Origin of the sequence: Roseibium limicola, assembly GCF_017313085.1 — a bacterium.
Taxonomy (GTDB): domain Bacteria; phylum Pseudomonadota; class Alphaproteobacteria; order Rhizobiales; family Stappiaceae; genus Roseibium; species Roseibium limicola.
The window spans coordinates 1-57671 of the sequence record NZ_JAFLNF010000001.1; the positions used below are offsets into that span (position 1 = coordinate 1).

Sequence of the window (57671 nt, forward strand, 5' to 3'; positions counted from 1 at the left end):
CAAGCCCAAGGGCTTCTTCTACCTGGACCACCGCACGGTGGACGCCAAGCTGGGGATCGTCACGGACACCTTCGCCACACCTGCCAATGTGCACGACAGCATTGTTTATCTTGCCCGGCTGGACCGCCAGCGGCAGCGCTTCGCCCTTGACGTGACGGCGGTTGGTCTGGATGCGGGCTATGCCACCACGGGCATCGCCAGGGGGCTGGAAGAGCGGGACATTCTGGGTGTGACCGGCTACCGGCGGCCTCTGCCTCCAAGACCGGGCATGATGCGCAAGTCGGCCTTTGCCTACGAGGAACAAGCCGATGGCTACCGCTGTCCGCAAGGCCAGCGGCTGACCTATGCCACAACAGACCGCAACGGCTACAAGCACTACCGCTCCGACCCCGCCGTCTGCCAAACCTGTCGGCTGCTGGCCTCCTGCACGTCCAATGCAAAGGCCGAGCGCACCCTGACCCGCCATGTCTGGCAGGACGCCCGCGAGCGTGCGGATGCCCATCGCCTGACAGCCTGGGGCAAGGCTATCTACAAGCGCCGCAAGGAAACGGTCGAACGTTCCTTCGCAGATGCCAAGCAGCTGCATGGCCATCGCTATGCCAGGTTCCGGGGCCTGGTCCGTGTCAAAACCCAGTGCCTGCTCGCTGCCGCCGCCCAAAACATCAAGAAGATCGCTATGGCCCTCACCAAAGCCCACGAACAAGCCCCCGCGTGACACAGGCAAGCCCGCAAAAAACAAACCCATAAACGCGGACAATCGCCACAAAGCAAAAGCTCAAAAAACAAACCCGCCGAAATCGACGGGTTTGTCAGCAGTCTGAGGGGCGCGTTGCGCCCCTTTTCCAAATCCATGAAAGAACTGTCGTCCGCGTTTTGCGGCCAGGCCTCAAACCTTTGAGAGCACCCATGTCGTCATTTCAGCCAGAACCTGGGTTGCAGCCTGATCAAGCGCAGCAACGGCTTGCTGCGGCCCCACTCCAGCGGAAGCCACTTCTGCCTTGAAGACCTGGCTCGCCACGGTGCGCCCATTCTTGTCATTGACCAGACGCCCGGCGATCTCTACCACACCACGGTCCGACCCTGCCGTATGAAGTGCAAAGGTTCGAATATCGCTTTGCAGCTGATAGTCGATAAGCAGCCCATCACCCGGCAGACCAACCCCGCGCAAAGCATTGGTGTTCTGCAGGGCTTCTGCAATTTTCGCCTGCACGACATTCGGCAAGGCATCGCTCCACGCAGCCTGCGGGAAATAGCTGATCAGCTGACCTTCCTGAACCACGGCAATGTGATCTGTATCCAGCGCCTTCAAAGCGCGCGGGCGCGCCACCAGAACCTGCACGCCACGGCGACGACGCACTTCCAGCTCGGGAACCGCCGTCAGCCCATAGAGAACTGCAGGTGTAGTGCTGGTGCAACCGGCCAACGCGACCGTCCCCAGACCAGCCAGGGTCAGAAACCCACGACGGGTGGTGCTTTTTGAACCGCCCCGATCTGTCATCCTGATACGTTCCCCAGTCCCATTGCGTCATCTATCCTAACTTGGTCTTCCTGCATTCGTTTGCCAATCCGCTTGCGGCTGCATTTAGCGCCGCTGTCTGCCGCCATTGAATGTGGGAACATCTTCACCACCGAAAATGATCCGATTGGGCGCCCGGTCAAAGTTTTCGACCGCCCGCTGGATCGAGATCAATGTGCGGTTGATCTGCGACATCGCATTGCCGAAGTCCTCCGGCCCCTTGCTCGCAAACCGGTTCAAGCCACCGGCAATACTGTCGGCCCGGCCTTCAAAGGCCTGCGCGATCTTGCGGATCGAGGCCGCAGCCTGCGTTGCCTCATCCACGAAGCCTTCGCCATCCCCCTCCACCATGGCGCTCACCTTGCCGACGATGTCATCGACCTTTTCAGAGGTGCCATTCAGAGTTGAAGCGATATCCTTGGCGTCGCTGATGATCTTGTCGACATCCGGCGAACGCTTGGACAGGGTCAAGCTCAGCTGCTCAACATTGGTTGCCGACCGCTGGGCAGACTGCAGGATCGCGTCTATCCCGTGCTGTTGATCGGCCAGACCAGTAGTGACTTTCTCGACAGATGCCACGATCTGAGAAATCTTCTGAGGGTCAAGCGAAGCAGAAACCCCCTTCCCGTCGGCGGCAATATCGTTGAGCTTCTCCATCAGCGCGGCCGCCTGCTTCAGCGTCTTGGAAAGGTCTTCCTGATGCTCGGCCACCGTTGCGGACATTGCCTTCAGGTTTGCCATCGTGTCCTTTGACGAAACAACCAGACTGTCCAGATCGTCTTGGCGGTTTTCCAGAACCTCACCCAGACTCGCAACGCCGCGCACCGCTTGATCGACTTGCTTGGGATCGACCGCCGCCACGATGGCGCGCACATCGGTAAGGCCTGCATTCAAGCCCTTGCTGAAGGTCTGAATTTCCTTTGCCGCGGACTGCGCTTCTACCACAACTTGGTCAACGCCCTTGCTGGCCTCGCCCAGGCTGTTGGAAAACTCCGACAGACCACCGACGATTTCACCAACCTTGTCAGAGGGAACCGACGCTAGGATCCGCTCCGCCTCGTCGACAACGCCTTTCAAGCGGCTGGCAAGGCTGGAAAACGCATCACTTGCAGAGCCAATCGACGACATGAAGGTCTCGACGCCTTCGGAATTGGACGCCAACGCCTCGGTAAACGTCTGAACGTTGTCCAGCGTCTTGGTGACGGTCACGGTGTTCGTCTTCATGAAGCCGTCAACGGTCTCCATGGTGCTGTCGACCTTAGCAATGGCATCGCGCGCGCCAGCCACGATGTCATCATAGGCCGACCGACCGGCACGAATAACCGGAATTTCGTCACTTCCATGATCAAACAGGATCGGAGAATCCAACGTTCCGCCATTCAACTCCACATAAGCGACACCGGAAAGCAGCTGGAAATTAAGGAACGCGGTGCTGTCCGCACGCACTGGGGTACCGGGCTTCAGACGAACCGTCGCGACAATAACCTTCGGATCGTCCCTGTCGAAATCAAGCGAGGTCACATCCCCCTGCTTGATACCGTTGAAATAGACATCGCCCCCGACGCTCAGCCCGGTCACTGGCGCCGGCAGAACGATTTTCAGAAAATCATTATCACGTGTTTCAGCCGTTACAGCCAACCAGTATACGACGACGAATGCCGCTACCAGCGTGGCCATCATGAAGGCACCGATCGTGATATAATTCGCGCGCGTTTCCATCGTCTTCCTTAAACCCGGCGCAAGGCCCGTTCGCCCCGAAAATAGGATTCAATCCAGGGGTGATCGTTCTTCATCATCTCGTCGAGGGTGCCGATTGCCAGCACCTTCTTGTCACCCAGCACTGCAATCCGGTTACACACGGACGCAAGACTGTCGAGGTCGTGGGTGACCATGTAAACTGTCAGCCCCAGCGTTTTGCTCAACTGACCGATCAGCCCGTCAAAGGCGGCAGCGCCAATCGGATCGAGACCAGACGTTGGCTCATCCAGAAACACCAGATCTGGATCGAGGGCAAGCGCCCGGGCCAGACTGGCTCGCTTGATCATCCCCCCGGAAAGTTCAGAGGGGAATTTATCGGCTGCATCCGGGTTCAACCCGACCAGATCGAGCTTGAGAATAGCCAACTCGTCCATCAAACGTTGAGACAAGTGCAGATGTTCGCGCATCGGCACCTGGATATTCTGTTTGACCGTCAGCGAGGAAAAGAGGGCTCCTTGCTGAAACAGCACGCCCCAACGGCGGCGCACCATGGTCATCTCACCTTCGGTTGCGGTGTCCATGTTCCGACCGAACACCTCGATGCTTCCACGGCGCTTCTTGTTCAAGCCGAGGATCGTGCGCATAAGGACGGATTTTCCAGTACCTGACCCCCCGACGAAGCCGAGAATTTCACCGCGCACCACATCCAGATCCAGCCCATCCAGGATTAGCTTGTTGCCAAACCCGACGGTCACATCACGCACCGACAGGATCGAATCCTTCTCGATCTGCGCAGACCCTTGCAGTTTCGGCGTGCCACTTGCAAGCTGAGCGGAGGGGCGGACGCTTTGGGAAGGCTCGGCGCTCATCACACTCCGATCGCTGCAAAAAACACTGCGAAAATACCATCGACCACAATCACGAGGAAAATAGCCTTCACCACCGCCATGGTGGTGCGCTTGCCAAGAGATTCCGCAGATCCGCCCACTTTGAGGCCTTCCACACTGGCAATCAACCCCACGATCAGGGCCATGAATGGCGCCTTGATCAAGCCGACCACAAAGGTCTGAACAGTCACCGTCTCCTGCAGCCGCGTCATGAAAGGCTGCGGATTGATATCCAGATAGGCCCAGGCGACCAGCCCGGCCCCGAAGAGCGAAGCGATATCCGACAGAAACGTCAGAACGGGAACCGCCAGCATCAGGGCAAGAACCCTTGGCAGGATCAGCACTTCCGTCACCTGCATTCCGATGACATGCAGCGCATCGACCTCTTCGCGCATCCGCATCGCGCCGATTTCCGCCGTAATCGCCGAGCCGGAGCGACCGGCCACCATGATCGCTGTCAGAATGACCCCGATCTCGCGTAATACCAGAACACCAGCCAAATCAACAACGTAGAGGTCCGCGCCGAACTGACGCAGATAGAACCCGCCCTGTTGCGAAATGATCACCCCGATGAGGAAGCTCATCAGCATGACAATCGGCACCGCGCCGATGCAAGTGCGCTCGAACTGAACTGCAGCAGACACGCTTCTCAATCGCTTCGGCTGAACCAGGATCGCTGCCAGAACAGCCCCCAGGGATCCGAGGATATGCAGCATGGCCAAGCCATCGCGCATCGCCTCGATGGCATTTCGCCCCCAGGCTTCCATCATATCGGCCAGGGAATACGAATGCTTTTCCGATTTCAGAACGGCAGGATGATGCTTTTCCAGTTCTTCAAACAGGATGGCACGCTTGTCATCAAGTCCGTCAAATTGCACCCGGCGTCCATTGAACTCCTGCGCGCCTCGGAACCGATGCAGCACCCAGGCTCCGCTGGTATCCAGACCCGACAGCCCGGACAGGTCGAGGCGCACGCGCCCTTCACCCGGCACCTTTGCATCAGCCAACACGGCTTCGCAATCGGTCAAGCGATTGATGACCCAATCCCCGGCAAGGCGCAGGCAAGGGACATCACCCTCAGCCGACATCTCAAGTGTCGGAGCCGTGCTGTTTTCCTTGAACGCCATGGGGAGACTTAATCCGATCGCATCGTTTCGAAAAGAACCTATAGCTTACCAAGTGGTTAATGGTCCAGCCGTGCAACCCGTTTCAAGCCTTATCAAGGGGCCCGAACACAGGTTTCATCCATATTTCTGCTGTTGGCGCACCAAAGCGCCCCGCATGGCAATCAGTCCGATGGAGCCAGCAGTCGCACACACGGCCATCAACCAGAACGGATAAGACGGATCCAGCCGATACAAAGGTCCACTGACAGCCATGCCGGCGGCCATCAGAACTCCGCTGGCGGAAGCGAGAAAGCTCTGCCCGGTGGCAGACCATTTCTCCGACACCAAACCGGCAACAAACCGCACTGCGCCGAAGTGAGCAACCGCGAATGTCAGGCCGTGCAAACACTGCAACGGCACCATTGCCCAAACGTTTTCAGCAAGCGGAAACAGCGTCCAACGGACCAGTGCAGCTCCTGCACCGATCTGGACCATGATCAGTGGAGACATATGCAGGCTTGCGCGCCCGATGACTGCGAACACTCCGATCTCGACAATCACTCCAATCGCCCAGAGCAATCCAACAAGGCTGTCACTGATGCCGATACGACCGAAAAACAGGCTGCTGTAGCCATAATAGGCCGCATGAGACCCCTCAATCAGCCCCAGACACAAGAGAGCTGCCAGAAACACCGGCGATGCAAATATACGTGGCTTCTCCTTATCCTCGGCCACAGCTGAACTATCCCTATGTTCCGACGCGGATGCAGGCTCTGAAGGGTTGGGCAAGGCAATCGCCATCAATCCGGTCGCAGCCTTTCCCACCAGCATGCCTACGACGATCAGCACCCCCTGCGACACCTGGACGATCCAGCCCCCGACAAGATTGCCGGCGACAAAGGCCACCGACCCCCACAAGCGCATGCGACCATAATCCAAACCGTGATGCTTCACGGCACTGAGCGCATAGGCCTCGCTCAACGGCACGATCGGTGCCTGAAAGATGGTCATCACCGCGACGGCCAGGGCCATCAGCGGCATTCCATCCGCTGCCAGAAAGACCAGAAGTGCAGCCCCGCCAAACAAGGAATAGAGAAAAATAGACCGCCGGCGCCGGCCACTTCTGTCAGAGAGGCTGCTCAGCACCGGGCTGGCAAGAATCCGCAAGATTGTCGCGCCTCCCAACACATATCCGATATGGGCAGGCTCGACGCCACGCGCCTGTAGAACCAGCGGAAAGAACGGCAAAAAGAACCCGAACCCGAGAAAATGACAGGCAAAGAGCCCGGAAATGCGAGCCCCCAGTCCGCGACTACCTGAACTCATCTGCCAGTCCTGCTTTCGCCTAAAGAGATGTTAAGAATTTTAGCGGTAACGTTCTGCATACTGTCGTCCGGGTTACGGCACAAACCGAAATTTAGGCAAGCTGAGAAAGCATCAATGCAGACTGCAGAAGCCATAGAAGATTCAGCTCCGCTCGACGACGCTGAGTACACGACACTGGAACAGACCCTTCTGGAATCCCAGAGGGGACGCCGGTTTCTGAACCAGTTTCTGAAGCGCAACAAAACGCCGGAAACGACAGAAATCCTGTCCGCGATCCAGCGTCTTGAACTGAATATGACCCGCAAGACGCGGGTGCCGGACCTTGACCGGATTCGTGTCGATATTGCCGAAATGCATGAGGCGATCGAACGGACGAAAAACGAGATCTCCAACATCAAGGCTGAAGAGCAGGAGAGCAATCGCTTCGTCGATGCCTCTCACGAACTTGATGCGATCATCACCCAGACGGAAAGCGCCACCCAGACCATTCTGGAAGCAGCCGAGCAGATACAGGAACAAGCCTGGATCCTGCGCGAGGCGGGCGCAGACTCCGGTGCCTGTGACGAGATCGATGCCAAGTCGACCGAAATCTTCATGGCCTGTTCCTTCCAGGATCTGACTGGCCAGCGCACCAACAAGGTCGTCCAGGTCTTGCGCTATCTGGAGAGCCGCATCAACACCATGATCAACATCTGGGGCATTGAGGAGACCGAAGCGGCCACCGACATGTCCCCCGTCGATCATCGTCCAGATGCACATCTGCTCAATGGCCCACAGCACGCCGGCCGTGGTACATCGCAGGCCAATATTGACGAGCTCCTGAGTGGCGACAGCGCGATGAGCGCCGAAGCCGAAGCGGATTTCGATGCAGTCGAGAGGGCAGCTAACCCGACCGCTTCAGAAACCGTTTCCTCGGACTTTGACTTCGACAGCATCGACATCGGTGACGACGACGCTTCCACCAGCGAGACCGAAGAAGCCTCCAAGGTTCTCGATGCTGACGATATCGACAAGCTGTTTGATGCTGCCGTTAGCGACGCTCCTTCAGAAGAAGATGCGGTTGAAGAGCTGGAAGATGCCAGCTCTGACGTTGCAGATGCCGTCGCCGAGGCAGAGGATGTTCCGGAGTTCTCAGCAGACGAAGACGAAGCAAGTCCTGACTCTGGAGTTCTCGATGAGACCGCCATCGACAAGTTGTTCGACCAGGAAGTTGAGGCCGCTGCCGACGACGATTGGGAAGCAGCTGAAGAGCAAGCTGCAATTGCACTGGACGAGGAAAACGATCCACTCAAGGAACTTTCCGAAGCCGAGCGACAAGCGCTTTTCAACTGATCCTCAGCTGAATGAAATCACAAGAGAAAAGGGCCGGATCCAAGATCCGGCCCTTTTCTCTTGTACTGCTGACAACCCCAGTCACGAGGGCTAGTCGATGCACATCACTTAGCGAGGACCTTCTGGAAGAAACTCTTGGTTTCTTCGGTCAGCTTTTCGGCATGAGCCTTCAGGTCTTCCGACATCAAAGAAATCTGGCCCGCAGATTGATCTGCCTCGGAGATCGAAGCCCGTACCGATGAAATCCCATCCGTAAACTCGGAAGAGCTTTGCGCAGCGAACTGAACGTTCTGGGAAATCTCGTTGGTAGCCGTTGTCTGTTCTTCAACAGCTGACGCAATGTTGGTCGCGATTTCTGAAACTTTTGCAATGGTCTCGGTGATCTGCTCGATGTCGGATACCGATTGTTTGGTTGCTTGCTGGATATTGGCGACCTGCTGAGTGATCTCTTCTGTCGCCTTGGTTGTTTGGCTGGCCAGTTCCTTCACTTCAGCAGCCACGACAGCAAAGCCCTTGCCCATCTCCCCGGCCCGCGCAGCTTCGATCGTTGCATTCAGTGCCAGCAGGTTTGTCTGCTCGGCAATCTCCGAAATCAGCCCGATTACCGATCCAACCTTGTCGGCTGCATCCGACAGAGTGCGCATGGACGAGTTCGTCCGCGTTGCACCTTCCACCGCTTCACGCGCAATATCGCTCGACAGGGTCGCCTGACGGCCAATCTCCACGATTGCCCCGGACATTTCCTCGGTCGCGGCAGCACTGGACGTCATGGTACGGGCTGTCTGCTGACTGCCTTCATCCATGTGGGTCACCTTGGTGTTCACCTGTTCGGTCACCCCACCCAGACTGGACGCGGTGCCGGCAAGCGCATTCGAGGCTTCGCCGAGCGTTCCCATCGCTTCGCCCATGATGCTGTCGAAATCACCGATGGCTGCACGGATGTCCTGCTCTCGCTTGTCGGCCAATCGCATCATCTCGTCATGATAGGTCGACAGGGCCACATCCATGTCGAGATAAATCAACTTGGAGACGACAGCGATCTGACGCGCCACCCGCGGACCACTGAAGCGGTTAGATGTGCCCAGAACTTCGGAAAGTCGCGTGATCACGAAGGAATATCCGCCAATGTACCACGTCGGGTGCAACCCGATGCGAACATGCGCGTGGCCAATCTTTGCAGAGTTTGCGAAGTAGGCCTCGCTCAGGCCGGAAGAGAAGAGCTCTCCCCAGTGCTTGATCTGAGCCGTGACCAGTCCCGCTTCCTTATCGCCGATCATCTCATCAAGATGCGGCACTTTTTTCACATGCCTGTAGAAATCTGCAAGCAACTGCGGCAACAGCTTGTCAATCTTGGGCCAAACCGTTTTGGCGATCTCCAGATCGGCTGATGTGATCTGATAGAAGGCAAGCTGCTCTTCACGCGTCATTTGCACCATGTGCTCCCGTTGGAGCCGGAATTCCGGCAATCTCTCAAGGCACAATATTTCCCGTTCTGGTCAATAAACCGCTAACAGCTGTAAAATCAGAGGCCTGCATGCAGTGAAACGCACCAGCATTTCACACCAAACCAGCAAGCAGGGTCCCATCCAGATTGCCACCCGTCAATACGACAGCAACCGTCCTGGACTTGAAGTCCGCCTTGCCGGATAGAAGTGCAGCAAGCGCCACTGCGCCACCAGGCTCGACAACCAGCTTCAGCTCCTGAAACGCAAAGCGAACCGCCTCCAGCGCCTCTGCATCTGAGACAACCAGCCCGTGGCCAAGCCGGTTAGCCTGCTTCAGGGAGGACAAAATGGCGAACCCGATCTCTCCGGGCATCTCCGTCAACAGAGCGTCACAGACCGAGCCAGACAATCGCTCATTCGCCAGGCGTTTGCCTGCGAGCAGGGAGCGGCCATAGTCATCAAAACCCTCAGGCTCGACTGGATAAAACCGTACAGCAGGGAGCTCATGCGACAGCGCAAGCGCAATTCCAGCCGACAAGCCGCCTCCCCCGGTACATGCCAGAACGGCATCCGGCGCCAGGCCGAGAGACGTCGCCTGTTGGGCAATCTCAAGACCAACAGTGCCCTGACCAGCAATCACCGAAGCATCGTTGAAGGGATGCACGAACCGGGCACCGGTTTCGGCGCATATTCGGTTGGCAATGGCTTCGCGGTCTTCGCTAGCGCGGTCATAGGTGACGACTTTGGCGCCAAGTTCCGCAGTCCGCCGAAGCTTGATGGCAGGTGCGTCCGCCGGCATCACGATGGTCGCTGGCACCCCGAAAATCCGGGCCGCCGCCGCAATCCCTTGCGCATGATTGCCGGAGGAACAGGCGACCACACCTTTGCTCCGCTCTGCCTCCGGAATGCGTCGCAGCGCAGTGTAGGCTCCTCGAAACTTGAAAGAGCCTGTGCGCTGCAGGCACTCAGGCTTAATCAAGACCGTCGCCCCGGTGATCTCGTCCAGAATCGGCGAACGCAACAAAGGCGTTTCAACTGCATGGCCTCGAAGTCCATCTCGGGCTTCAAGGATATCTTCATGCCGAACGAAAGAGCTCATCACCGTCACCTGATAACTTAGCGGGAAAGGGTGGAAGCATGCAGGGCCCGCCACCGGAAGGAAGGTCCTGATATTACTCCAGATAAACTCTATTGGTAAAGCTGTTCAGGGCCGAACAGTCACATCGCGCCAACAAGGTTTGCACGGGGCGGCACAAGATCATGCGCACGCCGGGCATTCTCCAAAAACTGCTGCGCACTCGCCGACCACGTGTAGTTCAGCGCAACCTGTCGACAATGATCCCGCGGAATATCCAGCGCGGCCACGCAGGCTTCGCGTAGATCCTCAGACAAGACACCTGCCCCGGTTTCCCCCACCACATCCAACGGTCCCATGACCGGGAATGCCGCAACGGGCACACCGCAGGCCATGGCTTCCAGCAAGACATTGCCAAAGGTATCTGTCAGTGACGGAAAGACAAAAACGTCGGCCGATGCGTAGTGGCGCGCCAGATCCTCGCCGGTCTTTGCCCCTGTAAAGTGAGCCTTCGGATAATCTCGCTTCAGCGCTTCCAGCTGCGGACCATCACCCACCACAACTTTCGTTCCCGGCAGGTCGAGTTTCAGAAAGGCTTCGATATTCTTCTCCACCGCGACACGGCCGATGTACATGAAAATCGGCCCTTCCAGGGCATCCGGCAGTACCGAGCCATCGAACGGCTTGAAGACGGTTTCGTCGACACCGCGCGACCAACGCACGAGATTGGTAAAGCCACGCTCACGCAAATCATTCTCAAGCGTCCGTGTGGCCACCATGCAGCCTTGCCCCGAATTGTGGAACCGTCGCAACCAGTTGTAGGACCAAGACAGTGGCACCGGCAACCGCGCTGAAAGGTACTCGGGAAACCGGGTGTGATAACTGGTTGTGAAAGCCTCACCGCGCCCCTTGGCGACAGAGGCAGCCAACAATCCAAGCGGGCCTTCTGTCGCAATGTGCAAGTGATCGCAGGCAAAGGCATCAATTCGCTTGCGCACCATGCCGCGATGGGCCAGCGACAAACGGATCTCCGGATAAGTCGGGCACGGCAATGTGGTGAAAACCTGCGGCGAGAGGAACTCCACCCGCACACCAACCTTCTCCAGCTCGAGAGCGGTACGCTCAAGCGACCGGACAACGCCGTTAATCTGCGGGTGCCAGGCATCCGTGACAATCAGAATCGAGCTCATGCTGCGACCGACCGGGCTTTCGTATCTTCCACGGCCTCGATCTGGGTAGGCTTGACCCATCGAATGACCTCGAAAGTTCCATCATGATGTTCGGCGACCGCAGTGCAGCTTTCCACCCAGTCTCCTGTGTTGATGTAGTGAATTCCGTTCATGTCCTGATCAGCGGCATGATGGATATGGCCGCAGATCACGCCGTGAACACCCTGACGGCGCGCTTCCTCCGAAAGGGTTTCCTCGAACCGGCCGATAAAACTGACGGCGTTCTTCACCTTGAGTTTCGCCCAGGCCGACAGGGACCAATAGGTCAGCCCCAACTTCCGGCGAACCCTGTTCATCCAGGTGTTGACCCAGAGCGCGGTCTCATAGGCTTTGTCACCGAAGAAGGCGAGCCACTTGGCATGACGAATGACCACGTCAAACTGATCCCCATGGATGACCAGATAGCGCCGTCCATCTGCGCTCTCATGCACAATGCTGTCCGCCACTTCCACACCGCCAAAATGCGTTCCGAGGAAATTACGGAGAAACTCGTCATGATTGCCCGGGATATAAACGACGCGCGCGCCCTTGCGGCTTTTGCGAAGGATCTTCTGCACAACGTCGTTATGTGCCTGTGGCCAATACCACGAGCGTTTGAGCCGCCAACCATCGACAATATCGCCAACCAGATAAACCGTCTCTGCTTCGTTGTATTTGAGGAAATCCAGCAACAACTCCGCCTGACATCCGCGAGTTCCAAGATGAATATCCGAGATAAATAAAGCTCTATAGTGGCTGGATTCCGCTTCCTGAGCCATTGACCTACTCCAAGTCGATCTTTTGAAGGCTTTAGACGCGATTCAAGTTTCACTATTATGACAGTTCACCCGCCCGTTTCCGCAAGGTTAATGTCACAAATCTTCCCGGTTTTATTTCCTGAACTCCAGTGTTTGCCCTTGGCCGAAAGGCCGGTTAAGACAGACAAAGGTTCGGCGCGAATACGCCACACATGGATCACCGGCATCAGGGGAGAAAAAGACAATGGATCTAGGACTTAGAGGCCGAAAGGCCATCGTGTGCGCCTCCAGCCGCGGACTGGGAAAAGGCTGCGCCATGGCCCTGGCCGAGGCCGGATGTGACCTCGTGATCAACGGGCGCAACGAGGCTACACTCACCGCCACGGCCGAGGAAATCCGCGACCGATTTCAGGTCTCTGTGACAACGGTCGTCGCGGATGTATCCACAGCTGAAGGGCAGAAGACGCTGCTGGCCGCATGTCCGACACCTGACATCCTGGTCAATAACAACGGCGGCCCGCCACGCCGCGACTACACTGAGCTGGACCGCCCGTCGATGCTGGATGGCGTGGTGCAGAACATGGTCACCCCGATCGAGCTTATTCAGGCGGTTTTGCCGACAATGATGGACCAGGGCTTCGGGCGCATCGTCAACATTACATCGCTCTCGGTCAAAATGCCGATTGAAGGTCTGGATCTTTCCTCCGGCGCCCGCGCCGGTCTCACTGCCTTCCTGGCTGGTGTCGCACGTCAGATCGCCGGCAGCGGCGTCACCGTCAACAACATCCTTCCCGGCAAGATGGACACGGACCGCCTCAAAGGAGGCTTTGAGCGCAGCGCTGCGGCCAGCGGCAAAAGCATCGACCAGGTGCGTGCCGAACAGGCAGCAGAGATCCCGACCGGCCGCTTCGGCACCGCCGAGGAATTCGGCCAGACCTGTGCCTTCCTGTGCTCCGTCCATGCCGGCTACATGACCGGCCAAAATGTCCTGCTGGATGGCGGGCTCTATCAGGCTGCTTTCTAGGGCTGGAAGGAGTTCACGAAATTGAAAAAGCCCCGCAAGGACAATATTTTGCGGGGCTTTTTATGTCAGGCAGGAACGACGAGATTATTACCAAGTATATCGTAGTGAAGCAGACAAAATGTCGACCGAAGATTCAACGCTTCCGACAAGGCTGCCTTTTGTCGCCGAGTAGTCCTGATGACCTGGAACGATGTTCACGTCGGTGTTGGTGCCAAAGATATGCGTGTAGCCAACATCAAAGGACAGATTTTCCTTCATCTTGTAACTACCGCCAGCAGAAACCCAGATGCGGTCATTATCCGGCAAGCGGGCCGAGCGCACTGCATCACTCACTGGGGACCACTCATAAGCCGCACCAGCACGAAGCGTTATCTGGTCGTTGAAGTCGAATTCGCCACCGATTGACAGGAAATAACCATCATCATAGTTGAACGGCAGCGCTGTCAGCTGCGCATTTCCAAAGTCCGAAAGAAGAACCTTTGGCGCCTCCAAACGACTCCAATTGCTCCACTCAAACGTTCCAAGCAAACGGAAGTTATCAGTAATAGACTGCTTGGCAGACAGCGTGACAACCTCCGGCGTAATCAGCTTCGTGTTGATATTGTAGGTGCCCGCGGCTAAGCCACCGGAAGCAACAGGAAGCGATACAGTGCCATTCAAGTCGTGGCCAACTGCAGACCGGAAGCCCAGACCAATCTCCGTACCTTGCATCGGGGTGAAGGTAACGCCGGCGGTCCAACCAACAGAAGTGCTGTCGCCTTCAAGCGCCGTCGTTGCGTTCAATGCGAGCGGATGAGCAGCCGAATTGGTCAAACGGACGTCCAGATACTGGATCTGAGCCCCTACAGCCACGGAGAACATCTCGTTCACCTTGAACCCAACGATTGGATTGGCATTCAGGGAAAAGACTTTCGAGGACCGATTGTAGCCAGCTCCAGCCCAATTGCCATCGTCCGGCTTGGTCGAAAGGCCGAAAGGCGCATTGATTGCCATTCCGAGATAAATCTCGTCGCTGACTTTGTACGACAAATAATTGGAACCGATCCAAGCGTCACCGACAAAGTCACCGCTGTCGACGGGCAGTGTTGCTGCCCCGATGGTGCTGGTGCCCTCAAGCTCTGCCCGCGGGAAAATAAACGCATTATGAGCTTCAATCGTCAGACCATCACTGGCACCGGTGATCGTCGCCGGGTTCCAGAAGATTGAGGAAATGGACGGCCCAGTCGTTCCGTTCCCGGCAAAAGACATGCCCTGATAATATGTACTTTGCTCACGCAGTGCGAAACCGCCAGCCTGCGCACTTGAGGCAGCTATGACGGCAACCAGAGCAGTGGCGCTCAACAAGAGGCCCTTACCAACGGCCCAAGACTTGATCATTTTCCCCATATCCTCGCTCCCACGCAGAATTCATCTAACCTTTTGTGCTAGCCGCAAAACAAAGGTTCAACCGATGAATTCGAAAGACACCTGCCACCTACATTGTAACCGCAGCGCAAAATGTAGTTGTTGCAGCGCGCAAAACGGAGCAGCCCCGCAATACAACCTAACAGTTTCATGGCAAATCAATCGATTGGGCCGCCAATTCCAACAAGCCTCGCAACAATGATTAAAATTTAGGCAATTTAAAAGGCCAGGTTCATGTCCGACGATTTCCATGAAACGTTGCGGAAATGACACGGAACTGAAGCTCGATCTCCTAACGTCATGTGGACAAAGACGCTTTACCTGAGATGACTGTTAACTGACGCAAACGGAACTTTCGGCAGTTGAATGTCAAAATCGTGAGCATAGCGAGAGACTTTTTCGCCAAGCTCACGGAGAGCCAACAAGAGACACCTACTTCCAATGGAAACTCAACACACGTCAAACGGGAAAGGACTTCGGCTGATTCTTGATCGATTACAGCCGTCCCCACAGGGTCCAACTCACACTTACTCTCCCCGGCTCCGGGCATTCATAAACGCCTGCATCGAAACGGCCATCCAAGGGCCGAGACGTTCCCGCGCAGCAGTGGCGCTGGCGTAAACCTTGCTGCTCATCTCGTCCTTTTGAGAAAACGCTTCGAGGACCGTTGCAGTCTCCCTACGCAGGGCACTTAGCACCTCAGACGGATAGATTTTGATCTCAACACCGTCCTCCTCCTGCAGCACCTGAAGGGCACGGGCGTTCTCCCAATCGCTTTCTGCAAGCGCCCTGCCATTTTCAGCCCGACAGGCTTCCTTCAGGATGGCGCGCAGATCGTCTGGCAACTGATCAAGAGCATCTGAATTGAACAGCGCCTCCCCGGTGCCATTGGGCTCATGGAAGCCGGGCGAATAATAATATTTCGCCACCTGATAGAATCCCATCGAGCGGTCACTCCACGGCCCCAGAAACTCAGCTGCATCAAGTAAACCACGGCTAAGTGCCTGATAGATTTCGCCCGGTGCTGTGGTCGTCGGCGTCGCGCCCAGCTGGCGCATCACTTCACCACCCAGCCCCGGCATCCGGATGCGGAGCCCTTTCAGATCGTCGAGCTCGTTGATCTCACGGGTAAACCATCCGCCCATCTGGACACCCGTATTCCCCGCCATCACCGGCTTGATTCCGAAGGGAGCATAAAGCTCGTCCCACAGCGCCTGCCCGCCACCACGTTCTATCCAGGCGATGTGCTCCTGCGGCAAGAGCCCGAAGGGAGACGCGGTAAAGAAGACACTTGCCGGCATTTTGCCTTGCCAGAAAAACGACGCGCTATGCCCCATCTCTGCGGCCCCTGACGACACCGCATCAAAAACACCAAGGGCTGGCACCAGCTCACCGGCCGAATACAGCGTGATCAGGAAACGACCGCCCGACATCTCTTTTACCCGGTCGCAGATCCGTTGCGCCGTCACCCCGGGACCGGGAAGATTGCGCGGCCAGGACGTCACCAACCGCCAGCGCACGGGCTCGCCCACGGGCTGAGCCATCACAGGCGACGCTCCTCCTCCCGTCAGGCTTGCCGCCGCACCGCCGACAAAAGCAGCCCCGGAGGTTAGAAAGGCGCGCCGTGCAGGGAGGCCAAACTTCTTTTGGTCACTCATCGGATGTCTCCCAAAATTGATAGAAGTGATGGACGGGGCCATGCCCGGAGCCGATGGACAGCTGGTCGGCAGCAGAAATCGCCCCTGTAATGTAGATCTTGGCCTGTCGCACGGCCGTCTCTAGCAACTCGCCACATGCCAAACCCGCTGCAATCGCCGAGGACAGGCTGCATCCGGTACCGTGCGTGTTTTGAGTGTCAATGCGCGGTGCATCAAGCCAGAAATGACCGGAGGCACTGAGGAAGAGGTCCGAACTCGCATCCCCTGCCCCATGTCCGCCCTTCAGCAGGACGGCTTGCGCCCCAAGCTTCAGCAGGGATTTGGCCTGCAGTTCCATCGCGTCCTTGTCACCTGCAATATCGCAGCCCAGAAGACGCGCGGCCTCGGGAAGGTTGGGCGTGATCAGATCCGCCAGGGGGATCAAATGGTCGATAAGCCCCTGCACAGCCTCCTCGGCCAGAAGAGGATCTCCAGACGCCGCAATCATTACCGGGTCAAGCACAATCGGTCCGCATCCAGATGGGGCCGTTGCTTTCAACCGCGCAAGCTCCTCCGCCACCGCCATAATGATTTCAGGCCGCGACAGCATACCGATCTTGGTGGCAGTGACTTTCAGGTCGCCATAGACCGAGCGGATCTGCGCCTGCACGAAGTCTGGCGGCACATCATGGATGGCTCTGACCCCAAGCGTGTTCTGGGCAGTCAGCGCCGTGATGACACTTGCCCCGTAGACACGGTTTGCGGAAAAGGTCTTCAGATCGGCCTGAATACCCGCTCCACCACCGGAATCAGATCCGGCAATCGTTACGGCAATCGCGGTCATATAACCGTCTCCTGTCGATTTTCCATTGAAGTCTGAAGTGAAAACTTGAGCCGCAGTTCTATGTCCTTGGGCTGCAAGGCATAAAGCTCATCCAGCAATGCCGGCATCAGGCTGCCGGGGCCCCCAGCGTGCTCGGCAGCACGTTCAGCTGCGATATTGAAAACGGAGATAGCCGCCGCTGCGCCAATGTCCGGATTGTCTGCCACACTGACGAAAGCCCCGATCAGGGCGCCTAGGGCGCAACCTGTCGCGGTTACTCGGCCCAAAAGCTCTGTCCCGTTGAAAAGATGGATTGGGCTCGGGACAACATGTCGTCCAGCCGAGACCCTGTCTGTAGCCCCAGTTGTTGCCAGGACGAGCCAACCGGCCTCAACCAAATCAGCCAGCTCCGGCAGGCAAGCCACTTCACCGGCATTCGCCTTGACGATATCCGGGCGAAGCTCTGCGTCGCTTAAAAGCGCACGCGCATAGGCACACCGCACTGGTGACCGCTCGATGAAGACCGGGTCGAGAACCACAGGCCGTCCAGCAGCGCGTGCTCCCTGCAACGCCTTGGGGATTGCCGCCCGGCGAACATCATCCAAGGTTCCCAGATTGACCAGCAGCGCATCTGCACTGGCGGCAAAAGCCTCAACTTCTTCCGGTGCGATGGTCATGGACGGCAGCGCACCTGTCGCCAGCAACACATTGGCGGTTAACTCCTGCGCCACCGCATTGGTGATGCAATGAACACGCGGCGTCGTCTGGCGAAGCTTCTCCAGCAGTTCGGCCACCACCTGAGCGGAAAACGGATTGGAAATATCACTCTTGATCATAGCCCGCCCTCCTCAAGCGGGAGAACGGCACAGGACCAAATCAAAACAGGAATTCGGGCGATAAGCCCCTGGCCAGTAGCCATCTCAAATCCCTCCGCCGGTGCGAGCCGGATCAGGTTCCAGGAGTTGGCCGATGCCTCTCAGCCCGGACACTTACGCCGGGCACCCCCTTGAGATTACGTTGGATCCGAGTGCTAGCAAGCCGGTTGAGGATTTGCAAGCCCCACGCAGCATGCCCCCGCGAGACGCGGCGATTGACGGCGCATCCCGAATAGGTCATGTCCAAAGGCAATGAAAACTGGGAAGCGGGAGCCTAAAATGACGCCCTTTTTCGTAATGATCAAATGCAAGCTTGGTGAAACCTATCAAGTCGCCAACGCCATCGCCATGGCCGAATTCGCCAGCGAGATCTATTCTACCAGCGGTGATATGGACCTTCTCGTGAAGATCTACATCGATGACGGCGAGGACATCGGACATTTCGTAAATCAGAAGCTGCACCCGATTGCAGGTATTGTGGATACGCGGACAATCATCACCTTCAAGGCGTTTTAGGCAGGGGGGCACGCCGCCCGGATCAATTCCGGGCGACTAACTGTCATATCGACTTTGCAGCTCTGTCTCAGACGCGCGACGGCGTGGATGCGCGGCGATTCTTGGTGCGATCCAGCCCGAGACGATGCTCCCGGTAGATCACGAAGATCCCTGCTGCGATCACGATACCGGCCCCAAGCACGACTTCCAGAACCGGGATTTCCGAAAACAGGAACCACCCCAGCAGGATCGCCCAGATCATGTTGGTATAGTCGAAGGGCGCAATGGTCGAAGCGTCTGCAAAACGATAGCTCTGGGTCAGCAGGATCTGCCCGACACCACCGGCGAGACCAACCAGCACCAAAAGCCAGGCAATCGGCGCTTCCGGCATTATCCAGGCCTGCGACGGCCAGATCCATCCGATCGGCAATGTCAGCAAGGCCAGCACCGTCGCACAGCCAGAAAACCAGGTGACAATGGTTGATGTCTTTTCACTCTCGCACAGCTTGCGCACAAAGATCATCGCCATCGCAGCAAAGCAGGCTGCCAGGGCGCCACACAGGGCACCAACTGCTTCCTTGCCTTCCAGAGCCCCCTGCCCCAGATGTGGGGACAGAATAACGATAATACCACCAAAGCCGATCAGAACCGCGCTCCAGCGATAGATCCGGACCGTCTCGCCAAGCACAGCCCACGCCAGCACGACCACAATAAGGGGCGTCGCAAATCCGATGGCAGTCGCATCTGGCAAAGGCAGGAGTGCAAAAGCGGTGAACGAGAAAACCATTGCCGTGATGCCCACCATTGAGCGGCCCAGATGGCCTGCGATATTGGTGGTACGAAATGCCTCCATCAGTTCGCCACGGGCCATCACCATCAGCAACACTGGCCACATGCCGAAGAAATTACGGGCAAACACAATCTCACCAATGGGCACCGTCTCCGATGTCATCTTCAAAGAGACAATCATGATCGCGAAGACCATGGTCGAACCAACCTTCAGCGAAATGCCGAGCATCGGTGCGTTCCGGGTAAGACCGGAAGTTTTCGAGAGCTCTGAAACCTTGGTTTCGGTGGAGGAAGAGGTGGAAGATGCGCCCGACGGCTGCATGGGAACGGTCCATAGGGCCGACGCATGAATGTCCGGGGGAGCGGGGCGTCGTCCCCTGGAACCACTCAACCGGAAACGTAACAGGTGGGTCGTCCACTGCGGAAGGATACAAGGCAGACATTCTTCGCAAAGATCGCCTGCCTCTCGCTCCGAGGACGCCTAATGCCTGCCCTGCCTGCTGAAAACAAGCCGAATACATGTGACCGATAGGCTCAGTCCCTGCCCCCGTCAAGCCGCAGGGAGCCCATAGAAGGTCGGCTCGATATCAGAATGTCTCATGTTTCGAAAGTATGAACGAAGGCGGGAGTCCGCAACACTCAGGCCCGGAGTGGAACGACCCGGTTCGACGTCACCTGATTGCCCTGAAGCCGTTGGCCGTCAAGATCGATAAGACGCTCAGCTTCGGCCTCCGGCTGCGGCCGTCCGAACAGATACCCCTGCACCGCCTTACAGCCTTCCATCTTGAGGATGGCAAGCTGCTCTTCCGTCTCCACCCCTTCCGCCAGGACCGGAATGCCGAGGCTTGCCCCAAGCAGAATGGTCGAGCGAATGATGGCAGACGACTGCTGACTGTCGCCGAGGCTTTTGACAAATTCGCGATCGATCTTGATCTTGTCGAATGGAAAGCTCTGAAGGGTCGACAGCGAGGAATATCCGGTTCCGAAGTCATCCATGGCAACGGAGACGCCCAGCTCCTTGAGAGCCATGACAATTTCCAACGCATGTGCCTGGTCGGTTATGACGCCACTTTCGGTGATCTCAATTTCCAGGCGGCTTGGAGCCAGACCTGATTTGGCCAACGCCGAGGCAACCTGAAGCGGCAAGGTGTCCTGCGCCAACTGAAAGGCGGAAACGTTCACCGCTACGCTGAAGCGGTCCGGCCACTTGGCGGCAGTCATACAGGCGGTATTCAGCACCCAACGACCAATTTCCAGTATCAGGCCAGTCTCTTCCGCCACCGGAATAAATTCGACCGGGGAAATCAACCCGTGCTCGGGATGCCGCCAGCGCACCAGCGCCTCAAAGCCCTGCAGACCACGAGTCGCAGTTTCATTCTGAGGTTGATAGTGCAGTTCCAACTGACCGTTTTGCGCCGCAGAGCGAAGGTCGATTGCGATGGCAGCACGGTGCCGCGATTCCTCTTCCATCTTGCTGGAAAAGATAATGAAATCTTCACCAGCCTGCTTCCCACAAGCTTCAACCGCCAGATTTGCACGGACCAAAAGTTCTTCCACCTCACGCCCGTGATGGGGCGCGAGGGCAGCGCCCAAGCTGCAAGTCAGGGAAATACGGTTGTGGTCCCAGAGGATCGGACGATTGACTTCCACCTTGAGGCGTTCCCCAAATGGCTCCAGCTCATCGGCGCTTCGCACACCAACCTTTATGGCAACGAACTCATCGCCCCCGATACGCGCAACATATTCGCCAGGCCCAAGAACACCGCTCAGGCGCTTTGCGACTTCCCGCAGCACCATGTCGCCCACCGCATGACCATGCAAATCATTGATGTCCTTGAAGCGGTTCAGATTGATTGCAATTACCCCGAGACCACCGGAGCTGCGTCCTGTGAGCTGACGTAATTCTTCATTCAGACGTTCGCGCAAATGAAATCGGTTGGGAACTCCTGTCAAAGGGTCATGAAGCGCCAGATGCTTGTAGGTCAGGCTCGCCTCTTCCATCCCCTGGCTTTCGATCAGGAACGCTGCTGCAACCGAAGCAAGAACAATTCCGGTGACCCCAACGACGGAGAACAGCATGAACTGATCGGAAATTGTCTGCAGCGGCACATCAAGCCCCCGAAACGGGAGGACTGTCAGACCCGTCATGCCGGTGAAATGCAGACCGACGATGCCCAGTACCATGAGTAAGCTCGAAAGCACTACGCCCTTGCGACCTTCAACTTCGGCCCCTGTAAGCGTAGCAGCAGCCGCAAAAGCTGCAGCCAGAAAAACCGAGGCGACAACATAGGTCTCATCCCAGTCCAGAAGCGCAGGTATCTGATAGGCAGCCATGCCGAGATAATGCATGACGGCAATCCCCATCCCGATCACCATGCCACCAAACCCGATGAAAAACCGGTTGTTCATCAGGCTGGTAATCCAGAAACCGAAGCTGGCGGTTACGATCGCCGTGGTCAGGGAGACAAGCGTTAACATCGGCTCGAAGGTCCGGTCGAAAGGAACCACATAGCCCAACATCGCAACGAAATGCGTCGTCCAGACAGTTGCCCCCCCGACCAATCCTGCCAGGAACAACCAAAGATACTGCCGCGCTCCAACGCTGCTGCGCAACCGAACATAGAGGTTCGTTGTCAGCAAGCACCCGCATACACAGACCAATGCCGCCATCAGCACGAATGCAAAGTCGTGCTCAAACACGATGCAGGAAATTACCGAAATCATTTAGCTGTTCCAAAGCCCGTTATTCGTGAGATCTGTTCTCACGACCTAATAAAGGAATATACGGGATATCTTAGGGTAAGGATGCTGTGAAAAACCCTTATTCCCTAAGTATAAATACAGATTTCAATAACGATGGTGAATGCGGGGTTAACTCTTAAAAATGCGTGCCGGTAAAAATTCGAAGGTCTGCTTACTTTCAAAAAACAACCGGATGACGAGGCATCATCCGGTTGAATTGTAATTTGTGACAATACTATTCAGAGATAACATGTTGTTATCGCAGCGTCATCATCACGTGATCCGAGCCGTTTGGATCGCCTCCCATACCCGCAAGGGAGTGGCTGGCATATCCATATGGTTGACACCTGCACCGTCTTTCAATGCACGTTGAACCGCATTCATGATTGCGGCACATCCACCGATCGTACCGGCCTCTCCAGCCCCTTTGATGCCCAAAGCATTGGTTGTGGAAGGAACATTTCTCGTCTGAAACGAGAAATCAGGTAAATCGGCAGCACGCGCCAAGTGATAATCAAGCAGAGACGCTGTGAGAAGCTGCCCTTCCTCATCGTAAACCGTGTGCTCGCATAGAGCCTGACTTATCGCCTGCGCTGTTCCTCCATGAACCTGCCCAACCAACAGTACCGGGTTAACAGTGACGCCGAAATCATCGACGATCACGTAGGCATCAATTGAGACGTCGCCGGTCTCCGGATCGATCTCCACTTCGGCGATATGCGTGCCATTTGGGTAGGTCGCTTCAGCCTGCTTGACTTCCTCTCGACCGAACAGTTTTTGCTGGGCCTTGGCTGCAACATCCGCGAGTGAAATCTGGCGGTCCGTTCCAACGACCCGGACCTGGCCATCGATCAGATCGAGATCCTCGACGCCGGTTTCCAATTCTTCCGCCGCAAGTTCCTTGATCTGTTTTACCAGCGACTGGCTGGCCTGATCGACTGACGGCAACCCGAGCGGAATGGAGCGGGAACCGCCGGTCCCTCCCCCTTGGCGCACGCGGTCGGTATCGCCCTGGATGACCTCGATCTGCTCCAGCTCGAGCCCGAGCTGCTCGGCGATAACCTGAGAATAGGCCGTTGCATGCCCCTGCCCGTTCGTCTGGGTGCCAATCAGCAAGGTCACCGTGCCGTTGCCATTCAGCTCGACGGTTGCTTCCTCCCCTCCGGGAAAAGCACAGCATTCAATGTAACTGGAGATGCCGAAGCCGCGGAACTTGCCGTTTGCTACACTGTCGGCCTGACGCGCGGAAAACCCGGCATGATCCGCAACCTCCAAGGCTTTCAGCAAATGACCTTCATAATCGCCTGTATCATACATGCGCCCTGTCGCGGTGGTGTAGGGCAGCTGGTCCTGACGGATGAAATTCCGCTTGCGGATTTCCACTGGGCCCAATCCGGTTTCATCGCCAGCCTTATCGATTAGACGTTCGATCAAATAGGCCGCTTCCGGGCGCCCGGCGCCACGATAGGCATCCGTCGGCACCTTGTTTTCATAGACGCCGGTGACCGTGACCCCAATCGTCGGGATATCGTAGAGCCCGGTGGACATCGACGTTCCGACGAATGGAATGAAAGGAGCGAACTGATGCAAGTAAGCGCCCATCGAGGCTTTCAGATCGACCTTCAGCGCAAGAATGCATCCCTCGGAATTCAGCGCCAGTTCAGCATGAACGGAATTGTCACGTCCATGCGCATCAGTGACAAAATGCTCCATCCGCTCACCGATCCACTTGACCGGCTTCTGCAGCCGTTCAGCGGCGATCAGGGAGAGCGGATATTCGCGGTAGGTGAACATCTTGGTGCCAAACCCACCGCCCACTTCAGGAGTGACGATTCGCAGCCGGTCTTCTTCGATGCCCAGAATATGCTCACAGATCACATTGCGCATTCCATGGCCGCCCTGGGTGCCGGCAGTCAGGGTGAAGCGCCCGGTCTCGACATCAAACTCGGCAACGCAACCGCGCGGCTCCATGTAGTTGGCAATCAAGCGGTTGTTCTCGATGTCGATGGCAACAACCTGATCGGCTTCAGCAAATACCTTTGCACATTCGGTTTCGTCGCCACGGCCCAGCACAAAGGCGGCATTGCTGCCCAGGTCTGGCCAGATGAGGGGCGCATCCGCAGCAAGTGCCGCATCCATGCCAATTACGGCCGGCAGCGGATCATAATCCACCTCAATCAGCTCCGCCGCGTCCTGCGCCTGCTCGATAGTATCCGCCACAATAAAAGCAATCGCATCTCCGACGAACCGTACCGTGTCACTGCATAGAACTTCGTGACGCGGAACCGCATGCTTGGAGCCGTCCTTTTGCTCCATCACAGCGCGAGTCGGCATCGGCTTGATATCCGTGATATCTGCCGCTGTGAGAACCATGGCCACACCCGGAGAGCGGCGTGCATCTTCCACACCCGCCAGCGAAATTTTCGCATGGGCCATAGCCGATCTCAGCACATAGGCTCTCAGACAGCCCTCCGGAGTCAGATCATCGGTGTAAATGCCTTGCCCTGTGATCAGTGTCGCGTCTTCCTTACGGCGCAACGGCGCACCGATCCCAAATTTCTGCGGAGCCATCTGATTCATGAGGCGAAGTCCTTGTGATTGGGAAAATCAGTCGATGAAAGCCGAGGATTAAGAACCCTGGCATGTTGAGGATGAGCTTACCCTACGCACCCCGAATGCCGCCAGCCCTGCCTTTCCTGCCGGGGCAGGACGGCGGTAAAACTGTTTCACCACCGAGATAGTTTTTAGGAAAACACGGCAAAAGCAAGGGCAATCATGATGGTCAGTTTCCGCTGAACGGGGCTTTCGGAGCTCGATCATCCGAGAGGCTGCGACGGCGGTGAAGGGTCAGTGCCTCGATGGCATCCGCCAGATGCACAGGCTGAATATTGTAATCCCCCTTGGCAACGCGGATCTTGTGCGCCTCCAGCAAAACCTCTGCATGTGGCACACCTTCCGGCGGCTCAAACCGATATGAGGCGAGCTCGACAAGAAAGCCCAGCGGATCGCGAAAATAGATGCTGTCCATGAACCCGCGATCCTTGGGGCCACTGTGCGAGACCCCATGAGCGTCCAGCCGTTCAACGATCTGTCCGAAGGTCGCTTGCGAAACGGAGAGCGCCAGATGATGCACACAGCCAATTTCCTGAGGTGTTGAAACAGCCGGGCGCCCACGATCTTCATTGGTGAAAATGGTGATCAACCGTCCGTCACCCGGATCGAAATAGAGGTGGCTTTCCTTGGGATTATCCAGATTGGGCTGCTCGAAAACGAAAGGCATCCCCAAAAGGCCCTCCCAGAAGTCGATGGACGTCTGCCGATCCGCCCCCACAAGAGTGATGTGATGCACACCCTGAACCTGAATTTTCTGCATGACCGCCTCCCGCAACCTGAAACCAGTCTTATTGGCTATAACGCCAGCCGCCGCTCGGCAAGCAGGCTGGCACCCGGCAGACTGCGAAAAAATATTTTTTAAAACCCACGCAACCAAATCGCGCTACACACGTTTATCAAAACTGTGAGCGAGTCCACATCTCGGGTGTGGTCGGACAGTTGCCAACCTTCAGGACCCTCCCGTATGACCGCTGACGGTTCAGACCCTGCCCCTCCTCGCCCAAACACGAGCGAGGTTCACGGCCAAAGACGGTCTGGCACCTTGAGGGCTCTCCTGAACGCACTGCCACCCAATACCATCGGCGCCTTGTGGATCCTGCAAGCTGCCTTCCTCTTCACGATCATGTCGACCCTGATCAAGCTGCTCGGCTCCGACCTCAGTGTTTTCCAGATCCTGCTCGTGCGCCAATGCGTCATGGCGCTGATCGTGGCGCCGACCATTATCCGCAACCTGCCGCACTCCTTGCAGACCAAGCGTCCAGACCTGCAGGCTGCCCGCGTGTTCTTCGCGACCATTGCAATGCTGTGTGGCTTCACCGCAGTCATTGAACTGCCACTCGCCGATGCCACAGCTCTTGGCTTCTCCAAGACCTTCTTCATCACGATTTTCGCGATCTTCTTCCTCGGAGAGACCGTCGGTATTCATAGGTGGGGTGCGACCATCGCCGGCTTCCTCGGGGTTCTCTTGATGCTAAACCCAGGTGGCGAAGGCCTCGTCGACCCGAATGCGCTGCTGGCCATCATCGGTGCGGCAGCTGCCGGATTGGTGTCCATCATCATTCGCTTTCTGACACGCACCGACAGCCCGACAACCATTCTGACCTATCAGGCAGTCTGCGTCGGCATCCTCATGACCGGCCCGGCTATCTACACCTGGTCGACGCCGACACTCGAGGAATGGGGCCTTCTTGCTGCTGTTGGAATTGTCTCCTGGGCTGGCCAAATGAGCAACATCCGTGCCTTCCGCGCCGGTGAAGCAACAGCCATCGCCTCCCTGGACTACTCCAGGCTGATCTATGCGAGTGCAATTGGCATTCTGGTTTTCGGCCAATGGCCCAGCGCAACGACATTGATCGGAGCCGGGCTGATTATTCTGGCAAGCCTCTACACCATCCGGCGTGAAGCCGTGCGGGGCCGCCAGCTGGCTCGCGCTGCCGAAGGGCGAGGCTACAACAACTAGACTTGCGGCTGTTCAGACCGCTCTAAAAGCCGTTGAAATGCACCGATGCGAGCTCGGTCACATCGTATCCACCGAGACTTTCGGCCTTTTCGAGAAAGCGGTCCGTCCGGGCAAACCTGAGCAGACGCTGAAAGGGCATTTCGAAAAAATCACGCCGGCCAATGACAATGTCAAAGCGCTCTTGGCGAACTTGAACAAAGGACAATCGACTTTGTCGTGCAGCCATTTCCAGGCCGAACGCCGCATCTGCTTCACCAGTGAACACGGCCTGCGCCGCTTCACGCTCGTCGCGGGCAATGGATCCGTCCAGAATGACATCCTGAGGCCCCATCCCGGCAGTTTCCAGCTCACGTAGAAGTAGAATGTGGCTGCCAGCAGTGGTTTGCCGGCGGACAACCCTGCGGCCCCGCAAGTCGGCGACTGAATGAACAGCCAATGGATTGCCCGGCGGTAGAATAAGCCCGCGCGAGCGCTTGGCCCACTCGATCAAGGCGATGGGCTTGTAACTGAACCCTGTCAGAATCTGTTCCGTGTTCCAGCCTTCGCCCGACTGGTTCGGCACATGTAAACCCGAAGCAATGCCCTCTGCTCGCTCGTAGCGCGCCAGTCCATCCAGTGAACCATCGAACAGGCAAGCCAGTCCGCAATCGCTCTCTCGGATTGCCCATTCCAGCAAGGGATCATGCGATCCCAGCATGACCGGTGGCGCTTCACTTTCGGAGACCAGAGCCTCGCCGCAGCGCTCGATCCAGGCCAGAACCGCTTCTCGCGGAAAAAGCAATTTTCCGGTCGCACGACTGTGCGGCACATCCCCGGTCGCCACAAGGTCATAGACCTTGCGTTCCTTTACGCGGATGAGATCCGCGAATTCGCGGGTCGTGAGAAAACGTGGCAAGTTTTCAAGCATGGAGGGTTTCCGTAATCGTCCTCCGTCCGTTAAGCAATATTGCGCGCAAAAGCAAGCAAACCTGTCTCATGCGGCAGAATCAGCCATCGCCCGATTTTTCGCATCTTCCTCCACCAGCTCCTTTTTTGACAACTTGCCGACCATTGTCTTGGGCAAGCTATCGCGGAACTCATACTCTCGTGGCAGCTCAATCGAACTGAGATGGCCCTTGAGAAAAACCTTGATCTCCTCGATATCCGCATGTGCGCCATCCTTGAGCTTGATGAAAGCTTTCGGAGACTGACCACGGTAGACATCCGGAATGGCGATGACGATCACCTCTTCCACTGCTTCATGCAGATAAATCGCCTCTTCAATCACCCGCGGATAGACGTTGTATCCCGAGCAGATGATGAGATCCTTGATACGGTCGACCAGATAGATGAACCCATTCTCATCGCAGTAGCCCACATCGCCCGTATGCAGAAAGCTGCGGTCGTCGATAGTGTTGGAGGTCTCATCCGGTCGCTTCCAATAGCCCAGCATGACTTGCGGACCCTTCAGGCACAGCTCGCCCTTCTCCCCCGGTGCAACAGAGGCTTCCGGATTGTCCAGTGCGCGAAACTCCGCAGCAGTTCCAGGCACCAGCTGCCCGATCGACCCGGCAACGGTTGACCCGTCCAGCGGGTTGACGGCACAGACCGGCGAGGCTTCTGTCAGGCCATAGCCCTCCACGAGCACACAGCCCGTCAGTTTCTCAAAAGCCGACTTCACTTCAACAGGCAGAGGCGCACCGCCGGACAGGCAAATGTTGATGCTGCTGAGGTCATACTTCGCTGTCATCGGGGAATTGTTGATGGCCGTGAAGAGCGTCGGAACACCGGGAAACAAGGAAATCTTCTTGCGCTTGACCGCCTTCAGAAGAGCCTTCAATTCAAACCGGGGCTGAAGCACCATTTCAGCACCCAGAACGACCGCCAGATTCTGGCTCACCGTCATTGCAAAAACGTGGAAGAATGGCAGAACGCACAGCATCTTCTCCTTGCCTTTCTCGGCACAGAAAAAGACATCGACCATCTGCTCGATATTGGCACTCAGATTGGCATGACTGAGCATGGCCCCCTTCGGCACGCCCGTGGTCCCACCGGTGTATTGCAGCACCGCAATGCTTTTCTCCGGATCGATTTCAACCGGCGTCGGCTGTCCACCGGCACTCAGCAACTCTGCATAATGGACATGCCCACTATCGGAAGCGACATCCGCTACTTCCTTGCCCTTGAAGAGCTCGAATAGGAGCTTTTTCGGCTGAGGCAGGATCTCGGTCATCGGACAGACGATGATCTTGTCCAGAACCTTCTCTTTGCGGATTGCCTCGATCTTGTCGTAGATCAGCCGCAGATCCATCGTGACCATGATGCGCACATCCGCATCGCGCGCCTGAAAGGCGATCTCACGCTCGACATAGAGCGGGTTGAAGTTCACGACCGTCGCACCGATCTTCAGAATGGCGAAGTAGAAGATGCTGTAATATGGGACATTCGGCAGGCACAGACCGACATTCACGCCAGGTTTGACTCCAAGGCCCTGCAGCCCGGCTGCCACCTGGTCGACGGCAACACCATAGTCCCGATAGGTCCAGATCTTGCCCATGAAGTCGGCCGCCGGACGATCGCCGAACTGCTTGACCGTTTCTTCCAGGTATTCATGAACCGGGCGCGCCTTAAAGGCAGCGCACCACTCCTCCGCACCAGTCATCTGGTTCTCCAATCAAAACGCCTCCTCTCCCTGAAGCCGCTGATACTTGCCGTGTAAACGCGGCATTCTTGTGATCATCAGCAGCAGAGACTGCGGTGACGCAGCTTGCAGGGACCCCTCCTCCCGAAGGGCCTTATCTCATCGAGATGGCCACAGGCTTCCCTAAACGTCAACCAGCAACGTAAGGGAACCCGGCTGACTTTTTATGCTGCACTGCAGCTATTCAAACCGCCCCTGTGGATGAAATCTGAACCCTGCAGTGTATAGGCACCAGGTGGCGTCAGGTGCCGATCAGCTGAAACCGATTTACATCGAACATCCCCATGTCGGTGATCTTCAGATGCGGAATAACCGGCAGAGGAAGAAAAGCCACCTGCAAGAACGGCTCCGGCAGGGTGCAGCCCAGTTCCCGGGCGGCGGCCCGCAAGTCTTCAAGATGCGTTCTGACAACCTCAAACGACTCAAGGCTCATCAAGCCGGCCAGCGGCAGGGCCAATTCCGCAGTCACTTCATCGTCGTCCGCAACGACGAAACCGCCCTGCAGTTCGATCACCCGGTTGACCGCAACAGCCATCGAAGCCTCATTCGCACCGACCACGCAGATATTGTGGCTATCGTGCCCGACAGAGGACGCAATCGCCCCCCTGGTCATGCCGAACCCGCTGACGAAGCCCTTGCCGACATTGCCGGTATTCTTGTGCCGCTCAACAACCGCCACTTTCAGAACATCCTGTCCGACGTCAATCTGTGCCTGCCCGTTCTTGACCGTCAGCGTTGCTGAAAGATCTTCTGTGATAATCCGCCCCGGCACGACACCAATCACCCTGGCCGGAGAGTTCTCAGCCAGAATCTCAAAGGCAGAACTGTCCACTTTGTCGGCATGAACGCTGGTCAGTCCGACAGGGGCAATCTCTTCACGCGCAGCAAAAAGCTCTTCGCGCACGATGCGCCCGCCACTTATGACGTCTCCAACCCGGCAGTCTTCGAAATCGTCCAGGAGAACAATATCCGCCCGGCGCCCAGGCGCGATCAGACCACGGTCTTTCAAGCCAAAAGCATTCGCTGCCGACCAGCTGGCCGCTCGATAAGCATCAAGAGGCCTGATGCCCTTGGCAATCAGACGGCGGATCATACAGTCCAGATGACCTTCTTCCGCGATATCCAGCGGATTTCTGTCATCGGTGCACAGAGCAATAAAGGCCGAGACATCCGGCGTCAGAATCGGAGCAAGCGCATCTAGGTCCTTGGAGACAGACCCCTCGCGGATCAGGATGTGCATCCCTTTCGCCAGCTTCTCCAAAGCCTCCGCGGCAGTCGTCGCCTCATGATCCGTACGGATCCCTGCAGAAAGATAGCCATTCAGCCCCTGCCCCACCAGCAACGGCGCATGGCCATCGATATGACAATCCTGGAAGGCTGCGAGTTTCGCCAAAACCTTTGGGTCCCGCGCCAGAACGCCCGGAAAATTCATAAATTCCGCCAATCCGATGACCTTTGGGTGGTCACGCATGGGCAACAAGTCTTCCACTTCCAAACAGGCGCCAGCTGTTTCGAAAGCTGTCGCAGGAACGCAGGACGACAGGTTTACCCGGAGATCCATGACCGTCTGCAAAGAAGCACGTAAAAAGTATTGGATGCCTTCGGAGCCCAACACATTTGCGATTTCATGCGGGTCGCAAATCGCCGTGGTCACCCCATGGGGCAACACGCATCGATCAAACTCAAAAGGCGTGACCAGCGACGATTCGACATGCAGGTGTGTATCGATAAACCCGGGAACGGCAATGCGGCCGCCGCAATCGAAGGTCTCCGCGCCATCGTATCGGTCCTCGACGCCAACGATCCGGTCGCCAACAATTGCAACGTCACCCTCGCGGAAAGATCCATCAAATACGTTGAACACCCGCAGATTCCTGAGAACGAGGTCTGCCGGCTCCACACCGCTGCCTGCCGCAATTGCTCTTCCCAGAAAGGCCTGGGTGTCGGTCGTGGTCATGAGCTCTTCCGATGCTGTTTTTCATCCTGCTCCTACCATCAAGACCACCTTCCTACAGATGTCCAGTGAGAGCTTGGAAATCCCCAACAGTTGCAAGCAGCTAGCCTGCACACACAACACTTAACTTAAGCATATTTATTAAATAAACTGTCATATTTGCTTAAAATAACAAGCCGAAACTCCCAAACCGCAAAACAAAGTGTAGACCTGACCTATAATTATATTACCTTACTTTAAGGAACAGAACTCGTAACGGTGAAGTGGAGGATCATCGGGAGAGGAAGCGCAGGGCTACAACGAAATGGCCCAAGACGTTTAAGCAGGCGGAATTCAACGGCCATATTTCGGCATCAACGCTGACTTTTCCTGCACCGGAAATTCCTTTCCGGCACTGAACACACAGCTTGATCGAACGACTATTGGGAGAAGAAGTCATTGAGTGAGCTTAAAAACAGCAGAGGCTCAAATTCGGCACATGTTCGGCGCTTTAACGAGTGCGTCGTCCTGCATCTGCTTCGCGAAAGGGAAAAAGCCTCCAAGGCCGACTTGGCGCGCGCCACACACCTGACCAACGCTGCTATCGGGGGTATCATACGCGCGCTCGACAAGGATGGCCTGATCCAGGAAGTCGGCCGCATCCGTGATGGCAGCCGAGGACAACCAGCCACCTTGCTAAAGTTAGCCGCGACTGGCGCTTACGGACTGGGAATTCACATAACACCGGGGCGGGCAGACGTCGGCCTCATTGATTTCGCCGGCAGCCTGATCTCCTCTAACACGACGGAGCTGCACACCTTCTCTGCCGAAGAAACCGCCGAGTTTCTATCCCGTCAGATCTCTGCCCTGCTCAAGGATTACCGCGCCGCCCTGTCTTCCCGCATTGCAGGCATCGGGCTCAGCTACGAAGGACTCCAGAAAACCGGAAACGACAGCTTGCAGGATTTTCTCGACCAGCTTTGTCAGGCCCTCCACGACCGGACCGGCTACAGGACATTGCTTGAAGAGGACCGCATTGCCACCGCCCGCGCAGAAGCCTACTTCGGAAAAATCCACAGCGACTTCGCCCATATCTTTGTTGGAGACTGTCTGTCCGGGACCTTTCTGGTAGGGGATGACCTTTTGCGTCGTGCTGGCGGCTCTCCCGCCGACCTCATGCATCTGCCCAGCTTTTCAGGCGCACTTCCAGCGCCCCGGCCAAACACTGCCCCCCAGGCCATGAGCAGTCCCGGCCAGGTACCGAATTCCAGCACAACACTCTCCGGCAACCAGCTACCAGCCCAACCTCAGCCGGCACACCGAGACGACTGGCCAGAAACTTGCGCTAGAGCCATGGCCCAGCCGCTCAGCGCACTGATGGACATGCTGAACCTGCAGACCGTCTTGGTGAATGGAACAGGCACCCGCCCACAGATGGACAGGTTCGTACGCACCTTGAGCACCAGCCTGACACCCCAATCCAACTTCTCCGCGCCAAGAAAAGATATCCGGCTCGGATATCTCGGCGAAAATGCTGCCCTGACTGCGGCGGCGGCCCTTCCCTTGCTGGAACGATATGCACCGAGATCTGCCCTCCTGACCGAGCAAAGCCGAACGACTGCTGGCTGATCGGAGATCACTTTTGCCGAAAAGCCCGCAAGGTTCTCCAAGGCCTTGCAGGCACAACTTTTTCTGCAAAACAAATAGGCAAAACGGCGCTCACACTAGCTCCGATGAAGAAGCAGCCTTGACGAAGTGCCTGCGAACCGTCTTTTCTCGCACAAACGGCCAGCGCACTGCAGCGCTGTCATGCAGCCTTGGCCGCGCTGTTTGCCGGGATCGCGTTGGGAAACCCGGCAAAAGTGCGATGAGCTGCTGACAGACGGATTAAACCGATTTAAAAGCCCAGCGACTCTTTTCCAAATGAGGACCGCACGAACATGTCGGCACGCGTCATTGAAGTGGACGAATTCGATCTGGTTGTCTTCGGAGCTTCCGGAGATCTGGCGCATCGCAAGTTGCTGCCTGCCCTCTATCATCGCTTCGCGGACGGTCAGATGCCGGAAGCGGCCCGAGTGATCTGTTCCGCTCGTCGGGATTATTCAACGGACGAATACCGCAACTGGGCCGAAGAGGCCCTGAACGAGCACGTTTCTGATGTCGAAGCGGACAAACTCGCACGCTTCCTGAAACTTCTCGTCTACGTCAAGGTTGACCTTGGTTCAGGCGATGGCTGGAACGATCTGAAGGCCGTTCTCGACGATCGCCCCGATGTTATCCGCGCCTTTTATCTCTCCGTCGGTCCCGATCTCTTCGGCACGATCTGCAAAGGCATCGGTGCTACCGGCCTTGTTACTGAAAAATCTCGGGTCGTCATCGAAAAGCCGATTGGCAAGGACGGCGCTTCGGCCAAGGCCTTGAACGAGACAGTCGGGAAGGTCTTCGAAGAACACCAGATTTTCCGTATCGATCATTACCTTGGCAAGGAAACCGTTCAGAACCTGATGGCTTTGCGGTTTGCCAATGCCCTATTCGAGCCGCTGTGGAACGCTGCCCACATCGATCACGTGCAAATCACCGTTGCCGAAGCCCTCGGCGTTGGCAATCGCGTCGGCTATTATGACACAGCAGGCGCGCTGCGCGACATGGTGCAGAACCATATGCTCCAGCTTCTTTGCCTGGTTGCCATGGAAGCCCCAGAATCGATGAATGCCGACAGCGTTCGCGATGAGAAGCTCAAGGTCCTCAAGGCGCTTTCGCCGATCACCAGCGGCAACTACGACAAGCTGACCGTTCGCGGGCAGTACCGCGCAGGCGCTTCAGCCGGTGGCGCCGTCGAGGGTTATCTCGACGAACTGGGCGAGGAAAGCCAAACCGAAACCTTTGTTGCGCTGAAAGCCGAGATCGCCAATTGGCGGTGGGCCGGGGTTCCCTTCTACCTGCGCACCGGCAAACGCCTTGCCCAGCGTGTCTCCGAGATCGTGGTGCAGTTCCGCCCGATCCCGCACTCGATCTTTGACGATGAGGCCGGAGACATCTCCGCCAACCGCCTGATCATCCGTTTGCAGCCCGACGAAGGGGTGCAGATGAAAGTGATGATCAAGGACCCGGGCCCCGGTGGCATGCGGTTGCGACAGGTGCCGCTCGACATGAGCTTTGCCGAAGCCTTCAAGGTACGCAATCCGGATGCTTACGAACGTCTGATCATGGACGTAATCCGCGGCAACCAGACCTTGTTCATGCGACGTGATGAAGTCGATGCGGCCTGGGCCTGGATCGATCCGGTCCTTGAGGCCTGGTCAAACTCAAAGGACACGCCGAAGTCCTATACCGCCGGCACCTGGGGCCCCTCCGCTTCAATCGCACTGATCGAACGAGACGGACGCACCTGGTCCGAAGAGGGCTAGCCCCAGACATCGCCTGCGCTGGTCCCGATGCACATGCTGGGACCAGCCATCGCTCTTTACGACTGCTTCAAGATTGGGGGCGGGACGCGCCGCCATTGTCTTGTAGCAGACATTTAAATCGATTAAATCGTCTGCAAGCGACCTTGAGATGGTCGAATTCAGGCAAAGCCTTGACGGCACCTTCCCTGCCCCGTCAGGCTGAGTCCTGGAACAGGAGAGGACCTGAAACACCATGACAGTTCACGCGCGCATTGGTGAGATCACCGAACGTATTGCCAAACGAAGTCATGACACACGCTCTGCCTATCTGGACCGGCTGCATGCGGCTGCTGAACAGGGCCCGAAACGCTCCCGCCTATCCTGCGGAAACCTGGCCCATGGTTTCGCCGCCTGCGGCGTTTCCGACAAGGCGGCGCTGGCTGGCGACGTGGTGCCCAACCTCGGCATCATCACCGCCTATAACGACATGCTCTCCGCCCACCAGCCTTACGAGCACTTCCCCGATATCATTCGTCAGGCGGCTCATGAAGTGAATGCGGTGGCTCAGGTTGCCGGTGGCGTACCCGCCATGTGCGACGGTGTCACCCAGGGCCAGGAAGGCATGGAGCTGTCGCTGTTTTCCCGCGACGTGATTGCCATGTCTGCGGCAGTCGGCCTGTCGCACCAGATGTTCGACGCGGCCGTCTATCTCGGCATTTGTGACAAGATCGTTCCCGGACTGGTGATATCCGCCCTGTCTTTCGGGCACCTCCCGGCGATCTTCATCCCCGCCGGTCCGATGACCACCGGCATCTCGAATGACGAGAAGGCCAAGACGCGCCAGCTGTTTGCAGAAGGCAAGGTCGGGCGCGATGAGCTTCTCGCCTCCGAATCCAAGTCCTATCACGGCCCCGGCACCTGTACCTTCTATGGCACGGCGAACTCCAATCAGATGCTGATGGAGATCATGGGCCTGCACATGCCCGGTGCTTCCTTCGTCAATCCGGGCACGCCCCTGCGCGAGGCCCTCACCCGGGAAGCCGCCAAACGGGCGCTGGCAATTACCGCCCTTGGCAATGAGTTCACCCCGGCAGGCGAAGTCATCAGCGAGAAAGCCATCGTCAATGGGGTCATCGGCCTGCATGCCACCGGCGGCTCGACCAACCACACCATGCACCTCGTGGCCATGGCCAATGCCGCCGGCATCAAGCTGACCTGGGACGACATCTCCGATCTGTCCGATGTCACACCGCTGCTGGCCCGCGTTTATCCCAACGGCAAAGCCGACGTGAACCACTTCCAGGCCGCAGGCGGCCTCGGCTTCATGATCCGTGAACTTCTAAGCGAAGGCTACCTGCACCAGGACGTCAAAACCGTCTACGGCACGGATCTCTCCGGCTACACCGTCGAGGCCAAGCTTGATGAAGAAGGCAATGTTGTTCGTGAAGCTGCTCCGGCGGTCTCCGGCGACGAGAACGTTCTGGCGCCTTTCAACAAGGCTTTCCAACCGACAGGCGGTTTGCAGGTTCTCTCCGGCAACTTCGGCAAGGCGGTGATCAAGACGTCAGCAGTCGCCAAGGAACGCCACATCATCAAGGCTCCTGCGCGCGTGTTCCACACCCAGGAGGAATTCTTGGCGGCCTTTGCCAACAAGGAATTCACCGGAGATGTGGCTGCTGTTGTGCGCTTCATGGGGCCTAAGGCCTGCGGCATGCCAGAGCTGCACAAGCTCACGCCCTCTCTTGGAATTCTGCAGGATCGTGGCCATCAGGTCGCATTGATCACAGACGGCCGCATGTCGGGCGCTTCCGGCAAGGTACCGGCCGCTATTCATGTAACGCCTGAAGCAGCCGACGGTGGCCCTATTGCCAAGATCCGGGATGGTGACATGATTGTTGTCGATGCCACCACCGGAGAACTCAAGGTGCTTGTCGAAGAGGCAGAGTTCAACGCGCGTGAGCTGGCGACCCAGGATCTGAGCGGCCATCAGTTCGGCATTGGCCGTGACCTCTTTGCCGCCTTCCGCGCCAATGTCGGCGCTGCCGACGCCGGCGCACATGTTTTCGGGAACTGATCCCGCAAGCCGATTTCAAGGAAAAAACATGCCCCAGAATATCAAAAAGACCGAAGCCATCATGACCGCAGCTCCGGTCATCCCCGTTCTGATCGTGGAGGATCCCGCCAAAGCCGTGCCAATGGCCGAAGCTCTGGTGCGTGGTGGTCTGCCGGTTATTGAAATCACCTTGCGCACCGAGCGCGCACTGGAAGCCATCAAACTCGTTGCAGACAACGTCGAAGGAGCCATCCCTGGCGCTGGAACCGTGATGACTGCCGCTCAATATGAAAAGGCAATTTCCGCCGGCAGCCAGTTCATCGTATCGCCTGGCGCCACGCCGACGCTGCTCGATATCGCCGATGCTTTTGCCGATGTGCCCCTTTTGCCTGGCGCCGCAACTGCATCGGAAGTGATGTACCTGCTGGAACGCGGCTACGAGCGGCTGAAATTCTTTCCGGCAGAACAGGCAGGTGGAGCGGCTTATCTAAAGTCCCTGTCATCGCCACTGGCTGCCGCAAAATTCTGCCCGACCGGCGGCGTTTCTCTGGACAAGGCGCCCACATACCTGGGATTGCCGAATGTTCTGTGCGTTGGTGGTTCCTGGATTGCGGATGCCAAGGCCATTGCGAATGAAGATTGGGCTGGAATTGAAGAGCGTGCCCGGGCTGCAGCGGCTCTGACAGGCAGATAAATTGAGCGCGGCCGCTTGTCGTAGAGAGGCGGCCGCGCAAGGCAGCACCAACACGCCAGACCAGGATAACGGAAGCCTCCTCCGTTATTCGCTTGGCATTTCCCCATCTTCCCAGACAAGTCTCAGACCTGCGGACGTGGAATTGCGCCAGGCGAACTCGCCAAGGACCGGTTTCTCAAATTTCTTGATATGAAGAACGACCTCTTCCGGCAGGCTGGTCAGATCCTTCGCCAGTACCTTGCAGCCATTCGGACCAGCATCGATGATGGTGCCCTTGATTTCGGTCACGCCTTCCCGGTCACTGATTGTCACCGGAATCTTGACGGTATTCCTCCGTTCCCGCCGCTTGTCCGAGAGCTTTTCTTCGATTTTCGGAAAGATAATAGAGGCGAGTTCGCCCTTTACGGCCGTCACCTGTCCCCTGATGAGCCTCAGGATACCTGGAACCCGAATGCCAATATTCTTGCGGAGCTCGCCCATATCGGGACCCGACAGGCGACACCCCCACTCGCTGACATTCTCGACAGTGGCTTCAACGCAGCATAAATTGTCGAAGTCAACAACGAGAACCGGCTCGCCGCTTTGCTCTCGCTCGTGCAGGGCCTCAATTGACGGCATGAAGGCAAACGCTCCCAGAAAGACTATTGGTAGTTTTATGGAAGATCAGTTTCCACAATATTAACACACATGAACAAGTGCTTAGCCAACGGTTTCCGGCGATTTTTCGCCAAACACCGTCAAGTTTGACATAAAGCCAGGCTGATTTTTTCAAGGTAGTCTTTTGCGCGTTTGCGTAAACACCGATTCCAAAAAGAGCATCGCCGCGATCATGGCGTCGTTTAAGGGATGAAAAAATGCATTATTTAATAACATTCTGCTTGGGCATCTTCAGCCTCAGCCTCGCGGCGACCACCGCCTTGTCAGCCAACTTGTGCCAGGGGTTTGGACCCCAGACGCCTCGGGACATATCCGACACCACCGGAAGCAATCCAATTAATTTTTCCCGGGCCCCTGAACCAACACAACTGAACCTCTGCAACATCCACACGCACACCAACGCAGAGCACAAGGGCCCAGGTTTCACCATTTTCGCCGGTGACGGCGATCACGGAGGCTACCAGTGCAACGACTCCAAGCGTCTGACGGATGCCGAACTGGTCGAACCCGATCATGCGGCAATGGCCTACCATGGGGTAAAACCCGGCGACACGATCGAAGTCCATTGGGTCTACACCTCCTGTCAGGTGACACCTGGCAAAGGCCTGGGCTCCTGCCTGACCAAGGCTTGCACCAATCCCGAACTGCGCGTGGAATCGCAGGTATTCCTGGTCGCCAACAACAAGAGTGCCCTGAACTTCATGGACTATACCTACCGCGGCCAGTTGGTCGCCGGGCTGCACCAACCCAAAGCCCTGCCCGCAGGTACCGGCGAGCCGGTGGTCTTTGCAGGATCAACCACCGGGACCAGCTTCACCCAGGAGATCTGCTCGCCCTTCCAGGTGACATGGTCTGTGCGCCCCCAATGCGCCAAGCTCGACATAAACTCGCTCAACGAGTGGGCCAAATCTGGCAACGTCTTCCAGGAAGACCACTCCCACGGCGTACGCCAATTGGTAACAGCGCCCGAACTTCTCGCGCCAATCAACTGACCTGACCCAACAGCTCGCGGCCGCTCTGGAGTGGCTGCGAGCTAAATCGATTGAAGTCCAGCATTCCCGACAATCTGGTGAAGCAGTAGAAATTCGGTTTGAGGCCCGTTGACCGCGAAATTATAGGCTCCGCCTCTAGGGCTTTATTGCATTGCATGCTAAGCAGTTTTTCATGATCGCAGCCTCTCTCCCAGGCTGACATTTCACGCCCAGACCGGAGAACATCCCATGGCCAGCCCAGATCGTTTCGGCGCCCTCAAGACCCACGCACAAAGCCTCCAGGAGCAGAGCCTGCGGCAGATGTTTGCAGCCGACGCTGAGCGCTTCGACAAGTTCTCCGCCCGGTTTGAGGATTTGCTGCTGGACTACTCGAAATCAATCATCGACCAGAAATCTCTCGATCTCCTTCTTCAGCTGGCCAAAGACGCAGGGGTCGCAGAGCGCCGCGACGCGATGTTTGCCGGCGAGAAGATTAACGGCACTGAAGGCCGCGCAGTCTTGCACACCGCTCTGCGCAACCAGTCTGATGATCCCGTCGTGGTCGGTGGCAAGGATGTCATGCCGGATATCCGGGGTGTACTCGACGCCATGTCTTTTTTCGCCGATGGCATTCGCTCCGGCGAAATCGCCGGATCCGGCGGTCAGGCCTTCACCGATGTGGTGAACATCGGCATCGGCGGGTCAGATCTTGGCCCAGCAATGACGACACTCGCCCTCAGCCCCTATCACGATGGCCCGGCGCTGCATTATGTGTCCAATGTCGATGGCGCTCATATCGCCGATACGCTCGACGCTCTGGACCCGGAAACCACTCTGGTCATTGTCGCGTCCAAAACCTTCACCACCATTGAGACCATGACCAACGCGCAAACCGCGCGGAAATGGATTGCGGGAACGCTGGGCGAAGAGGCCGTCGGCGATCACTTTGCCGCAGTCTCCACCGCTTTGGAAAAGGTCGGCGAATTCGGCATCGACGAAAGCCGCGTTTTCGGTTTCTGGGACTGGGTCGGCGGGCGCTATTCGGTGTGGTCTGCCATCGGACTGCCCCTGATGCTCGCAATCGGCCCGGATGCCTTCGCTGACTTCCTGGCCGGCGCTCACGCAATGGACAAGCACTTCCAGGATGCCGAGCTGAACCAGAACCTTCCAGTTCTGATGGGACTGGTCGGTGTGTGGAACCGCGATGTTCTCGGCTACTCCTCCCGTGCTGTTCTCCCCTACGACCAGCGCCTGTCGCGCCTCCCGGCCTATCTGCAGCAGCTCGACATGGAATCGAATGGCAAGCAGGTAAAACTCGACGGCACTCCGGTCGACGAACAGACAGGCCCGCTCGTCTGGGGCGAGCCTGGCACGAATGGCCAGCACGCCTTCTACCAGCTGATCCATCAAGGCACGACGGTGATCCCGTGTGAATTCATCATCGCACTCAACGGCCATGAAGCAGACCTCGGCCATCACCATGAACTTCTGGTCGCCAACTGTCTGGCGCAATCGGAGGCCCTGATGCTCGGAAAAACCCTGGAAGAAGCGACGGCACAGCTGACCGAAAAAGGCATGAGACCTGACAAGATCGCAGCCCTTGCCCCGCACAAGGTGTTTCCAGGCAACCGACCTTCCATAACGCTGGTCCACGAAAGCCTGACGCCCTTCACCCTGGGCCGCCTGATCGCTCTCTACGAGCACCGCGTCTTCGTGGAAGGCGTGATATGGGGAATCAATTCCTTTGATCAGTGGGGGGTTGAACTGGGCAAGGAACTCGCTCTGGCACTTCAACCAATGCTTCAGGGAAAAATTTCAGCCGAAGGCAAGGACAGCTCGACACGCGGTCTTCTGGCGCTTTTTCAGAAGTCGAATTAAACTTTTGAAACAATGAGATAAGGCCGAAACCTGGTTCCAGGAGGCGGTCTTTCTCATGAGCGACGCAACTTCCGCGTAGATCGGGCGTTACTCTCCCGGAACACCGGCTGCCCCATCGATGCCGCAAACATGAGTTGGGGTCAACTGAGCTGGTAACAAGCTACTTATGAAGACCAATGGGAGTTCCCGAGACATGAAAAAGATCCTGATCGTTAGCGCTGCGACCCTTATGCTCGCCGCTTGTCAGTCGAACAGCCAGGGCGACCGTGCTCTTGTTGGCGCAGGCCTTGGCGGCGCAACCGGCGCAGCGGTTGGAGCAGCCGCATCCGGAACAGCAGGCGGCGCTCTTGCCGGGGCAGCAATTGGTGCAGCTGGTGGTGCAATCGTCGGCTCTGCAACAACACCCAAGAATTGCGTCGCTTATGACAGCGCAGGCAACCCTTACCGCGTTTCCTGCCCGTAATATGATTGCCAAAACGCCGATCTCGAACCATTATCCGGGAAATTCACGTTGGGTAATTGGAGTGATTCTCGATGAAGAGACTTCTTGTAATCGGCGTTTCCGCCATGTTCCTCGCTGCATGTCAGTCTGACAGCCAGGGCGATCGTGCCTTGGTAGGCGCAGGTCTAGGCGGCGCTACCGGTGCTGTCGTTGGTGCAGCAGCTGGCGGCGGCGTTGGGCCGGCACTTGTCGGCGCAGCAATCGGTGCTGCTGGTGGAGCCATTGTCGGCTCGGCTACCACGCCGAAGAACTGCGTTGCATACGACCAGTACGGCCGTGCTTACCGGGTCGTATGCCCTTAATATTACCAGTCCTGACAAGGGCGGGATCAGTTGTACACTTCGGATGATTCGTTTTTCCTGATGGACAAGACACATGAAGCATCTGACTGGTTCAACCGTTCTCGCCCTTGCTCTTGCCATGGGCCTTTCCGGCTGCATATCCAATACGGACAGCCAACGTGACCGCATGCTCATCGGCGGCGGTCTCGGTGCAGCAAGTGGTGCCGTTATTGGTGGCGTTGCTGGCTCGACGGCAGGTGCAGCTCTGGCTGGTGCAGCCCTCGGCGCCATTGGTGGTGGCTTGATTGGCGTTGTGACCTCGCCGCGTAACTGCATTGCCCGCGACCAGGATGGCACGACCTACAAGGTGAGGTGCCCCTAGACGCCTTTCCCTCAGAAGCCACAACTCCGGACCCGTTGGTCTACGCGCCTCACGGTGCTATGGAACCGTTACCGTGCCGAAGTGGTTTGACCTGCATGAGGGCCTTCTGCTGCGACAGCTGTAGTGAGCCTTCCCCGACACAACAAGCTGGTCGACGGGCGCAGACCCTCGGGCTATAGTTCGCTCGTTTTGAGCCACCACCGGAGCAACAGGTGACCTTTCATATTTCGCGTCTCATCGAGACGGCCTACAGTTTGGCTGAATGTCCAACTTGGGACGAGAAAACCGACAAACTGCTTTGGGCCGATATTCAAGGCCACACCATTCAGGCGATGGACTGGACGAGCAAGTCCATCGAGACCTACTCCTTCGACAATGAAGTTGGCTCCTTCGGGCTGACCGATGACGGACGGCTGATCGTCGCTGTCTGGGACAAGATCATCCTGTTTGATCCCCAGTCCGGCGAGAAGACCACACTGGCAGAAATCGAATCTGATTTGCCACAAACCCGCCTGAACGACGGAAAGGTTGGTCCGGACGGTGCCTTCTGGGTCGGAACCATGGACACTTCCAGCCCGCGCGAACCGATTGCCAACCTCTACCGGGTCGATGCAACAGGCGAAGTCTCCCATATCCGTGACGGCTTGCAGGTCTCCAACGGCCTCGCCTGGTCACCGGACGGGACATGGCTGTACCATTCGGATTCCAGCCCCGGCTGGGTCGAGGCCTATACCTTCGATCCGGCGAGCGGTTCTCTGGGCGCCAAGATGCTCTATGTCCAGCAAACCAATGAAACCGGTCGCCCCGATGGCGCCACTATCGACACTGAGGGCAACTACTGGAGTGCCGGCGTTTCCGCTGGTGTACTCAATTGCTTTGCACCAGATGGCAGCCAAATCCACGCAATCGCGATGCCGGTTCCGAAACCGACGATGCCCTGCTTTTGCGGCACCAATCTCGACCAGCTGGTAGTGACCAGCCTGCAGCCTGGTGGCGAAGGCCCCGACAGTCTGTCCGGTTCGCTCTTCCTGGTGGAAGGACATGGCCACAAGGGTCTTCCGACTCACCGCTTCAGATCCCTTTGAAGCCGTTGAGTGACGATTGAATTCAAAATGGCGCCAGGAGCACTCCTGACGCCATTTTCATATCAGCCATGCTTTTTTGTGAACGAGAATCGTCAAGTCATCAGCTCTGGCAGCGTGAACGGATAGGCCGCCATTCGGCCCGAGCCGGCTGAATCTGCACCCTCTGACTGATTGTTCTATAGATTGCGGGGTGCCGGACTTTTTGCCGGCTTGGCCGCCGCACCACAACGCTTTCTTGAACGGTTCCGTAAACCGCAGGTTCGGTCACACGGACCTTTTGGCCGGGTCGCACAAGAACCTTCTCATGCACCGTTTGATAGACCGGGGGATGGGGAATCTTGCAGAGGACCTGTCTGCCATGACGCCACTGATATTCCCAGCGTACCGATGCAGGCTGCACCATGACACGCCTCGACCGGGTCTGATAAATCGGTGCGATCTTCTGGTAAAACGACTTGGCAGACTTCACCACCACACGACGATGCTTCACCCCATAAACCGCCGGTGTCACAACGACCTCCGAGTGCGCCGGCTGAACCAGCACGCGTTTCTCGACATATCCATAGACCGGCGGAACAGTAACCTGCTCGTAGCACGAGGACTTTCCAGCGACTGCCGCTCCTGCCCCCAGAAAAACAAGCGCGGCACATGCGGCCCCTGTGACCAGCCGAAAACGACTGGATAGTCCTTTCCCTGTTTGCGATGCATGCATTCTTGCGCACCCCCTTGGCCTCGGGCGCCACATCCACCTTCAACTTAAGGAAACTTGCCCCTAGGTCAAAGCCTCAAACAGGAAAAGGCTGGCTCAATCGTAGTCCGTATCGTCATTGATGATATGCTTGGCCTCTTCAGGCACCCATGCGCCCCAGCGCGGCTGCAGCTTGTGGTCAACCGATACCCGATCATCAAAGACAAAGCATTCCCCCTTCCACAGGCTCTGCTCTTCCGGAACTTTCTCCAGATAATTCAGAATTCCACCCTGCAAATGGTAGACTTCATCAAAGCCCTGCTGAAGCATGAGCGACGACGCTTTTTCGCAGCGAATACCGCCAGTGCAGAACATTGCGATCTTCGGCTTGTTTTCCAGTTCCTGCGCCTTGCGAACCCACTCTGGGAACTCGCGAAAGGACTGGGTTTCCGGATTCATCGCACCATCGAACGTTCCGAACGCAAACTCGTAATCATTGCGGGTATCGATGACGACAACTTCAGGATCGGAAATGAGCGCATTCCAGTCCTCTGGCTGCACATAGGTCCCGACAACGTCATTCGGATCAATGCCATCGACCGCAAGTCGGACGATCTCCTGCTTGAGACGCACCTTCATACGCTTGAAGACATGCCGGTCGGCCCAGGCTTCCTTGTATTCCAGCTCGCTCATTCGCGGGTCGGACTGCAAGTACGCCAACACCTCGCGCAAGCCCTCTTCCGGTCCCGCAATCGTCCCGTTGAGCCCCTCTGACGCCAGAAGAATACTGCCGCGCACATCCCGTTCCTGGCAAAACGCCTTCAGCGGGTCACGCATGGCTTCAAAATCATCAAGCGGAACAAACTTGTAGAGAGCAACAATCAGGATCTTCGACATGGATCAGGTTTCAGGCCTATTGGGGAACATTCAAGCAGCCGCCCGGAATTCCGGGAGCATTCTGCGCCAGCTTATACTCCTGCCGGCACGGGCACGAAAGTCCGCAATGTTCCGAATTTTACGCCCAAGCTTGCCATCTTGTCGCAAGACCTGCGCCAAATCCCGACTGCTGGAAGTCTCAACCGAGCGTATTCAGAAGCTTGACCAGATCGGACAGGTCATTTTTGGCTTCGGTTATGGACGCCTTGCCGCCGACCTCGCCATCATCATAAAGCCGCATCAACCCGCCCAACACAGCCAGCTCCGCGCTGGCATTGCCGAGCTTCGCCTGCTGAACAGAGTTGGAATAGAGAATGGCATTGGAGTGAGCAGCAGACACATACAGACTTGCCATCGCCACGGCGGGAGACATGTCAACCGACGCGATGGCATCGCCTGGTGCGGCAGTTACGGATACAGGGGCTTTTACGGTGGCCATCGGGCACATCCTTCCTTACTGATCCCGGCAAAAGTGCCGAGTACCTTGGAAAAGCCTGCCCTGTACAAAGATGCCCCGGTTTGCCGGAGCGGATTATCGCCTGCCTTCAGGATTCCCCTCACAGGATTAAGGAAAGGTTGATAGGCGGGGCCTACAGCCGGCTCAACGCGCCAATTGGGACGTTATTCCTGAGCCTTATTGGACACAACGGCCAGCGAAGCCCGAAAAAGGCGCGGAATAGGCGAATATTCGGCACAGTTGACGCAAAAATGCACGGCAGGCGGTTTTCACCGACCTGCCGTGCAGAACATTAAATGGGAAGGATGGGGCCAATATGGGAGTGCCTCGATGGCCGATGCACTCCCCTCTCCAAATAGGAACGAAAGTCCGGCCTCGCCTGCTTCGGCTGGCCCGACGCTCGATCAACGACCGCCTTGAAAAGCGCTCAGAACAGTCATCAAGCTGCTCAGGTTGTCGGAGACGCCTGTCTGGGCAACCTTTTCGCTGGCGCCTGCCACTGCCGTGGTGTCCAGGCTGTAGATCTGCATCACCCCCATGTTGGATGCCGCTTGGGCCAAAATATTCTGCTGCTGTGCTGCTGCGACCGCATTCTCAAAGAGGATGCCGGTTGAATGGGCCATCGCCTGGTACAGCGTGCTGATCGCCATAGCCGGGGCTTCGCCAACCACCTTGACGTTCGACTGGGTGACGGCATCGGTGACCATGGGGTTCACGAGTGTTTCAGCCATTATTCTAATCTCCTAAGATTGGCCGGGCTCATCACCGGCAAAGGACACTCTAAGGACGCCCGAAGACTGCAAAGCGTGACCGGAAAAAGCGCTTATTGGAGAGCTTTTTGGCCCACGCGAACAAAAAACCGGCCCCTCTTGACGAAAGGCCGGTCAATCAGGTCAACGAACTCCGCTCCGCCCCCCCCCTGCTACCGTGTTCTTTTACCCGCTTCAGCTTGTTGGAAGCTCTCAACAAACTGGCGAATTTCAGAAGTCTTTTCCTCAACTGCCGCAGCGACCATCGATTGCAGCCTTGCTGTCATGTCACTCATTTGGCCCTGCGCCTGGTTTTCAGCCGCCTTGAGCATTGTCAGAACGCTGTCGACGGATTGTCCCCCAATCTGGGGCTGGCCAGAGGGTTCGACCGGCCCGTGTCGAGCAAGCGCTGAAATGAAGTCCGTCCGTCCACTGCGCAGCAATTCTGGCAAGTCCTGCGGATTGTCGACGATGTCCTTAACAGCCTCATGCTGTTCCAGCATGGCATCCGAAAGCTTGCCGGTTTTCTCGCAGAAGCCTTCCAAAACCGCAAAGGTCTTGGCATACGCCTGCTCCGCGGCGTGATCGGCCTCGTCCTTGTGTTTTTGAATCTCAGCTGCAACTTCCAAGAGGAGTGGCAGCTTGGCCGCATGCAGCTGGTAGTCATCCCGAAGCCGGGTGGTTGCAACGGCGGCAGCCACCAGCTTTTGCATGCGATCCTGCGCCGTAGCTGCAGTCTGGTGTCTGGCGTGATGTCTGCCCTGGTCTCTGGCCTGCTCTTGGCCCTGGGCAACAGCGCTCACGTGCGGCACCTCCCCCGGAGCCACGCTCGCGGGAGGGTCTGTCAAAGCACTGGCCTGGGCTTTCTGCTGGGTTCTGCGCTTCTCAGCAGCGGCCGCCGCCGCGACCTCGGCCGCGTCCCTCATCCCTGCGGCAGGTGTCTCGTTCGTCATTCTCCATCTCCTCAATCACAGTCTCTTCGACAATCCGCGTTTCGCGGTGAATGACCTCGTGTTGATGGCATTGTTCCGCCTCAGAGGTACGGTCAGGCGGAGGCGTTTCTGAACGACCGGCGGAACGCGACTGCCCAGAAGACCCAGAGCGTTCGCCAGGATCGGACCGGCGGCTTGGTCTGACATCATCCTCATTATCGGCATCATCTGTTGGCGAGCAGCACTCCACCGGAGAACCATGAGATCCGCCGCAACAGGGACAGCAGCCAGCGCCATAGGACGCAGCCGCAAAATGCCCGCCCGTCGAACACCCCGAAATCAAGGCCCCACCGTTGGAGAGCTTTTTCTCTCGGTGCAGCAATGCCGCACTGATCTTGTCAGCCTCACTCATCGTTCCGCAGGTCCAGGCCATATAGGAGAGGAGCTTCGGGTAGAGACAAAACAGACTGACATCGTCCGTCCGACGTGGTTCTTCCGACAAGGCCTCTTGCCAGGCTCCCAAACGCCCAATCAGCGCCTCTTCCAGATCTTTCGTCAGCTGGTCCATTTCATGCTCCTATTGACCGCTTGTATCGGTATTGCCGTCATCATCTTCGGGTTTCCGCTCTGGAGAAGGTACTTTGCTCCGACCTCTGAAACGCTCCAGAACACTCGCGCTACGCTTCGGCCCGAGGATCTGCAGAACCATCTTGAAAACCCGAGATCTCTGCTGTTGCGGCAATGCGGCGACAGCGTCCCGCAAAGGCTGAAGCTCGTCCCCCGCATCACGTGAGATGTCCTGCTCCGTTGAAGGCCCATCATTTGCATGACCGCCACCAGTCCCGTCGCCCTCCGGAGCGAACAGCATGTGAGGTTTCGGACGCATGGTTTCCCTAACCTTCCAGGTCTCCGATGACGGTGCTGTTGGCAGTTCCTGCAGTTGACGCGACAGACCCATAAACAGTGACTGCGCCCTGCACCATCGTCTGGATGTCTTGCATCAACGTGGTCACCGTCGGCGCTTCCTTCGGCCCCTCCGCCGCCAGTTTGATCGCCACGGCTTGGCCGGCGACAGCAATTTGCATGATGGCATTCATGTAATTGGCAGCATCTTGAACCGCGAGACCTGTTGTGGTCTCCACCATCATCTCCGGGCCCAGTTTCACCATCTCTGGTGCTGCGGCCGCCGTCTCGGCGTTGGAAAACTGCACCGCCTGGACAATTTGGCTGTTCAGGGCGGACGTATCCGGCGATGGTTCCGGTTTCGTCATGGGACGGGCTCCTCGCGGTTGGCTCGTTATGGTGTCCTGGCTTTGTCGCAGTTTGAGACGGCCTGGATGAAGACGGCCATCGCCCCCGCGCGACAGCTTCGGCATGTTCAGCCGCTCTTGCTCTACTGCACGCCTTTGCGGTTCACCGACAGTTTGCGCTCCACTGGCCGCGGCTCCAAGTGTAGCCTCCACGTCACCAGCGGAAATCTCACGACCGAAGGCAGCAGGCTCCGACTGTCCGCCAGCCCTTTGCCGTGGCGCACTTCGGCCAAACCATCCAAACAGCCCCATTGTAGCAACTCCCAACACTCACCAAACACCCGGCTTGCATCCCGGACTACTTGATCGACGGTTCGCCGATATCCATGATGAGCTGGACCGCCTTGGAGACGACAGCCGTCGTTATCTGGTTCATCGCCTGCTGGGAATGAACCGCGTTTTGAATTGAAAGCCCGGATGCATGACTGGACACCTGATACAGGCTGGCAATCGCCTGTGCCGGTGCTTCTGCCACTACTTTCACATTGGTCTGGGTGACCGCATCGGTAATCTGAGAATTGACATGGTCGGCCATCTCGTTGTTCCGCCTGATCTGGGCGCCTCAGGCACAGCCCTCCTGCTGGCGGAAGATGTCTCTCCAACCACCGGACAGCAAGCTGATCCGTCGCGCATGTTTAAATGGACGCCTTAACCGGTGACTTGTGAACGGTCGGAAAGATCTCCCGCCCAGATATCCAGGTCCTCGCCCAGTGCATGGCGCAGTTTTTCCCGCAAATGCTGGACACGTTTGCGGGCCAGCGTTTCCGTAATTTCCAGATGGTTCGCGATTTCCCGGTAGCTGCACTCATCCAGGAATCGCAAGCTAAAGACCTGTCGCAATTCCTCCGGCAAGCATTCCACCGCTAGCAAAACCCTCTGCAAAGCTTCTTGATAGCGCAGCAGGTTCTCCTGATCGGGAGTTGTGTCGGCAAATCCGGCGATATGATCCTGGTGCACATCGGTCTTGAAATCACGCATCGTGCGTTCTGGGCTCTGCCGTCGAATTCGGCTGATGTGTTCGTTCCTCATCGCAAACAGCAGGAAAGCACGTGGCTCCAGAACGTCGGTTCCATGGCGCTCCACATGGGTAACCGCCTTGATCAGGGTAGAAGAGAGGAGATCCTCGGCTTCGTCCCGATCGCCTCGGGTCAATCGCAGAGCGCGCCGCCGCAAGACGAGAGCATCGCTCATCCAACTTCGCCAAAGACCACGGGCAGAAGTAACAGGTATATCCCTCACCCAGGCTTCGTAGATCATGGCACCCCACATATTTGTTTGCGGTGATCGGCAGGTATACAGAATGACGCTAGGAGTTAATTCTTGTGAATAAATTCCATCTATTTTTTAACCGCAAGCTCAGAGAAAAGACTTCTGGGTAAGCCGACGCATCATCACAGATGACAGAACGCCGAGAAAGGAACACAACAAGAACATTCAACATAGGGTTGAATGTTCAGAAATACAATCAAAGATTGCTGAGGGGTTGTATTTCCATATGGAAGGTGAACAGGGATGTTGAAGAGAAGCAGCAGCAGAGCAGGCAAGCCAGCTCAGCTGAAAGTGCATCACACTTCACGTGCGCGCAACAGACATGGCAACGGGGCAGCGTCGACAACGCAAAACCCATGAACGCAAAACTGCGCCCAAGTCATCTGCAACGAAATGAAAAATGAGAGAAGTGGTGGGTGCACGGGGATTCGAACCCAGGACCGGCTGATTAAGAGTCAGCTGCTCTACCAACTGAGCTATACACCCACAGATCTGCATTCGAGCAAACCGTGACCGCTTGGTGAGGCGGTGTCGAAGCGCGCCGCAGCGCGTCGATGGGCGGTGTATATAGGCCCCTTTCCCGGGGCGCAATCCCCCAGTTGATTTTTTTATGACGAGAGGCTTCGCCTTTGTGGGTAACCGCTGGTAATCTCCCTCTTACACTTTGACAACAAAAGAGAATTTCGCGCTGAACCACGAGAAAACCGCCCATTCCAGATGGCATCCCCAGAGAGTTTCGGTAATTTTCAGAAAGCCAAGGCTCCAATATGGTAACTTTCTTAAATTTAAGGGTTGACCACTCTCCCCTGCCTGACTAATTTGCCGAGCATCAGGCAGCCAGTTGATCCGGAGGCTTGAGCAGGGCGCGCTTCGGTGAACCCTGTCGTGTTCAAAGGTCCATCGCAGGATGGAACACAACAGCAATGTGAGAGACGACTGACATGTCCACGTCCGTCATTCTAGTAGTAGGAAAGCGCGCCACCGGAACGGATTGACCCGTTCGGAACAGGTAGGCGCGCAACATCAGGTCCCAACGGGGCCTTTTTTATTGCCCGTTTCCCCCTCCATTCCGATGACGCTCCCTCGCACAGCTGTCCGGCCACTGGACATGAAGAACTGAAATAACGAGATTGATCGCAAAGCCCTGTCGAAAGGGCGCACACTAAAAAGCCAAGTTTTGAGGAACGCGATAATGACACGGGAGATGACCGGCGCTGAAATGGTGATCCAGGCGCTGAAGGACCAAGGTGTTGAGACGATTTTCGGCTATCCGGGCGGTGCCGTGCTCCCGATTTACGACGAAATCATTCAGCAGGACGGCCTGGAGCACATCCTCGTGCGTCACGAGCAGGGTGCCGGCCATGCCGCCGAAGGCTATGCCCGCTCCACCGGAAAGCCCGGCGTTGTTCTTGTCACCTCCGGCCCAGGCGCAACCAACATGGTCACGGCCCTGACCGATGCCATGATGGACAGTATTCCGCTGGTCTGCATCACCGGCCAGACGGCTACCCATCTGATTGGCACAGATGCCTTTCAGGAGTGCGACACTGTTGGCATCACCCGCCCCTGCACCAAGCACAACTGGCTGGTTCGCGATGTCGACGACCTGGCACGTGTCCTTCACGAAGCCTTTTATGTCGCCACGTCTGGCCGTCCGGGTCCGGTTGTTGTTGATATTCCGAAGGACGTTCAGTTCGCGACCGGCACCTATCAGGCACCGACGACCAATCCGGCTGCCAGCCACAAGAGCTACCGCCCTCAGCTCAAGGGCGATGCACAGGCCATCCGCATTGCGGCAGACCTCATGTCGAAGGCAAAGAAACCCATCTTTTATACCGGCGGCGGGGTTATCAATTCTGGCCCGCAGGCGTGCCAGTTGCTGCGAGAACTGGTTCAGCTCACCGGCTTCCCCATCACATCGACTCTGATGGGTCTTGGCTCCTATCCGGCCTCCGGTGACCATTGGCTCGGCATGCTCGGCATGCATGGCACTTACGAAGCCAACATGACGATGCATGATTGCGACGTCATGATCTGCGTCGGTGCGCGCTTCGACGACCGGATCACCGGCCGCCTCGATGCCTTTGCGCCCAACGCCACCAAGATCCATATCGACATCGACCCCTCCTCGATCAACAAGGTGGTCAAGGTCGACCTGCCGATCATCGGCGACGTCGGTCACGTGCTGGAAGATCTGGTTCGCATCTGGCGCGCCTCCTCCCTGACTGCGGACAAAACGGCGTTGAAGGAGTGGTGGAGCCAGATCGACAAGTGGCGGGCTCGCAAGTCGCTCTCCTATCGCCCCAGCGAAGATCTGATCATGCCGCAGTATGCGCTGCAACGTTTGTATGAAAAGACCAAGGATCGGAAGACTTTCATCTCCACGGAAGTCGGCCAGCACCAGATGTGGGCAGCCCAGTTTTATGGCTTTGAAGAGCCCAACCGCTGGCTGACCTCCGGCGGCCTCGGCACCATGGGCTATGGCCTGCCTGCTGCCATCGGCGCGCAAGTCGCTCACCGCGACGCTCTCTGCATCGATGTGGCCGGTGACGCCTCCATCCTGATGAATATTCAGGAAATGTCGACAGCCGTTCAGTTCGGCCTGCCGGTCAAGGTGTTCATCCTGAACAACCAGTACATGGGCATGGTCCGCCAGTGGCAGCAGCTACTCCACGGCAACCGCCTGTCCCATTCCTACACGGACAGCTTGCCTGATTTCGTCAAGCTGGCAGAAGCCTACGGCGGCGTCGGCATGCGCGTTCACAAGCCGCATGAACTGGACGATGCCATCGACGAGATGCTTGCCGTCGACAAACCGGTGATTTTTGATTGCCGCGTTGCCAACCTGGCCAACTGCTTCCCGATGATCCCGTCGGGCAAGGCTCACAATGAAATGCTGCTGCCTGATGAGGCAACCGACGAAGCGGTCGCCAACGCCATCGACGATGCCGGCAAGATGCTGGTCTGAGGGGAGACACCACAATGAACGCACAATCCAATCCAGGCGCCCCGTCGATCTACTTCATGGCGGAAGTCAGCGACAAGATCGAAACGCACACCCTGTCGGTGATCGTCGACAATGAGCCGGGCGTTCTAGCCCGGGTCATCGGCCTTTTCTCCGGTCGCGGTTACAACATCGATAGCCTGACCGTGTCGGAGACAGAGCACGAGAAACACCTGTCGCGCATCACCATCGTCACCACCGGCACACCTATGGTGATTGAACAGATCCGCCATCAACTGGATCGTCTGGTGCCTGTCCACCGGGTCACCGATCTGACTGTGGAAGCCCAGCTTGCCAGCCAGGACAAGCCACTGGAACGCGAGCTGGCCATGGTCAAGGTGACGGGCACAGGCGAAAAGCGCCTGGAAGCCTTGCGTCTCGGCGATGCCTTCCGCGCCACGGTGATCGACGCCACGACCGAACATTTCGTTTTCGAAATTACCGGTCGCACTTCCAAGATCGAGCAGTTCATCGCCATCATGAAGCCGCTCGGCCTGGCCGAGGTCTCCCGCACCGGCGTTGCAGCCCTCCAACGCGGACCTGAAGGTCTCTGATCGTTCAGGTCTTTGTGACTGAAAAAGCAAAAAAGCCTGTCGTGGAACCACGGCAGGCTTTTTTTCGACGGGTTCAGTGCTTCGCAAATTTCCTATGTAGCAGAAGTCACGGGAATGAACTGAAAGGCTCCGGAGTTCGCGGACTGGGTCAAGGCCGCCCCCTGGGCAGCAAGGTGCTCGGCAATCTCGACGGATGAAGCCGCAAAATCCCACTCGCCAACCACCACCTCACGCGCAGAGGACACCTTGTCCAGCGCATCTGCGAAACGCGTCATATCCGGAAAATAGGCGGTAAACCCATCTCCCTTCAGCGCAGCCGTTCCAATCCCCAGTTCGGCACAAATCGCTGCACGCAAGGACACTTGCTCATAATTCGTCTGCCGTGACAGCACGATCAATCGCGCAAGTTCCGCGTCGGCCGGCAATCCGTTGCGCAAATACGGTTCGCTTTGCTGCCAAGCCTCAGGCGGGCAATCCTTTTCCTCTTGCAGCATCACCAGATCCGGGACGATTTCCATCGGATAGATCCGGCACACTAGCGGGCGCCGCTCATAGATCCTGCATCGCTTGTCGTCATCGAGATGCATGCACTCTGCCGGATTGAAGGCAGCAAGGTTGATGGCGACATGCGCCTGCGTCTGGCCGCTGAGAACCTCCTGCGATCGTTTGACAACATGGGCCAACTCCTTGCCCCATGGTCGCACCAAGCTGCTTTCCAACAGCGCCTCAACCAAAATGACGATCTGTCCACCGTCAGCAGCCCATTGTCGCGCCTCGCCGAGTGTCAGCGGCACATGATGGCCTGTGCAACACTTACCACAACCAACGCAGGCAAAATTTACATCAGCCCGCTGTGGGGAAAGGTTCGGCATTCGGCAATTGCTCCGGAATCACTGGTTTTTTCTACCGATCCCGGCTACCTGAACAGCTGATTTCTGACAATGGCTTCCCGGTTCACAAGAGCGTTAGGGACCCCGCCCCGAGGTTCTTCCCTGGCTAGCTCGCTGTAAGACCAACGAAGCGGCATAAATGCCATGGTGACGCCATGGCATGACGAAACATCACCTTGAAACAGGCATCGTTTCAGCATCACCCCGGCCAGACAAAGGACATCGCATTGACCTCAACTGCCACCACCGCTGCCGCCTCCAGCTTCCCATTATAACGGCGTGAGGCGCAGTCAAGGTGCACCTTTAATCTTGAGGCAAGCTGGCCACGCCCTTCCCGTCACTCTCCACCCTTGTCGGCATATCCCTTTCAGCGTATACGGATCCGGCTTGACTGAGCCGGGCCTTATCCCTCTGCCCGGAGCCACTTTTCGCACCAGTTCCAGACCCTTGCGAACTGACCCACTGCGAACCGAAAAAAGGCATAGAGCCATGATTAACGGTCTGTCCCGACCGAAGAACCAAATTCGCTGGTTGCTGCTGGAGGGGATCTCCCCCACCGCCACCGCGATTGTGGAAAAAGCCGGCTATACAAACTACGAAGTTCTGCCGACCGCCCTCGACAAGGAGGCGCTGATCGATCGGCTGCAGGGTGTCCACATCCTCGGTATTCGCTCTCGCACGCAGTTGACAGAAGAAGTTCTTGAAGCCGCCAAGACGCTTGTGGCCGTCGGCTGTTTCTCCGTCGGCACCAACCAGGTCGATCTGGAAGCCGCCGTGAAGCGTGGCGTACCTGTCTTCAACGCGCCGTTCTCCAACACGCGATCCGTCGCAGAACTGACGATTGCCGAAATCGTCATGCTGATGCGCGGCATCTTCCCGAAGTCGACCGCCGCCCATGAAGGCCGCTGGCTGAAGACGGCCGCAGGCTCCCACGAGGTGCGTGGCAAGACGCTGGGCATCGTCGGCTATGGCAACATTGGTACGCAGCTGTCCAACCTGGCGGAAGCCATGGGCATGCGGGTGATCTACCACGATCTGATCGACAAGCTTCAGCATGGCAACGTGATGCCCGCCGAGAGCCTGGACGAGCTGCTAGCTCAGTCTGATGTCGTGTCCCTGCATGTGCCGGATACGCCAGAAACCCGCAACATGTTCACCTCCGAACATATCTCAAAGATGAAGAAGGGCGCCTTCCTCATCAACAATGCGCGCGGCAAGGTCGTCGATATTAACGCCCTCGCCTCGGCTCTTAAATCCAATCATCTTGCTGGCGCTGCCATCGACGTGTTCCCGACCGAACCCAAGTCCAACAACGACGAGTTCCTCTCGCCGCTGCGTAGGCTGGAAAACGTCATCCTCACCCCGCATATTGGCGGCTCCACTCTGGAGGCCCAGTCGCGCATTGGCGAGGAAGTGGCAAAGAAGCTGGTGGAATACTCCGATGTCGGCTCGACCATCGGGTCCGTCAACTTCGCCGAAGTGCAGCTGCCGAAAGGCACCGATGCAACCCGCTTCATCCAGGTGCACCAGAACGCACCGGGAGCGCTGCGGACGCTGAACGACCTCTTCGCCCGTCATGAGCTGAACATCTCCGGCCAGTACCTGAAAGTCTACAAGGACATCGGCTATGTGGTGGTGGACGTGGACAGCCAGGTCGCCGATTCAGAAATCATTCTGGAAGAGATCCGCAAGCTGCCCAACACCATTCGCGCACGTCTGTTGAACCGGGTCTAAGCCCCGACCACGCCGACGCTGCGAGTTCAAAGCCCCGGTCACAACACCGGGGCTTTTCATTTCCGGATGGCGTCTATCGTCCTCTAACGCAGCACTGATATTGGCAGGCGCTCACGAAGGACGAGAACGAGGGTGGCCGGCCTCTGTAGCCCTGCCTTTTGCTTCACACGACCGCACTCAAGCATCAAATCAACTTAAGCTGAAATTGACGCTTAGGTCTGAGGGTCTGGACCATTGACCCTGTTCCGGCCCGCGCGCTTTGCATCGTAGAGACGGCTGTCGGCAGCCGCAAACAGCTCCTCCACGCTACTTCCGTCCTGTGGCGCACTCGCCACCCCGATGCTGACTGTCACTGCCGTCGGCATAGACGTCTTGCTGTAATCCTGAATGACCCCGCGAAGCCTGTCGGCAAGAGAAATCGCACCGCTTGCCGGCAGCCGCTCACAGAGCAGAACGAACTCTTCCCCACCGAAGCGATATAGATGATCGCCGGCGCGCAGGTTTTCCATCAGCAGTGCGGCAATCTTCTTCAACACCTCATCTCCCACCTGATGCCCATGCCGGTCGTTCACCTGCTTGAAGTGATCGATATCAATGACCAGCATCGACAAGGCCCGGCGCTCCGCCAGGCTGGTAGCGAGGATCTCGGGCGCATTTTGATCATAGTGCCGACGGTGCAGAGTGCCCGTCAGATGATCGTGGTTGGTTTGTTCCAACAAACGCTCGTAGCGCTCGCGATACGTCAAGACTTCGAAGACATCCCTGAATGATCTATCGGTAAACCAATGCGAGGTACTGGAGAAAAACCGCAGGTAGATGACGAAAAAGCCGCTGTAGAGCAGCGTCGCGAACATTTTCGCAATCCAGCCACCCCAGAAGACATGAAGTGGTGCTCCCGACACATAATGCAGGGCCAGGAAGAAACCCGCCTGATCGAACGTCAGAACGACGGCACCGCAGACCAGAATCCGTAAGCCCAGATGCTTGCCGAACAGGGATCCTACGCGCTCATACAGAACGATAATTGCAATCGAGTCGATGAAGAGAAGGATCGTCCCCCATATCATCAACCAGCCCATCTCATCGACGAAGGCAATGTCAGGAAGCCGTCCCCCCGTCACTGCGACTGTATCGTGATTGCGCAGCACCATCACCAACGCGACAATTAGAAAATTGCCAATCAGCAAGCCATAGATAGGCTGGCGCGCCACCATTGCATCTTCGCGGATATACAGCAGCAAGATCATCAGCAGCTTGCCCGAGAACAGGATCGTTGATCCAGGCGAAACAATTCCAAACGGGAGCTGAATGTAGAACACGCTGGCGAGATATGTTTCGAGAAAATGCATAACCCCGAGAGCACACATAAAAACGCCGATACCGATCACCTTGCGGGCGCGCAGAAGCGACATCATAACGGTGAAATAGACCGCAGCCTGAGCTAATAGGAGAAGTGCATTTGTGGTTGCCATATCTTGCTGTAGCAACTTGTGACGAATTGACAAGACTGCCCTCTAGCCGTTTGGGGCGTTTTCCAATCATTCCCCCAAAGCCTTCACGTGTCCGCAGTGGAAGCCGCAATCTGCGCTTCGCCAATGCCGGCATGGCAAGGCCTTTGCGCTCCGTCATATTGGACGCGATTCGTCATTTTCATTGTCCTTAGAGACAATTATCCATTTGACTCGACTGAAAATCGGCTCGATTTTGCTTGGGAGTTGGAACCTGCTTCCTCACCTGTCATCTGAAGACGCTCCCACCCTGGTTGATGCGCCTGAGCTGACAGATCTATCCGTTTGAAACACTTCGAGATTTCTCATGTCTACGTCCCGCCTCTCCGTGAATGTCAACGCCATCGCGATGCTTCGCAACCGAAGGGATCTCCCTTGGCCGAGCGTCTGCGGGCTGGCCGCCATCGCCATGGAGGCCGGGGCGA

General features: G+C 57.2%; 51 protein-coding genes, 1 tRNA gene and 1 riboswitch (1 of these 53 running past the window's edge). Of the genes, 20 read left to right on the top strand and 32 right to left on the bottom strand.

Annotated elements, in window-relative coordinates; genetic code table 11:
* Positions 1-715, top strand: a 715-nt coding sequence (locus J0X15_RS00005) for a transposase (protein WP_206937034.1), incomplete at its 5' end; no start/stop codon positions are given.
* A 171-nt stretch (positions 716-886) separates the two neighbouring features.
* On the opposite strand, the gene J0X15_RS00010 is transcribed toward J0X15_RS00005, so the two are convergent.
* From J0X15_RS00010 to J0X15_RS00030, 5 genes are all read right to left on the bottom strand, one after another.
* Positions 887-1498, bottom strand: a complete 612-nt coding sequence (locus J0X15_RS00010; protein ID WP_206937036.1) for an ABC-type transport auxiliary lipoprotein family protein — start codon at positions 1496-1498, stop codon at positions 887-889.
* A gap of 84 nt (positions 1499-1582) precedes the next feature.
* A complete protein-coding gene (locus J0X15_RS00015) occupies positions 1583-3235 on the bottom strand; it encodes an MlaD family protein (RefSeq protein WP_206937038.1) in 1653 nt (550 codons plus the stop codon).
* A gap of 8 nt (positions 3236-3243) precedes the next feature.
* The gene (locus J0X15_RS00020; protein WP_206937040.1) at positions 3244-4083 is read right to left on the bottom strand and encodes an ABC transporter ATP-binding protein; all 840 of its coding nucleotides are present in this window, start codon (positions 4081-4083) and stop codon (positions 3244-3246) included.
* Entirely contained in the window at positions 4083-5228 is a 1146-nt protein-coding gene (locus J0X15_RS00025; protein WP_206937042.1) for an ABC transporter permease, read from the bottom strand. Before J0X15_RS00025 ends, J0X15_RS00020 begins: the two co-directional genes overlap by 1 nt.
* A 114-nt stretch (positions 5229-5342) precedes the next feature.
* Entirely contained in the window at positions 5343-6533 is a 1191-nt protein-coding gene (locus J0X15_RS00030) for an MFS transporter (RefSeq protein WP_206937043.1), read from the bottom strand.
* Between the two features lie 114 nt (positions 6534-6647).
* Between J0X15_RS00030 and J0X15_RS00035 the strand changes: the two genes are divergently transcribed.
* Complete coding sequence (locus tag J0X15_RS00035) at positions 6648-7865, top strand: protein phosphatase CheZ (protein ID WP_206937045.1); 1218 nt, start codon at positions 6648-6650, stop codon at positions 7863-7865.
* 104 nt (positions 7866-7969) lie between these two features.
* Here the strand turns inward: J0X15_RS00035 and J0X15_RS00040 are convergent, their stop codons facing one another.
* The 4 genes from J0X15_RS00040 to J0X15_RS00055 form a co-directional block, all read right to left on the bottom strand.
* Positions 7970-9292 (bottom strand): globin-coupled sensor protein, encoded by a 1323-nt coding sequence (locus J0X15_RS00040; RefSeq protein ID WP_209014974.1) that lies wholly within the window; start codon positions 9290-9292, stop codon positions 7970-7972.
* Positions 9293-9422: 130 nt separating this feature from the next.
* On the bottom strand, positions 9423-10409 hold the full coding sequence (locus J0X15_RS00045) for a threonine ammonia-lyase (protein ID WP_206937048.1): 987 nt from the start codon (positions 10407-10409) through the stop codon (positions 9423-9425).
* 119 nt (positions 10410-10528) lie between these two features.
* Complete coding sequence (locus J0X15_RS00050; RefSeq protein ID WP_206937049.1) at positions 10529-11575, bottom strand: glycosyltransferase family 4 protein; 1047 nt, start codon at positions 11573-11575, stop codon at positions 10529-10531.
* On the bottom strand, positions 11572-12372 hold the full coding sequence (locus tag J0X15_RS00055) for a UDP-2,3-diacylglucosamine diphosphatase (RefSeq protein ID WP_206937052.1): 801 nt from the start codon (positions 12370-12372) through the stop codon (positions 11572-11574). The genes J0X15_RS00050 and J0X15_RS00055 overlap by 4 nt, the downstream gene beginning before the upstream one ends.
* Positions 12373-12595: 223 nt before the next feature.
* Between J0X15_RS00055 and J0X15_RS00060 the strand changes: the two genes are divergently transcribed.
* The gene (locus J0X15_RS00060; protein ID WP_206937054.1) at positions 12596-13375 is read left to right on the top strand and encodes an SDR family oxidoreductase; all 780 of its coding nucleotides are present in this window, start codon (positions 12596-12598) and stop codon (positions 13373-13375) included.
* Between the two features lie 87 nt (positions 13376-13462).
* Here the strand turns inward: J0X15_RS00060 and J0X15_RS00065 are convergent, their stop codons facing one another.
* From J0X15_RS00065 to J0X15_RS00080, 4 genes are all read right to left on the bottom strand, one after another.
* The gene (locus J0X15_RS00065; RefSeq protein ID WP_206937057.1) at positions 13463-14752 is read right to left on the bottom strand and encodes an OmpP1/FadL family transporter; all 1290 of its coding nucleotides are present in this window, start codon (positions 14750-14752) and stop codon (positions 13463-13465) included.
* 554 nt (positions 14753-15306) lie between these two features.
* On the bottom strand, positions 15307-16437 hold the full coding sequence (locus tag J0X15_RS00070) for a TRAP transporter substrate-binding protein (protein ID WP_206937061.1): 1131 nt from the start codon (positions 16435-16437) through the stop codon (positions 15307-15309).
* Positions 16430-17260, bottom strand: coding sequence for a bifunctional hydroxymethylpyrimidine kinase/phosphomethylpyrimidine kinase (gene thiD, locus J0X15_RS00075; RefSeq protein ID WP_206937064.1), 831 nt, complete (start codon positions 17258-17260; stop codon positions 16430-16432). Before thiD ends, J0X15_RS00070 begins: the two co-directional genes overlap by 8 nt.
* Entirely contained in the window at positions 17257-18075 is an 819-nt protein-coding gene (locus tag J0X15_RS00080; protein ID WP_206937067.1) for a hydroxyethylthiazole kinase, read from the bottom strand. Before J0X15_RS00080 ends, thiD begins: the two co-directional genes overlap by 4 nt.
* Before the next feature lie 71 nt (positions 18076-18146).
* Positions 18147-18255, bottom strand: a riboswitch (TPP riboswitch).
* A gap of 138 nt (positions 18256-18393) precedes the next feature.
* Here J0X15_RS00080 and J0X15_RS00085 point away from each other — a divergent pair.
* Positions 18394-18630, top strand: coding sequence for an Lrp/AsnC ligand binding domain-containing protein (locus tag J0X15_RS00085; protein WP_206937069.1), 237 nt, complete (start codon positions 18394-18396; stop codon positions 18628-18630).
* A 67-nt stretch (positions 18631-18697) separates the two neighbouring features.
* Here J0X15_RS00085 and J0X15_RS00090 read toward each other — a convergent pair whose 3' ends face one another.
* The 4 genes from J0X15_RS00090 to J0X15_RS00105 form a co-directional block, all read right to left on the bottom strand.
* Positions 18698-19720: a DMT family transporter gene (locus J0X15_RS00090; RefSeq protein WP_206937072.1), complete on the bottom strand. Its 1023-nt coding sequence runs from the start codon at positions 19718-19720 to the stop codon at positions 18698-18700.
* A gap of 317 nt (positions 19721-20037) precedes the next feature.
* On the bottom strand, positions 20038-22122 hold the full coding sequence (locus tag J0X15_RS00095) for a putative bifunctional diguanylate cyclase/phosphodiesterase (RefSeq protein WP_206937074.1): 2085 nt from the start codon (positions 22120-22122) through the stop codon (positions 20038-20040).
* Between the two features lie 291 nt (positions 22123-22413).
* Positions 22414-24720 (bottom strand): xanthine dehydrogenase family protein molybdopterin-binding subunit, encoded by a 2307-nt coding sequence (locus J0X15_RS00100; RefSeq protein ID WP_206937077.1) that lies wholly within the window; start codon positions 24718-24720, stop codon positions 22414-22416.
* A 202-nt stretch (positions 24721-24922) separates the two neighbouring features.
* Positions 24923-25513 (bottom strand): VOC family protein, encoded by a 591-nt coding sequence (locus tag J0X15_RS00105; protein WP_206937078.1) that lies wholly within the window; start codon positions 25511-25513, stop codon positions 24923-24925.
* Between the two features lie 282 nt (positions 25514-25795).
* Here J0X15_RS00105 and J0X15_RS00110 point away from each other — a divergent pair, with 282 nt between their 5' ends.
* Positions 25796-26713 (top strand): DMT family transporter, encoded by a 918-nt coding sequence (locus tag J0X15_RS00110; protein ID WP_209014975.1) that lies wholly within the window; start codon positions 25796-25798, stop codon positions 26711-26713.
* 22 nt (positions 26714-26735) lie between these two features.
* Here the strand turns inward: J0X15_RS00110 and J0X15_RS00115 are convergent, their stop codons facing one another.
* From J0X15_RS00115 to ade, 3 genes are all read right to left on the bottom strand, one after another.
* The gene (locus J0X15_RS00115; RefSeq protein ID WP_206937083.1) at positions 26736-27620 is read right to left on the bottom strand and encodes a helix-turn-helix transcriptional regulator; all 885 of its coding nucleotides are present in this window, start codon (positions 27618-27620) and stop codon (positions 26736-26738) included.
* Positions 27621-27686: 66 nt separating this feature from the next.
* A complete protein-coding gene (locus tag J0X15_RS00120; RefSeq protein ID WP_206937086.1) occupies positions 27687-29354 on the bottom strand; it encodes a long-chain-fatty-acid--CoA ligase in 1668 nt (555 codons plus the stop codon).
* Positions 29355-29634: 280 nt separating this feature from the next.
* A complete protein-coding gene (ade, locus tag J0X15_RS00125) occupies positions 29635-31350 on the bottom strand; it encodes an adenine deaminase (RefSeq protein ID WP_206937091.1) in 1716 nt (571 codons plus the stop codon).
* Positions 31351-31785: 435 nt separating this feature from the next.
* On the opposite strand from ade, the gene J0X15_RS00130 reads away from it, so the two are divergent.
* From J0X15_RS00130 to eda, 4 genes are all read left to right on the top strand, one after another.
* Positions 31786-32955 (top strand): winged helix DNA-binding protein, encoded by a 1170-nt coding sequence (locus J0X15_RS00130; protein ID WP_206937093.1) that lies wholly within the window; start codon positions 31786-31788, stop codon positions 32953-32955.
* 311 nt (positions 32956-33266) lie between these two features.
* On the top strand, positions 33267-34733 hold the full coding sequence (gene zwf, locus J0X15_RS00135; RefSeq protein WP_206937096.1) for a glucose-6-phosphate dehydrogenase: 1467 nt from the start codon (positions 33267-33269) through the stop codon (positions 34731-34733).
* A 232-nt stretch (positions 34734-34965) separates the two neighbouring features.
* Positions 34966-36786 (top strand): phosphogluconate dehydratase, encoded by a 1821-nt coding sequence (gene edd, locus J0X15_RS00140; RefSeq protein WP_206937099.1) that lies wholly within the window; start codon positions 34966-34968, stop codon positions 36784-36786.
* 28 nt (positions 36787-36814) lie between these two features.
* On the top strand, positions 36815-37459 hold the full coding sequence (eda, locus tag J0X15_RS00145) for a bifunctional 4-hydroxy-2-oxoglutarate aldolase/2-dehydro-3-deoxy-phosphogluconate aldolase (RefSeq protein WP_206937102.1): 645 nt from the start codon (positions 36815-36817) through the stop codon (positions 37457-37459).
* A gap of 84 nt (positions 37460-37543) precedes the next feature.
* On the opposite strand, the gene J0X15_RS00150 is transcribed toward eda, so the two are convergent.
* Positions 37544-38077, bottom strand: a complete 534-nt coding sequence (locus tag J0X15_RS00150; RefSeq protein ID WP_206937106.1) for a PilZ domain-containing protein — start codon at positions 38075-38077, stop codon at positions 37544-37546.
* A 236-nt stretch (positions 38078-38313) separates the two neighbouring features.
* On the opposite strand from J0X15_RS00150, the gene J0X15_RS00155 reads away from it, so the two are divergent.
* The 6 genes from J0X15_RS00155 (at position 38314) to J0X15_RS00180 (ending at position 43215) form a co-directional block, all read left to right on the top strand.
* Positions 38314-39108, top strand: a complete 795-nt coding sequence (locus J0X15_RS00155; protein ID WP_206937109.1) for a delta-class carbonic anhydrase — start codon at positions 38314-38316, stop codon at positions 39106-39108.
* Between the two features lie 228 nt (positions 39109-39336).
* On the top strand, positions 39337-40965 hold the full coding sequence (pgi, locus tag J0X15_RS00160) for a glucose-6-phosphate isomerase (protein WP_206937112.1): 1629 nt from the start codon (positions 39337-39339) through the stop codon (positions 40963-40965).
* Between the two features lie 193 nt (positions 40966-41158).
* The gene (locus J0X15_RS00165; protein WP_206937114.1) at positions 41159-41428 is read left to right on the top strand and encodes a glycine zipper domain-containing protein; all 270 of its coding nucleotides are present in this window, start codon (positions 41159-41161) and stop codon (positions 41426-41428) included.
* 71 nt (positions 41429-41499) lie between these two features.
* On the top strand, positions 41500-41769 hold the full coding sequence (locus tag J0X15_RS00170) for a bacteriocin (RefSeq protein ID WP_206937117.1): 270 nt from the start codon (positions 41500-41502) through the stop codon (positions 41767-41769).
* A gap of 73 nt (positions 41770-41842) precedes the next feature.
* Positions 41843-42130 carry a hypothetical protein gene (locus tag J0X15_RS00175; protein ID WP_206937120.1) on the top strand — a complete coding sequence of 96 codons (288 nt, stop codon included), beginning with the start codon at positions 41843-41845 and terminating at the stop codon, positions 42128-42130.
* A gap of 212 nt (positions 42131-42342) precedes the next feature.
* Positions 42343-43215, top strand: a complete 873-nt coding sequence (locus J0X15_RS00180) for an SMP-30/gluconolactonase/LRE family protein (RefSeq protein ID WP_206937124.1) — start codon at positions 42343-42345, stop codon at positions 43213-43215.
* A gap of 805 nt (positions 43216-44020) precedes the next feature.
* On the opposite strand, the gene trhO is transcribed toward J0X15_RS00180, so the two are convergent.
* The 5 genes from trhO to J0X15_RS00205 all read right to left on the bottom strand — a co-directional run bounded on the left by trhO (position 44021) and on the right by J0X15_RS00205 (position 47545).
* Positions 44021-44800 (bottom strand): oxygen-dependent tRNA uridine(34) hydroxylase TrhO, encoded by a 780-nt coding sequence (gene trhO, locus J0X15_RS00185; protein ID WP_206937127.1) that lies wholly within the window; start codon positions 44798-44800, stop codon positions 44021-44023.
* A gap of 178 nt (positions 44801-44978) precedes the next feature.
* Positions 44979-45278, bottom strand: coding sequence for a RebB family R body protein (locus J0X15_RS00190; protein WP_206937130.1), 300 nt, complete (start codon positions 45276-45278; stop codon positions 44979-44981).
* Positions 45279-45700: 422 nt separating this feature from the next.
* Positions 45701-46003 (bottom strand): RebB family R body protein, encoded by a 303-nt coding sequence (locus J0X15_RS00195; protein WP_408015312.1) that lies wholly within the window; start codon positions 46001-46003, stop codon positions 45701-45703.
* A 215-nt stretch (positions 46004-46218) separates the two neighbouring features.
* The gene (locus J0X15_RS00200; RefSeq protein WP_206937135.1) at positions 46219-46848 is read right to left on the bottom strand and encodes a hypothetical protein; all 630 of its coding nucleotides are present in this window, start codon (positions 46846-46848) and stop codon (positions 46219-46221) included.
* A gap of 82 nt (positions 46849-46930) precedes the next feature.
* Positions 46931-47545: a hypothetical protein gene (locus J0X15_RS00205; protein WP_206937137.1), complete on the bottom strand. Its 615-nt coding sequence runs from the start codon at positions 47543-47545 to the stop codon at positions 46931-46933.
* A gap of 3 nt (positions 47546-47548) precedes the next feature.
* On the opposite strand from J0X15_RS00205, the gene J0X15_RS00210 reads away from it, so the two are divergent.
* A complete protein-coding gene (locus tag J0X15_RS00210; protein ID WP_206937141.1) occupies positions 47549-47770 on the top strand; it encodes a hypothetical protein in 222 nt (73 codons plus the stop codon).
* 100 nt (positions 47771-47870) lie between these two features.
* Here the strand turns inward: J0X15_RS00210 and J0X15_RS00215 are convergent, their stop codons facing one another.
* The 4 genes from J0X15_RS00215 to J0X15_RS00230 all read right to left on the bottom strand — a co-directional run bounded on the left by J0X15_RS00215 (position 47871) and on the right by J0X15_RS00230 (position 50042).
* Positions 47871-48248, bottom strand: coding sequence for a hypothetical protein (locus J0X15_RS00215; protein WP_206937143.1), 378 nt, complete (start codon positions 48246-48248; stop codon positions 47871-47873).
* Between the two features lie 337 nt (positions 48249-48585).
* Positions 48586-48822, bottom strand: a complete 237-nt coding sequence (locus J0X15_RS00220) for a RebB family R body protein (protein ID WP_206937144.1) — start codon at positions 48820-48822, stop codon at positions 48586-48588.
* Positions 48823-48935: 113 nt separating this feature from the next.
* Positions 48936-49478 (bottom strand): RNA polymerase sigma factor, encoded by a 543-nt coding sequence (locus J0X15_RS00225; protein WP_209014976.1) that lies wholly within the window; start codon positions 49476-49478, stop codon positions 48936-48938.
* A 488-nt stretch (positions 49479-49966) separates the two neighbouring features.
* Positions 49967-50042: transfer RNA gene (locus J0X15_RS00230), tRNA-Lys, on the bottom strand.
* Positions 50043-50748: 706 nt separating this feature from the next.
* On the opposite strand from J0X15_RS00230, the gene J0X15_RS00235 reads away from it, so the two are divergent.
* Both J0X15_RS00235 and ilvN read left to right on the top strand, forming a co-directional pair.
* Positions 50749-52524: an acetolactate synthase 3 large subunit gene (locus tag J0X15_RS00235; RefSeq protein WP_206937146.1), complete on the top strand. Its 1776-nt coding sequence runs from the start codon at positions 50749-50751 to the stop codon at positions 52522-52524.
* A 14-nt stretch (positions 52525-52538) separates the two neighbouring features.
* Positions 52539-53114 carry an acetolactate synthase small subunit gene (gene ilvN / locus J0X15_RS00240; protein WP_206937154.1) on the top strand — a complete coding sequence of 192 codons (576 nt, stop codon included), beginning with the start codon at positions 52539-52541 and terminating at the stop codon, positions 53112-53114.
* Between the two features lie 92 nt (positions 53115-53206).
* Here ilvN and J0X15_RS00245 read toward each other — a convergent pair whose 3' ends face one another.
* Positions 53207-53986 carry a YkgJ family cysteine cluster protein gene (locus J0X15_RS00245; protein WP_206937156.1) on the bottom strand — a complete coding sequence of 260 codons (780 nt, stop codon included), beginning with the start codon at positions 53984-53986 and terminating at the stop codon, positions 53207-53209.
* A gap of 507 nt (positions 53987-54493) precedes the next feature.
* Between J0X15_RS00245 and serA the strand changes: the two genes are divergently transcribed.
* Complete coding sequence (serA, locus tag J0X15_RS00250; protein WP_206937157.1) at positions 54494-55738, top strand: phosphoglycerate dehydrogenase; 1245 nt, start codon at positions 54494-54496, stop codon at positions 55736-55738.
* Between the two features lie 212 nt (positions 55739-55950).
* Here serA and J0X15_RS00255 read toward each other — a convergent pair whose 3' ends face one another.
* The gene (locus J0X15_RS00255) at positions 55951-57210 is read right to left on the bottom strand and encodes a GGDEF domain-containing protein (RefSeq protein ID WP_206937159.1); all 1260 of its coding nucleotides are present in this window, start codon (positions 57208-57210) and stop codon (positions 55951-55953) included.
* Between the two features lie 343 nt (positions 57211-57553).
* Between J0X15_RS00255 and J0X15_RS00260 the strand changes: the two genes are divergently transcribed.
* A protein-coding gene (locus J0X15_RS00260; protein ID WP_206937160.1) for a pyridoxine 5'-phosphate synthase crosses the window boundary here: on the top strand, positions 57554-57671 show its 5' portion. Its footprint extends 629 nt past the window's final position; 118 of the gene's 747 nt are visible here — the first part of the coding sequence; the start codon lies at positions 57554-57556; its stop codon lies beyond the right edge, outside the window.

What these genes read in the sequence shown, in the direction of transcription:
- J0X15_RS00255 (WP_206937159.1), bottom strand. Translation starts at nt 57,210, where the DNA reads ATGGCAACCACAAATGCACTTCTCCTATTAGCTCAGGCTGCGGTCTAT.
- J0X15_RS00055 (WP_206937052.1), bottom strand. Translation starts at nt 12,372, where the DNA reads ATGGCTCAGGAAGCGGAATCCAGCCACTATAGAGCTTTATTTATCTCG.
- J0X15_RS00220 (WP_206937144.1), bottom strand. Translation starts at nt 48,822, where the DNA reads ATGGCCGACCATGTCAATTCTCAGATTACCGATGCGGTCACCCAGACC.
- J0X15_RS00015 (WP_206937038.1), bottom strand. Translation starts at nt 3,235, where the DNA reads ATGGAAACGCGCGCGAATTATATCACGATCGGTGCCTTCATGATGGCC.
- J0X15_RS00100 (WP_206937077.1), bottom strand. Translation starts at nt 24,720, where the DNA reads ATGAATCAGATGGCTCCGCAGAAATTTGGGATCGGTGCGCCGTTGCGC.
- thiD (WP_206937064.1), bottom strand. Translation starts at nt 17,260, where the DNA reads ATGACCGCGATTGCCGTAACGATTGCCGGATCTGATTCCGGTGGTGGA.
- J0X15_RS00195 (WP_408015312.1), bottom strand. Translation starts at nt 46,003, where the DNA reads ATGGTCACCGATGCCGTCACCCAGTCGAACGTCAAGGTGGTTGGCGAA.
- zwf (WP_206937096.1), top strand. Translation starts at nt 33,267, where the DNA reads ATGTCGGCACGCGTCATTGAAGTGGACGAATTCGATCTGGTTGTCTTC.
- J0X15_RS00090 (WP_206937072.1), bottom strand. Translation starts at nt 19,720, where the DNA reads ATGCAGCCGTCGGGCGCATCTTCCACCTCTTCCTCCACCGAAACCAAG.
- J0X15_RS00025 (WP_206937042.1), bottom strand. Translation starts at nt 5,228, where the DNA reads ATGGCGTTCAAGGAAAACAGCACGGCTCCGACACTTGAGATGTCGGCT.
- eda (WP_206937102.1), top strand. Translation starts at nt 36,815, where the DNA reads ATGCCCCAGAATATCAAAAAGACCGAAGCCATCATGACCGCAGCTCCG.
- J0X15_RS00225 (WP_209014976.1), bottom strand. Translation starts at nt 49,478, where the DNA reads ATGAGCGATGCTCTCGTCTTGCGGCGGCGCGCTCTGCGATTGACCCGA.
- J0X15_RS00245 (WP_206937156.1), bottom strand. Translation starts at nt 53,986, where the DNA reads ATGCCGAACCTTTCCCCACAGCGGGCTGATGTAAATTTTGCCTGCGTT.
- J0X15_RS00120 (WP_206937086.1), bottom strand. Translation starts at nt 29,354, where the DNA reads ATGACTGGTGCGGAGGAGTGGTGCGCTGCCTTTAAGGCGCGCCCGGTT.
- J0X15_RS00115 (WP_206937083.1), bottom strand. Translation starts at nt 27,620, where the DNA reads ATGCTTGAAAACTTGCCACGTTTTCTCACGACCCGCGAATTCGCGGAT.
- J0X15_RS00050 (WP_206937049.1), bottom strand. Translation starts at nt 11,575, where the DNA reads ATGAGCTCGATTCTGATTGTCACGGATGCCTGGCACCCGCAGATTAAC.
- J0X15_RS00170 (WP_206937117.1), top strand. Translation starts at nt 41,500, where the DNA reads ATGAAGAGACTTCTTGTAATCGGCGTTTCCGCCATGTTCCTCGCTGCA.
- J0X15_RS00205 (WP_206937137.1), bottom strand. Translation starts at nt 47,545, where the DNA reads ATGGACCAGCTGACGAAAGATCTGGAAGAGGCGCTGATTGGGCGTTTG.
- J0X15_RS00155 (WP_206937109.1), top strand. Translation starts at nt 38,314, where the DNA reads ATGCATTATTTAATAACATTCTGCTTGGGCATCTTCAGCCTCAGCCTC.
- ilvN (WP_206937154.1), top strand. Translation starts at nt 52,539, where the DNA reads ATGAACGCACAATCCAATCCAGGCGCCCCGTCGATCTACTTCATGGCG.
- J0X15_RS00175 (WP_206937120.1), top strand. Translation starts at nt 41,843, where the DNA reads ATGAAGCATCTGACTGGTTCAACCGTTCTCGCCCTTGCTCTTGCCATG.
- J0X15_RS00045 (WP_206937048.1), bottom strand. Translation starts at nt 10,409, where the DNA reads ATGAGCTCTTTCGTTCGGCATGAAGATATCCTTGAAGCCCGAGATGGA.
- J0X15_RS00030 (WP_206937043.1), bottom strand. Translation starts at nt 6,533, where the DNA reads ATGAGTTCAGGTAGTCGCGGACTGGGGGCTCGCATTTCCGGGCTCTTT.
- J0X15_RS00010 (WP_206937036.1), bottom strand. Translation starts at nt 1,498, where the DNA reads ATGACAGATCGGGGCGGTTCAAAAAGCACCACCCGTCGTGGGTTTCTG.
- J0X15_RS00035 (WP_206937045.1), top strand. Translation starts at nt 6,648, where the DNA reads ATGCAGACTGCAGAAGCCATAGAAGATTCAGCTCCGCTCGACGACGCT.
- J0X15_RS00235 (WP_206937146.1), top strand. Translation starts at nt 50,749, where the DNA reads ATGACACGGGAGATGACCGGCGCTGAAATGGTGATCCAGGCGCTGAAG.
- ade (WP_206937091.1), bottom strand. Translation starts at nt 31,350, where the DNA reads ATGACCACGACCGACACCCAGGCCTTTCTGGGAAGAGCAATTGCGGCA.
- J0X15_RS00060 (WP_206937054.1), top strand. Translation starts at nt 12,596, where the DNA reads ATGGATCTAGGACTTAGAGGCCGAAAGGCCATCGTGTGCGCCTCCAGC.
- J0X15_RS00215 (WP_206937143.1), bottom strand. Translation starts at nt 48,248, where the DNA reads ATGACGAAACCGGAACCATCGCCGGATACGTCCGCCCTGAACAGCCAA.
- J0X15_RS00040 (WP_209014974.1), bottom strand. Translation starts at nt 9,292, where the DNA reads ATGACGCGTGAAGAGCAGCTTGCCTTCTATCAGATCACATCAGCCGAT.
- serA (WP_206937157.1), top strand. Translation starts at nt 54,494, where the DNA reads ATGATTAACGGTCTGTCCCGACCGAAGAACCAAATTCGCTGGTTGCTG.
- J0X15_RS00165 (WP_206937114.1), top strand. Translation starts at nt 41,159, where the DNA reads ATGAAAAAGATCCTGATCGTTAGCGCTGCGACCCTTATGCTCGCCGCT.
- J0X15_RS00080 (WP_206937067.1), bottom strand. Translation starts at nt 18,075, where the DNA reads ATGATCAAGAGTGATATTTCCAATCCGTTTTCCGCTCAGGTGGTGGCC.
- J0X15_RS00065 (WP_206937057.1), bottom strand. Translation starts at nt 14,752, where the DNA reads ATGATCAAGTCTTGGGCCGTTGGTAAGGGCCTCTTGTTGAGCGCCACT.
- pgi (WP_206937112.1), top strand. Translation starts at nt 39,337, where the DNA reads ATGGCCAGCCCAGATCGTTTCGGCGCCCTCAAGACCCACGCACAAAGC.
- J0X15_RS00095 (WP_206937074.1), bottom strand. Translation starts at nt 22,122, where the DNA reads ATGATTTCGGTAATTTCCTGCATCGTGTTTGAGCACGACTTTGCATTC.
- edd (WP_206937099.1), top strand. Translation starts at nt 34,966, where the DNA reads ATGACAGTTCACGCGCGCATTGGTGAGATCACCGAACGTATTGCCAAA.
- J0X15_RS00190 (WP_206937130.1), bottom strand. Translation starts at nt 45,278, where the DNA reads ATGGCCACCGTAAAAGCCCCTGTATCCGTAACTGCCGCACCAGGCGAT.
- trhO (WP_206937127.1), bottom strand. Translation starts at nt 44,800, where the DNA reads ATGTCGAAGATCCTGATTGTTGCTCTCTACAAGTTTGTTCCGCTTGAT.
- J0X15_RS00085 (WP_206937069.1), top strand. Translation starts at nt 18,394, where the DNA reads ATGACGCCCTTTTTCGTAATGATCAAATGCAAGCTTGGTGAAACCTAT.
- J0X15_RS00210 (WP_206937141.1), top strand. Translation starts at nt 47,549, where the DNA reads ATGCTCCTATTGACCGCTTGTATCGGTATTGCCGTCATCATCTTCGGG.
- J0X15_RS00150 (WP_206937106.1), bottom strand. Translation starts at nt 38,077, where the DNA reads ATGCCGTCAATTGAGGCCCTGCACGAGCGAGAGCAAAGCGGCGAGCCG.
- J0X15_RS00105 (WP_206937078.1), bottom strand. Translation starts at nt 25,513, where the DNA reads ATGCAGAAAATTCAGGTTCAGGGTGTGCATCACATCACTCTTGTGGGG.
- J0X15_RS00020 (WP_206937040.1), bottom strand. Translation starts at nt 4,083, where the DNA reads ATGAGCGCCGAGCCTTCCCAAAGCGTCCGCCCCTCCGCTCAGCTTGCA.
- J0X15_RS00070 (WP_206937061.1), bottom strand. Translation starts at nt 16,437, where the DNA reads ATGAGTGACCAAAAGAAGTTTGGCCTCCCTGCACGGCGCGCCTTTCTA.